46 protein-coding genes and 1 pseudogene (1 of these 47 running past the window's edge) are annotated in these 51,077 nt (G+C 64.2%); 20 read left to right on the forward strand and 27 right to left on the reverse strand.

Annotated features, from left to right (window positions below; all coding sequences use genetic code 11):
* A protein-coding gene (locus tag IVB29_RS34625) for a hypothetical protein (RefSeq protein ID WP_247507911.1) crosses the window boundary here: on the reverse strand, window positions 1–774 show its 5' portion. Its footprint begins 519 nt before the window's first position; 774 of the gene's 1,293 nt are visible here — the first part of the coding sequence; its start codon is at window positions 772–774; its stop codon lies beyond the left edge, outside the window.
* 318 nt (window positions 775–1,092) lie between these two features.
* Between IVB29_RS34625 and IVB29_RS34630 the strand changes: the two genes are divergently transcribed.
* The 3 genes from IVB29_RS34630 to IVB29_RS34640 all read left to right on the forward strand — a co-directional run bounded on the left by IVB29_RS34630 (window position 1,093) and on the right by IVB29_RS34640 (window position 2,145).
* The gene (locus IVB29_RS34630; RefSeq protein ID WP_247508146.1) at window positions 1,093–1,257 is read left to right on the forward strand and encodes a Flp family type IVb pilin; all 165 of its coding nucleotides are present in this window, start codon (window positions 1,093–1,095) and stop codon (window positions 1,255–1,257) included.
* Window positions 1,258–1,432: 175 nt separating this feature from the next.
* Window positions 1,433–1,687, forward strand: coding sequence for a hypothetical protein (locus tag IVB29_RS34635; protein ID WP_247507912.1), 255 nt, complete (start codon window positions 1,433–1,435; stop codon window positions 1,685–1,687).
* 62 nt (window positions 1,688–1,749) lie between these two features.
* The gene (locus IVB29_RS34640; RefSeq protein ID WP_247508156.1) at window positions 1,750–2,145 is read left to right on the forward strand and encodes a hypothetical protein; all 396 of its coding nucleotides are present in this window, start codon (window positions 1,750–1,752) and stop codon (window positions 2,143–2,145) included.
* Here the strand turns inward: IVB29_RS34640 and IVB29_RS34645 are convergent.
* On the reverse strand, window positions 2,112–2,714 hold the full coding sequence (locus tag IVB29_RS34645; RefSeq protein ID WP_247507913.1) for an Ada metal-binding domain-containing protein: 603 nt from the start codon (window positions 2,712–2,714) through the stop codon (window positions 2,112–2,114). The two genes, IVB29_RS34640 and IVB29_RS34645, sit on opposite strands and share 34 nt — an antisense overlap.
* A gap of 111 nt (window positions 2,715–2,825) precedes the next feature.
* Between IVB29_RS34645 and IVB29_RS34650 the strand changes: the two genes are divergently transcribed.
* Both IVB29_RS34650 and IVB29_RS34655 read left to right on the forward strand, forming a co-directional pair.
* Window positions 2,826–3,242, forward strand: a complete 417-nt coding sequence (locus IVB29_RS34650) for a nuclear transport factor 2 family protein (protein WP_247507914.1) — start codon at window positions 2,826–2,828, stop codon at window positions 3,240–3,242.
* A 94-nt stretch (window positions 3,243–3,336) separates the two neighbouring features.
* The gene (locus tag IVB29_RS34655) at window positions 3,337–4,257 is read left to right on the forward strand and encodes a DMT family transporter (RefSeq protein WP_247507915.1); all 921 of its coding nucleotides are present in this window, start codon (window positions 3,337–3,339) and stop codon (window positions 4,255–4,257) included.
* 6 nt (window positions 4,258–4,263) lie between these two features.
* Here the strand turns inward: IVB29_RS34655 and IVB29_RS34660 are convergent, their stop codons facing one another.
* Window positions 4,264–4,614, reverse strand: a complete 351-nt coding sequence (locus IVB29_RS34660) for a zinc ribbon domain-containing protein YjdM (RefSeq protein WP_247507916.1) — start codon at window positions 4,612–4,614, stop codon at window positions 4,264–4,266.
* A gap of 206 nt (window positions 4,615–4,820) precedes the next feature.
* Here IVB29_RS34660 and IVB29_RS34665 point away from each other — a divergent pair, with 206 nt between their 5' ends.
* The 3 genes from IVB29_RS34665 to IVB29_RS34675 all read left to right on the forward strand — a co-directional run bounded on the left by IVB29_RS34665 (window position 4,821) and on the right by IVB29_RS34675 (window position 6,987).
* Window positions 4,821–5,357: a helix-turn-helix domain-containing protein gene (locus IVB29_RS34665; protein WP_247507917.1), complete on the forward strand. Its 537-nt coding sequence runs from the start codon at window positions 4,821–4,823 to the stop codon at window positions 5,355–5,357.
* A gap of 229 nt (window positions 5,358–5,586) precedes the next feature.
* Entirely contained in the window at window positions 5,587–6,402 is an 816-nt protein-coding gene (locus tag IVB29_RS34670; protein ID WP_247507918.1) for an FkbM family methyltransferase, read from the forward strand.
* Between the two features lie 309 nt (window positions 6,403–6,711).
* Window positions 6,712–6,987, forward strand: a complete 276-nt coding sequence (locus tag IVB29_RS34675; protein WP_247507919.1) for a hypothetical protein — start codon at window positions 6,712–6,714, stop codon at window positions 6,985–6,987.
* A gap of 151 nt (window positions 6,988–7,138) precedes the next feature.
* Here IVB29_RS34675 and IVB29_RS34680 read toward each other — a convergent pair whose 3' ends face one another.
* The 3 genes from IVB29_RS34680 to IVB29_RS34690 form a co-directional block, all read right to left on the reverse strand.
* On the reverse strand, window positions 7,139–7,933 hold the full coding sequence (locus tag IVB29_RS34680) for a transglycosylase SLT domain-containing protein (protein ID WP_247507920.1): 795 nt from the start codon (window positions 7,931–7,933) through the stop codon (window positions 7,139–7,141).
* Between the two features lie 92 nt (window positions 7,934–8,025).
* Window positions 8,026–8,544 carry a ParB N-terminal domain-containing protein gene (locus IVB29_RS34685; RefSeq protein ID WP_247507921.1) on the reverse strand — a complete coding sequence of 173 codons (519 nt, stop codon included), beginning with the start codon at window positions 8,542–8,544 and terminating at the stop codon, window positions 8,026–8,028.
* A gap of 161 nt (window positions 8,545–8,705) precedes the next feature.
* Window positions 8,706–9,713: a hypothetical protein gene (locus tag IVB29_RS34690; RefSeq protein ID WP_247508147.1), complete on the reverse strand. Its 1,008-nt coding sequence runs from the start codon at window positions 9,711–9,713 to the stop codon at window positions 8,706–8,708.
* 1,207 nt (window positions 9,714–10,920) lie between these two features.
* Between IVB29_RS34690 and IVB29_RS34695 the strand changes: the two genes are divergently transcribed.
* Window positions 10,921–11,811: a DUF4238 domain-containing protein gene (locus IVB29_RS34695; RefSeq protein ID WP_247507922.1), complete on the forward strand. Its 891-nt coding sequence runs from the start codon at window positions 10,921–10,923 to the stop codon at window positions 11,809–11,811.
* Between the two features lie 102 nt (window positions 11,812–11,913).
* On the forward strand, window positions 11,914–12,213 hold the full coding sequence (locus tag IVB29_RS34700) for a hypothetical protein (protein ID WP_247507923.1): 300 nt from the start codon (window positions 11,914–11,916) through the stop codon (window positions 12,211–12,213).
* A gap of 142 nt (window positions 12,214–12,355) precedes the next feature.
* Here IVB29_RS34700 and IVB29_RS34705 read toward each other — a convergent pair whose 3' ends face one another.
* Both IVB29_RS34705 and IVB29_RS34710 read right to left on the reverse strand, forming a co-directional pair.
* On the reverse strand, window positions 12,356–13,390 hold the full coding sequence (locus IVB29_RS34705; RefSeq protein ID WP_247507924.1) for a DUF4062 domain-containing protein: 1,035 nt from the start codon (window positions 13,388–13,390) through the stop codon (window positions 12,356–12,358).
* Between the two features lie 84 nt (window positions 13,391–13,474).
* Complete coding sequence (locus IVB29_RS34710) at window positions 13,475–17,248, reverse strand: vitamin B12-dependent ribonucleotide reductase (protein ID WP_247508148.1); 3,774 nt, start codon at window positions 17,246–17,248, stop codon at window positions 13,475–13,477.
* Window positions 17,249–18,009: 761 nt separating this feature from the next.
* Here IVB29_RS34710 and IVB29_RS34715 point away from each other — a divergent pair.
* The gene (locus IVB29_RS34715) at window positions 18,010–18,906 is read left to right on the forward strand and encodes a DMT family transporter (RefSeq protein WP_247507925.1); all 897 of its coding nucleotides are present in this window, start codon (window positions 18,010–18,012) and stop codon (window positions 18,904–18,906) included.
* Here the strand turns inward: IVB29_RS34715 and IVB29_RS34720 are convergent.
* The 4 genes from IVB29_RS34720 to IVB29_RS34735 all read right to left on the reverse strand — a co-directional run bounded on the left by IVB29_RS34720 (window position 18,903) and on the right by IVB29_RS34735 (window position 25,978).
* Window positions 18,903–21,152, reverse strand: coding sequence for a CHASE3 domain-containing protein (locus IVB29_RS34720; RefSeq protein WP_247507926.1), 2,250 nt, complete (start codon window positions 21,150–21,152; stop codon window positions 18,903–18,905). The two genes, IVB29_RS34715 and IVB29_RS34720, sit on opposite strands and share 4 nt — an antisense overlap.
* Window positions 21,149–21,571, reverse strand: coding sequence for a response regulator (locus IVB29_RS34725; RefSeq protein WP_247507927.1), 423 nt, complete (start codon window positions 21,569–21,571; stop codon window positions 21,149–21,151). The genes IVB29_RS34720 and IVB29_RS34725 overlap by 4 nt, the downstream gene beginning before the upstream one ends.
* Window positions 21,572–21,908: 337 nt before the next feature.
* On the reverse strand, window positions 21,909–23,063 hold the full coding sequence (locus IVB29_RS34730) for a LuxR C-terminal-related transcriptional regulator (protein WP_247507928.1): 1,155 nt from the start codon (window positions 23,061–23,063) through the stop codon (window positions 21,909–21,911).
* 161 nt (window positions 23,064–23,224) lie between these two features.
* On the reverse strand, window positions 23,225–25,978 hold the full coding sequence (locus tag IVB29_RS34735; RefSeq protein ID WP_247507929.1) for an autotransporter outer membrane beta-barrel domain-containing protein: 2,754 nt from the start codon (window positions 25,976–25,978) through the stop codon (window positions 23,225–23,227).
* Between the two features lie 465 nt (window positions 25,979–26,443).
* On the opposite strand from IVB29_RS34735, the gene IVB29_RS38615 reads away from it, so the two are divergent.
* Window positions 26,444–27,583 (forward strand): LuxR C-terminal-related transcriptional regulator, encoded by a 1,140-nt coding sequence (locus IVB29_RS38615; protein WP_247507930.1) that lies wholly within the window; start codon window positions 26,444–26,446, stop codon window positions 27,581–27,583.
* Window positions 27,584–27,714: 131 nt separating this feature from the next.
* On the opposite strand, the gene IVB29_RS34745 is transcribed toward IVB29_RS38615, so the two are convergent.
* A complete protein-coding gene (locus IVB29_RS34745; protein WP_247507931.1) occupies window positions 27,715–28,377 on the reverse strand; it encodes a BA14K family protein in 663 nt (220 codons plus the stop codon).
* Window positions 28,378–28,610: 233 nt separating this feature from the next.
* On the opposite strand from IVB29_RS34745, the gene IVB29_RS34750 reads away from it, so the two are divergent.
* Window positions 28,611–29,018, forward strand: a complete 408-nt coding sequence (locus IVB29_RS34750) for an NADH:ubiquinone oxidoreductase subunit NDUFA12 (RefSeq protein ID WP_247507932.1) — start codon at window positions 28,611–28,613, stop codon at window positions 29,016–29,018.
* 483 nt (window positions 29,019–29,501) lie between these two features.
* On the opposite strand, the gene IVB29_RS34755 is transcribed toward IVB29_RS34750, so the two are convergent.
* Window positions 29,502–30,188, reverse strand: coding sequence for a DJ-1/PfpI family protein (locus tag IVB29_RS34755; protein ID WP_247507933.1), 687 nt, complete (start codon window positions 30,186–30,188; stop codon window positions 29,502–29,504).
* Between the two features lie 104 nt (window positions 30,189–30,292).
* On the opposite strand from IVB29_RS34755, the gene IVB29_RS34760 reads away from it, so the two are divergent.
* The gene (locus IVB29_RS34760) at window positions 30,293–31,231 is read left to right on the forward strand and encodes a GlxA family transcriptional regulator (protein ID WP_247507934.1); all 939 of its coding nucleotides are present in this window, start codon (window positions 30,293–30,295) and stop codon (window positions 31,229–31,231) included.
* Here the strand turns inward: IVB29_RS34760 and IVB29_RS34765 are convergent.
* Both IVB29_RS34765 and IVB29_RS34770 read right to left on the reverse strand, forming a co-directional pair.
* The gene (locus tag IVB29_RS34765; protein ID WP_247507935.1) at window positions 31,228–32,226 is read right to left on the reverse strand and encodes a Na+-dependent transporter; all 999 of its coding nucleotides are present in this window, start codon (window positions 32,224–32,226) and stop codon (window positions 31,228–31,230) included. The two genes, IVB29_RS34760 and IVB29_RS34765, sit on opposite strands and share 4 nt — an antisense overlap.
* 15 nt (window positions 32,227–32,241) lie before the next feature.
* Entirely contained in the window at window positions 32,242–33,189 is a 948-nt protein-coding gene (locus IVB29_RS34770; RefSeq protein WP_247507936.1) for an alpha/beta hydrolase, read from the reverse strand.
* A gap of 219 nt (window positions 33,190–33,408) precedes the next feature.
* Between IVB29_RS34770 and IVB29_RS38510 the strand changes: the two are divergent.
* Window positions 33,409–34,451: pseudogene (locus tag IVB29_RS38510) on the forward strand (DUF2155 domain-containing protein).
* 13 nt (window positions 34,452–34,464) lie between these two features.
* Here the strand turns inward: IVB29_RS38510 and aat are convergent.
* The 10 genes from aat to IVB29_RS34830 form a co-directional block, all read right to left on the reverse strand.
* Window positions 34,465–35,145: a leucyl/phenylalanyl-tRNA--protein transferase gene (gene aat / locus IVB29_RS34785; RefSeq protein ID WP_247507937.1), complete on the reverse strand. Its 681-nt coding sequence runs from the start codon at window positions 35,143–35,145 to the stop codon at window positions 34,465–34,467.
* 49 nt (window positions 35,146–35,194) lie between these two features.
* Window positions 35,195–36,298, reverse strand: coding sequence for a histidine kinase dimerization/phosphoacceptor domain -containing protein (locus IVB29_RS34790; protein ID WP_247507938.1), 1,104 nt, complete (start codon window positions 36,296–36,298; stop codon window positions 35,195–35,197).
* Window positions 36,295–36,735, reverse strand: coding sequence for a response regulator (locus IVB29_RS34795; protein ID WP_247507939.1), 441 nt, complete (start codon window positions 36,733–36,735; stop codon window positions 36,295–36,297). The genes IVB29_RS34790 and IVB29_RS34795 overlap by 4 nt, the downstream gene beginning before the upstream one ends.
* Window positions 36,732–38,249 carry a CHASE3 domain-containing protein gene (locus tag IVB29_RS34800; protein WP_247507940.1) on the reverse strand — a complete coding sequence of 506 codons (1,518 nt, stop codon included), beginning with the start codon at window positions 38,247–38,249 and terminating at the stop codon, window positions 36,732–36,734. Before IVB29_RS34800 ends, IVB29_RS34795 begins: the two co-directional genes overlap by 4 nt.
* 102 nt (window positions 38,250–38,351) lie before the next feature.
* Window positions 38,352–39,710, reverse strand: coding sequence for an acetyl-CoA carboxylase biotin carboxylase subunit (accC, locus tag IVB29_RS34805; protein WP_247507941.1), 1,359 nt, complete (start codon window positions 39,708–39,710; stop codon window positions 38,352–38,354).
* 60 nt (window positions 39,711–39,770) lie between these two features.
* Window positions 39,771–40,256: an acetyl-CoA carboxylase biotin carboxyl carrier protein gene (gene accB, locus IVB29_RS34810; protein ID WP_247507942.1), complete on the reverse strand. Its 486-nt coding sequence runs from the start codon at window positions 40,254–40,256 to the stop codon at window positions 39,771–39,773.
* A 37-nt stretch (window positions 40,257–40,293) separates the two neighbouring features.
* Window positions 40,294–40,761: a type II 3-dehydroquinate dehydratase gene (gene aroQ, locus IVB29_RS34815; protein ID WP_247507943.1), complete on the reverse strand. Its 468-nt coding sequence runs from the start codon at window positions 40,759–40,761 to the stop codon at window positions 40,294–40,296.
* Window positions 40,762–40,987: 226 nt separating this feature from the next.
* Window positions 40,988–41,866, reverse strand: a complete 879-nt coding sequence (locus IVB29_RS34820; RefSeq protein ID WP_247507944.1) for a DUF1236 domain-containing protein — start codon at window positions 41,864–41,866, stop codon at window positions 40,988–40,990.
* Between the two features lie 241 nt (window positions 41,867–42,107).
* Complete coding sequence (locus tag IVB29_RS34825; RefSeq protein WP_247507945.1) at window positions 42,108–42,875, reverse strand: DsbA family protein; 768 nt, start codon at window positions 42,873–42,875, stop codon at window positions 42,108–42,110.
* Between the two features lie 158 nt (window positions 42,876–43,033).
* Window positions 43,034–44,437 (reverse strand): M48 family metalloprotease, encoded by a 1,404-nt coding sequence (locus tag IVB29_RS34830; protein WP_247507946.1) that lies wholly within the window; start codon window positions 44,435–44,437, stop codon window positions 43,034–43,036.
* Window positions 44,438–44,642: 205 nt separating this feature from the next.
* Between IVB29_RS34830 and IVB29_RS34835 the strand changes: the two genes are divergently transcribed.
* The 3 genes from IVB29_RS34835 (at window position 44,643) to IVB29_RS34845 (ending at window position 47,893) form a co-directional block, all read left to right on the forward strand.
* Window positions 44,643–45,830 carry an aminotransferase class I/II-fold pyridoxal phosphate-dependent enzyme gene (locus IVB29_RS34835; RefSeq protein ID WP_247507947.1) on the forward strand — a complete coding sequence of 396 codons (1,188 nt, stop codon included), beginning with the start codon at window positions 44,643–44,645 and terminating at the stop codon, window positions 45,828–45,830.
* 87 nt (window positions 45,831–45,917) lie between these two features.
* Window positions 45,918–46,475 (forward strand): biotin transporter BioY, encoded by a 558-nt coding sequence (locus IVB29_RS34840; RefSeq protein WP_247508150.1) that lies wholly within the window; start codon window positions 45,918–45,920, stop codon window positions 46,473–46,475.
* Window positions 46,476–46,558: 83 nt separating this feature from the next.
* Window positions 46,559–47,893, forward strand: a complete 1,335-nt coding sequence (locus IVB29_RS34845) for a dicarboxylate/amino acid:cation symporter (RefSeq protein WP_247507948.1) — start codon at window positions 46,559–46,561, stop codon at window positions 47,891–47,893.
* Between the two features lie 33 nt (window positions 47,894–47,926).
* Here IVB29_RS34845 and IVB29_RS34850 read toward each other — a convergent pair whose 3' ends face one another.
* Window positions 47,927–48,811, reverse strand: a complete 885-nt coding sequence (locus IVB29_RS34850) for an SDR family oxidoreductase (protein ID WP_247507949.1) — start codon at window positions 48,809–48,811, stop codon at window positions 47,927–47,929.
* Between the two features lie 103 nt (window positions 48,812–48,914).
* On the opposite strand from IVB29_RS34850, the gene IVB29_RS34855 reads away from it, so the two are divergent.
* On the forward strand, window positions 48,915–49,751 hold the full coding sequence (locus IVB29_RS34855; RefSeq protein WP_247507950.1) for a helix-turn-helix transcriptional regulator: 837 nt from the start codon (window positions 48,915–48,917) through the stop codon (window positions 49,749–49,751).
* A gap of 61 nt (window positions 49,752–49,812) precedes the next feature.
* Window positions 49,813–51,077 (forward strand): tetratricopeptide repeat protein (locus IVB29_RS34860; RefSeq protein WP_247507951.1); only part of this gene is annotated, 1,265 nt, incomplete at its 3' end.

Consider the following 51,077-nt stretch of genomic DNA (forward strand, 5'->3'; position numbering starts at 1 on the left):
GCCGCCAATGACGTAGTCCATCATCGGCTTGCCGGCGTGCTCGGCCGCCTTCGGATCCTTCCAGCCAAAATCCTCGTCGACGAGTTTTGTGAAGCTGCGCATCACCGTGACCATCTTGCCCCTGCGCTTGACGGTGACGGCGCGGCGGTCTTCGACCTTGATCGAGTCTTCCTTGGGCGTGCGCTGGTAGAGCGCCCAAAGATAGCGGTCGATGCAGGCATCCATCACGAAACATTCGTCGAGCACTGCGACGGTGTCGGCGGACGGCGACGCCTTGCTTGCGGTGGGCGCAGGGCCGGCCGCGATCGTTGCGGGCGACAGCGCATCCGTCGCCACGATCTCGGTGGGGTCAGCGGATGCGAGTTTTATCACGGGCTCCGACGCCGGTGCCGCCTCGCTGACGGCAGCCTCTGGTTCAGGCGAAATCTGCGGTGCTGGCAGCGCCTCCGCCGGCAAGATCAGCGCCGGATCGGCGGATGCGAGCTTGATCGCAGGGGCGGGGTTTTCGGGCACCGGTTCAACGGGCGCTGGCGTTGCAGCGACGGCAGCCGCGATGTCGGCTGTCAACGCGATGCCATCCTCGATGGTGGCGGCGCGCGGGACGTCGGCGAGCTCGAGACGGCTGATATCTTTCGCGCGCGACACGGCAGCCGCATTGGCGCCGCTGTTCTCGATCAGCGCAGGTGCATAGGCGGACAGGGAGAGCGCCAGCCAGCCGGCCATGACGGCCGAGGGGCACGAGACTGCCACCAGAAGAGACCGCCGATCATTCATGATCCTGCCTCCAAAAGGTTCTGACCGAACCAGTTTGCACAGCTTGCTCACGCGGTGCGTCCATTGTTCGGAGGACGATGTGGCGGCGCAATGGCACAGTTCGGCGAAAACGGGCTTTTCGGGCAGGTGTTGCCCGCGGGCAACGCGAGTTCCATTGCGGTTCCAGGGAGCGCGGCACACGGTCCGAAAATCCAGCAAAATGCAGCGTTCATTGTCGTCAAATTGAGGGATGCAAATTTACTCAATCTTGGATTGTGTCCTGCCATTTCTCTCGTGCCGGCAATGTCCGGTGAACTGGGAAGGACGCAAGTCGTGAAATTGAAATGCCTGTTGGCCAAATTTGCAGCCGATGAATCCGGCGCCACCGCGATCGAATACGGCCTGATCGCAGCGGGCATTGCGCTCGCCATCATCGAGATCATCTACGCGCTCGGCACCAATCTCGTGGCAAAGCTGCAGGCGCTGGCGACGGCGCTGAAATAGGGCGGAGTGCTCGATCCCTCGCGTCCGGACGCCTGGCGCGCTGGGCCGCGCATCATTGTGACAGTTAACCATTGCGCCCATGCGCGTGGCGCGATGTTGCGATGCAGCAATGCATATCGCAATGCAGCAAATCAGGCTTAGATGTGCTCCGAAACTTCTCTCTGGAGCATCACCAATGAACAAGAAGACTTTGTCGATCGCAGCCGCCGCCCTCGTCATCGCGGGCTCGACTGCCACCTTCGCCGCCGAGCTGCCGGCCTATGAGGCCAATGGCATTCCGGCTTCGCCCGTGCAGGTCCGCGTGCTCGGCGCCAACAATGTCGAGCAGCAGGTGACGGCGCCCCCCACCAGCGTGACGGCGCTTCAGGCCAGCGTCCTGACGCCGCGCAAGCTGAAGACCGCGACGGTGACCACGGGTTCGGCTCGCTAGACCAGCCTGCACGGTTCGGGCGGATCGTGCCTACCGCAGGATTCGGGTTTTAAGAAGGCCTGATGTCGCCTTCAAGCCGCGTTCCCTCCGAGGAACGCGGTTTTTCTTTGCGGTCGGGAACAACGCGTTTTTCTGCGCGCGTGCGCGGATCGAGAAACGCCGACGAAAAAAGCATCGCGCACTCTCTGTGTTGTGTACGGCGGTTCAAGACGAGTGTGATCTTCTTAATAGTTGTTTTGGAAATCGTGGCGCCTGATGCGCGCGCCGCTTGCATATTGAGCGGCCAATTCTGGAATCATACTGGAGCCGTCATGCCCGTTGCGCAAAAAGCCGTTGTTGCCAGCACCTCGCCCCGTGAGTTCATCGTCAGGCATCTCGCGATGTTCGCCGCCGCCGCGTTGTTCGTGTTCGTGCTGAGCCTGACTTATGGGCTCGATCTCAGCCCGGGTTTTTTCTGAGTGTTGCGCAGGCTCGACGGCGAACGACCGTAGAGCTCGGCGAACGCGGCGTTGAAGCGGCGCAGGCTGCCGAAACCGGCCTGGAACGCGATTTCCGTCATGGTGTGATCGCTGGCATCAAGCAGGCGCTTGGCGCGCTGGACGCGCAGCGTCTTCGCAAGCTGTTGTGGCGTGGCACCGACATGCCGCTCGAACAACCGCGCCAGATGACGCGAGGAGATGCCGAGCCGCAGCGCAAGCGACACCACCGAATCCTCATCGAGCGCGCCCTCGTTGATCAGCTTCACCGCGCGTGCGACCGTCGAGCGCGTGCCGTTCCAGGCCGGGCAGAACGGCGCGGTCTCGGGGCGGCAGCGCAGGCAAGGGCGGAAGCCGGCGGCTTCGGCCGCCGCGGCCGTCGGATAATAGACGACGTTGCGCGTCAGCGGCTGCTTGGCCGGACAGACCGGGCGGCAATAGATGCCCGTGGTCCTCACCGCCGTGAAGAAGCGGCCGTCATAGCGGGGATCCCGGCGCAGGCGTGCGGCGTTGCAGACATCAAAACTCGGCATGGCCTGATGATAGCGCATGTTCGTGCGGGCGAAAGGGCCGCGAGATGACCGAGTCCGATTGCGGCGAGCCGCGTAGCGCGGGGCGGCGTAGAAGGCGGCCCTCCTTTAATGAAAGCCAGGGAGCCCGCCGTGACCAGCCCGAAAGACATCGTCCTCAACGCCTGGAAGACCTTTTCATCACGCGACTCGACGCGCATCGCGGCGCTGTTCACGGACGATGCCGAATGGATCGCGCCGAAGGGCAACGCCACCGCGGTCGCGCTCGATCACACCGACCACATGATCGGCGCGCAAGCGATCGCGCGCTTCATCGCGCAGGAGATGCACAGGATGTTTTCAGATGTCGATGTCGCCTTTCGCGGCGTTTATGCCGACGGCGATGTCGTGATCGTGGAGGAGCGGATGCGCGCCACGCTCACCACTGGCAGGCCATATGAGAACGACTATTGCTTCGTGTTCACGGTCGCCGGCGATCGCATCCGCGAGGTGCGGGAATACATGGATACGCGCAAGGGATGGCGGATGGTGTTCGGCGCGGAGGTGTGACGGTGAGAGCCGCGCGTGGCCCGTAGCCGCTTTGCCTGCCAGCCCTGCAACCGCGTGGGTTGAGCCGGCCCGCGCGCTGACATAAGGCTTGCCCATGGATCAGCGGACGAGCGGCGCTGACGCTCTCATTCACAAGAACGATGCGGCACCGGCGCTTCTTGGCGTCGTCTGCGGCCTGTCGGCGGCGCTGTTCTGGGCGCTGGGCTTTGCCGGCACGCGGCATGGGCTGAAGGTCGGCTTCACGCCGGTCGATCTGCTCGTGCATCGCTACGTCTGGTCGGGGATCGCGTTCCTGCCGCTGGTGCTGCGCGCGGGAGTCTCCGATCTCTGCGGCATCGGCTGGGGCAGGGGCCTCGTGCTGATGGTGCTCGGCGGCCCCGTGATGTCGCTGATCTCCTACACCGGCTTTCTGTTCGTGCCGCTCGGCCATGGCAGCGTGATCCAGCCGTCGTCCGCGACGCTCGGCGGTCTGCTCCTCGCTGCCATGTTCCTGAAGGAGAAGATCTCCGCCTCGCGCTTTGCCGGCGCCGTCGTCATCGTCGGCGGCCTTGGCGTGATCGGCGCGGAATCGATCGGTCATATCGGCGCCGACGGCGTGCAGGGCGATCTGATCTTCGTGCTCACCGGTTTCATGTTTGCCGGCTTTGGCGCCCTGCTGCGTCACTGGCGCGTCTCCCCCATATCGGCCGCGCTGGTCATCAACGTGCTGTCGCTGCTGCTATTGCCGATCTATCTCCTGACCGGCGGGCTCGCCCGCATCGCCGCGATCGGCGTTTCCGAAAACGCCATCCAGGCGCTGGCGCAGGGCGTGCTTGCGGGGCCTGCCGCGCTCTATCTGTTTGCCGTCTCGGTGCAGCGTCTCGGTGTCGCCCGTGCCGCCGTGATTCCCGCCTGCGTGCCGGCGCTGACGCTGCTCACCGGCTGGCTCCTGCTCGGCGAGCAGCCGACGATGTTGCAGGCCGCCGGCCTCGTGACGGTGCTGTGCGGGTTTTATCTGGCGCAACGGCAGCGCTGAGTTTACTCACGCCTTCTTCACGAACTCCGATTTCAAATTCATCGCGCCGATGCCGTCGATCTTGCAGGCGATGTTGTGGCCGTCGGTGGCGTCCTGGAGGCGGATATTGCGGACCTTGGTGCCGCCCTTGACGACCGACGAGGAGCCCTTGACCTTGAGGTCCTTCACCACGATGACGCTGTCGCCGTCGCTGAGCACATTGCCGTTGGCATCGCGCACGCCGGCGTCCTGTGCGACCGGCGCGGCCGCATCGCCGGCTGCGCTCCATTCATGGGCGCATTCCGGGCACATCCAGAGATCGCGGTCCTGGTAGGCGTGCTCCGACTGGCAGTTTGGGCATTTCATCGGTTCGGTCATGGCTTGCCTCGTCACCCGTCACGGGCGCGCCGCACGCATTCCGCCGGAAAAGATGGTTTTGGAGCAATTCCTTTACCATGGCGTCTGGTCGGGGTTGAAGGGCTGGAACCTTAGGAATTCAGGAAAAATTCCGCGGTATCCATGTCCTGACAAGACGGATGCGCCGGACACGCCGTTCGACGCGGCCGCAAATCATTGGAGCTGTCATGAGCGAGCATCGCGCTGCCGTCAGACATCACACGCTGAGGACCGGACTGGTCGAGTTCGACAATGGCGCCGGCAGCATCGTCAGCGTGCCCTGCACGATCCGCGATGTCTCCGGCAGCGGCGCGCGGCTGCAGCTCAACAGCTCGGCCTGGGTGCCGGAGCAGTTTGCGGTGATCTTCTCCGGCGGACTGCGCAAGGCCTGCCGGCTCGCCTGGCGCAAAGAGAGGCTGATCGGCGGCGCGTTTGCGGATGGTTATGCGAGCCCGGACGAGCAGGCGGCGATGATGACCGTGGACGAGCAGTCCCGGCACCGGCTCGGGATCGGCGCGCGCGTCAAGGCTGCGCGCGAGACCCGCGGCTACACCGAGGCCCAGCTCGCCGAGCGCATCGGCGTCACGCCGGGCTTTCTGGCACTGGCCGAGCAGGGCGAGGCGGATATTCCGCTGTATCAGCTGATGCATATCGCCGATTTGCTGATGGTCGGTCTCGATGGGCTCGTGGCGGGGCCAGCGCCCGAGGACGTCGACGCGGCGTAGGGAGCCGCCACAAAAAACATAAACTGCGAAAACAACCCCATGCACAGTAGCCAAGTCGTTGAATTCGCAGGGATTGCGGATTTTACGAAATTCGCTTGCGCCGTCGGGCAAAACAGGCGCATGATGGCATCGTGGCCAAAGGCGGGGCTGGAGGCCCACCCCGGGACAAGCCTCGCGTAAGCGGACGTTGGGATAGTGGCATCTACTCGAAGTGAGGGGAGATTCCACCATGCCTATCGCAGGGCAAAAGCTGGCCTTTGTGCTGACCGCGTCCAAGCACGGCACGATGATCGTCAATCGCTTCGACTATCGCATGGCCGGTCCTGATTACGGCGACGGCGTGGGATTCCAGATCCTGGAGACGGCCGCGTTCGATCCGGGTGAAGTCAAGGTCGCGCTCGAGCTCTTGGCATTGCGGCGGAAGCACCATGGCGACGGGGTGATCGCCATCGACTGCGGCGCCAACATCGGCGTGCACACGGTCGAATGGGCCTCGGAGATGACGGGCTGGGGTTCGGTGATCGCGATCGAAGCCCAGGAGCGGATCTACTACGCGCTGGCCGGCAACATCGCCATCAACAATTGCTTCAATGCGCTCGCGGTGCATGCGGCCGTGTCCTCCGCGTCAGGCACCATGCAGATTCCGAACCCGAACTATTTCATGCCGTCGAGCTTCGGCAGCCTGGAACTGCGGCAGGGCCCGAACAACGAATTCATCGGCCAGCCGATCGACTATGCCAACAACACCGTCACGGTCCAGACGATGACGCTGGACGAGCTCAATCTGGCCCGCGTCGATTTCATCAAGATCGACATCGAGGGCATGGAAATGGAGGCGCTCGAGGGCGCGCGGGAGACGATCCGGAAACATCGCCCGATCCTGCTGATCGAGAAAATCAAGACCGACAACCGGCAGCTCGAGCAGTGGCTGCGCGACAACGGCTACCAGTCCATGGCGATGGCAATCAACGTCCTCGCCGTCCATCAGAGCGACAGGTGCCTGAAGGATATCAACCCGCAGCAAAGCGCCGGCCAGGCGGCCTGAAACGCTGTGGCTATGTGACAGCAAGTGCCCAGGCGAGTCACATAGCTGTGCAGGATGGGTAGAGCGACTTGTCCGCCGTTGCTCGACGAGCGAAGGCGGAAGCGAAACCCATCAATTGCCGTGATGGAATGACGGGTTTCGCAAGGGTTCTACCATCCCACAGGCGACTGCCTCGTGGAACGAGGGGTTCCGCGAGCGCTTGATCGATGCCGCGGGCGGCCAGAGCCGAGAGCGCCATTCAAGCAGGTCGCGAATTTGCTTGCCTTGCTTTGAGTCCTTTTGCACTCTCGTCGCTAAGGAGACCAACGCATGAAGATCATGACTGTCGCGTGCACGCTCGGAACGGCCCTGGTGCTGTGCAATCTCGGGACATCCGGTGCTGAAGCCCGGACGCGGAGGGCGCAAGTCGCTTCCGAACCACGGCTGAGGGTGGACGTTCCCGTGCTCAGGCCGACGCCGTGGGATTACAATGTCGTTCCACGCTATCGTTATCGCCCCGAAGACGACCGCGTCGATCCCTACGGCCCGCCGCTGGTGTCGTCGTATGTCCGCTATGAAGGCTGGCGGTGGCCGTATTGGTGGTGAAGGCCATAGACCGACGCGGAATGGATTGGACGCGTAGGGTGGGTTAGCCCCGCGGCTGCGCAAAGCGCAGTTCGCGCGGCGTAACCCACCACGTCTGTCAACGCGGAAAGCAAAGTGGTGGGTTACGCTGCGCTAACCCACCCTACGGATTCTACGAATCCCCTGCCGCAAGCCGCACAAACTGCCGCTTCATCGCGTTGACCCTGGCGAGATAGAACGCGACGAGATGATCGCCGCAGCGCTCGCCCGCCATCATCTGAAACTTGCGGCGCGCATAGGCGGTGGCGGGGCCTGCGCCGCACAGATGGATGATGGTCGCCAGATCCTGCTTCTGCTGCGGGCTTGGCTTCACATCGTCGGCCAGCGAGAGAACCAGCGCGACATTGCGATCCAGATACACCGAGGCCAGCTCGATGGCGTGGCTCGGGATCGCGCGGGTGTAAAGGAAGGTCGACCCGCAGCCGGTCTCGGTGACCGCATTGCCGCGAATACAGAACCGCGAGACCTCGGCGAAGGCCGGATCGGTCATCTGGAAAAGGCCGACCGCGCTGGAGGCGGGCTTGTAAATCGCCAGCGGATTAAAACTCCATCGCCAGCGCCAGTAGGTGCGCGCCACCGGATTGCCGGAACTCTCGACCTGCGCCAGCGCGGCGAGCAATTCAGGCGTGATCGTCGCGGTGGAGAAGGTGTGGAAGAGGGGACCATATTGGCGCCAGATCGCGGCGGGGTCCTTGTCGAGAGAGTGGCCGATGAAGGCGAAGAGTTCGGTTGGTTTGCGGATGATTTGATAGGCGATGTTGAGGAGGGCGAGGGCCGCAAGCAAGAGGGCTGCGCTGACCGCGATCCGGACGATCCGCGGTGCGTGGGCGAACGCCTTTCGCATCCGCCGGGCGCCTCTTCGAAGGTTGCGAAAGCGAGGGAGGAGGTGGCTGCGTTTTCCTGGCATTGCGCTTGCGCAGCACTGTCACCGCAATTCGAGCTGTGCTCTCAAGACGCTGTGATCTCAAGGCTTGTGATCTCAAGGCTTGGAGCCGGCCATCAATAGCGGCCGCCGCTGCCCTTTTGCTGCGTGATCCAGTCCGACAATGTTCTTTTCGGTGTCGATCCGGCGGTCCGGCCCGGTGATGCCTTCGGATTGTCGCGAACGCCTTTCGTCGGACGGGTGCGCGGCGCTTCCGTTCCGTTGACGCTCTTCGAGCCAGCCGTCGATGCTTCCGCGGCTTCCTTCTCGAGGCGCAGCTGTTTCAATCGCGCCATCTTGATGCGCTCTGCCTCGACTGCGGGTCCTTCGGACAGCAGCGGCCTGTGTTGAGCGACCTCCGCCGGGACGATGACACCGATAATGGTCGTCTCGCCGAGCGCCTTGCAGGCTTCGAGCCGATGCAGTCCCTCGACCAGAACGAGGCGGTCTCCCTCGGGCCGAACGGAAATGGGGGTCTGTTGCCCGATGTCCAGCATACTTTCCGCGATCTCGGCGGCGGTCTCGGGCTTGAGGGTCTTCTTCAACTTCGTGGGAACGAAAATCGTCTCGATCGGGAAGCTTTCCGGTGTGGGCATAACTCGACTCCGCGTCTACCAGGCCCGTCGGAACCCATGCCGGTGGCATCGGGAGTTTAGAAGGGAAGGGCGCGACCGCAAAGGCAATTCGGCGCCAGGGTGTTGATGAGCAACTGGAACCGATATGCCATTACGGCGGACACGATTACGGTGACAGCGGCTCACCAATCCGGATCGCCGTAAGGCTCAATCATATAGGGCGGAGGCATCCAGTGTCCTCGCGGCGGTGGCCTGGGCCGCCGAGGTGCGGCCGCTTGCATGTGCGGCCGCGCTGGCGCGGCCGTGTCGTTGCTCGTCATGCTCCGTACGACGGGTTTCGCGGATGAAGTCGTCTGTTGCGTTTGCAGCGCCTGAACCTGTGCGGCGAGGCGCGCATTGTCCGCCGCATCCTTCTGCTGGGCCGCCTTGAGCTGTTGAATGGTGTCAGCCTGCTCGCGCAGCGTCTGCTCGTTGCGGCTTTTAAGTTGCTCGAGCTTTCCGTTGATGCTCGCAAGCTCGTTGGTGATGGTCTTGAGCGATTGCGGGAGATCAGACGACGATGGCTCAGGCGTTGTGGCCCCAATTCTTGAAGCGTCGGGTCTTGAAGCGTCAAACCCTGCAGCGCTCTCCGTGTCCTTGCCGACGGGCGGCGCGGGCACCGTGCCGGGCTCATCCGCGGCAGCCAGTTGCACGGCCGGCGGTTGCGCCGGGCTTTCAACCGCGGGCGCTTGCGGTGGCTCGCTCGCGGCCGGCGGAGCCCATCGCGCCATGATCGACCTGCTCATGGACCTGGCCTCATCGCGATATTGCGAAGCGACGGCGGCACCGAGAATGCCGATCGCCAGCGCGAGGCCAACTAGAACGCGCAGCGTGGGTCGATGTCCCTTCAGGTCTCGATCGCGAACCTTGCTATCCGGTGCCGGCGTCTTGGGGGCCTTGTCCTCGGAAGTCTTTTCATTGGAAGTCCTGGCTGCCTCCGCACCGGCGCTTGCTTGCAATATCCGCGGGCCTTCGCTGCCGCGTTCCATTCCGGAAACCAGCCGGTCAAGCCGCGCAAGGTCTTGCTCTGCGCTCTTGATCTGGTCATAGGCCCGCGCCAGCCCGCCTTCGGCGCGCACTGCGTCCGGCTTGGGGGCGCCAGGCTTTTGGGTATCAGGCTTGGGGTCGTCTGGCACCGATGCGCTCTCCATCCAGTCGGGCGTCACTGAGAGTGCGGCTGTCCAATCGCTGGGAGGATAGGCCTCGCCACTGTCCAACACAACGCGCGTGCGAAGGAGAAATTATGGCGGTCGCGCGGGCTGAGCGTGGGCGTTTCCGGACCGGCATGCGTCGCGAGCATCAGGTCCATGACTGAAATCGGTGTGGCTCCCGCTGATGCCCTATGTAGCAAGGCGTGACAGTTTCACTGTCCCGTTGTGGACCCGGCCGCCAGATCGCAACGGCCCGTATTGTTCTAAATCAACAAACCCGCTCCTTGGCTGACTACGTTGACGCACCGTTCCAATCCAGGAAGGAGAGTGGACATGCCGCGCCGAACCATCCTTTCACTTGCCGCATCCGCAATCATTGGCATCGCCTGCATTGCGACTGTTTCGACCGACGCCTTCGCGTATCGGAGAGGCGTCGGAGTTGGTCGGGTTGGTGTTCATCACGGCGGTGTCTATCGCGGCGGCGTCTATCGTGGAGCAGCCGTGCGCCGCGGAGTTGCCGTGGGCGTCGGAGCTGCTGCGGTTGGTGCGGCAGCTTACGGGGCTTACGGCGGCTATCGCCGCTGCGGCTACGAACCTTACCCTCCTTGCTACTAGCGGATCTTGTAGCCGGACCTGTAGCCGGTCTTGGCGCAGCGGCCACCGAGTCACCGGTTGAAGCGGGCTTGGTGGCCGTCTGTCTGAGGCGCAACAGAGGCGACACCGACCGAGTTTAGTGCACTGTCACCGTAATTTCCTTCTTCATTTTCGTGGGAACGAAAATCGTCTCGATCGGGAAGCTCTCCGGTGTGGGCATAACTTGACTCCGCGTCTACCAGGCGCGTCGGAACCCATGCCGGTGGAGTCGGGAGTGTAGAAGGGAAGGGCGCGACCGCAAAGGCAATTCGGCGGCAGAGTATTGATGAGCATCGAAGCTGAACCAATCTGCCATTACCCGACGGGGACAGTGCACTTAATTCACGCCGTCCACCAAACGCGAGCCGAAGCCGCAGATAGGCACGACGGAGCGAGTGAATTTAGTGCACTGTCAACGTAATTCCGAGCTGATGGGTGTCGCTTTCTCTCCACCCATCCTATTGGCCTGTTGAAAAAGCGTAAGCCAAAGAAGTAGGCTTCGGTCACAACAGATCATGGCGAGGCCCATGATCTCCGCTTAGAGAGGCAATATCCGGGCTATCGACGAGGTCAAATGAGCGGTAATCCTGATCCCAAGTTCTCTAAGAAGAATCAGCATTTCGTTCCGCGCTTTTGGATGAAGCGCTTCGCGGACTCGTCTGGGCAAATTTTCGGTCGGCGGCGTGGATATGCCAGAGCGGTTCAGGTCGCCACTCGATCGATCATGACAGCCGACTGGACTTACACTGTTTTTGACTCCCTGTGGCGGCCAGCAGATTCCCTCGAAGACGTACTGTCGGCTGTCGAGGGAGAGGCGGCACGGCTAATGGCCAGATTAGACGACGTATCGACAAGTCTAGATGCAGCGTCGAGGGATAAACTTGCTGAGGTGATCGCGATCTCGGGCTGTCGCCTCCCTTGGGTGATGAGGCGAGCCCATCGGCGCATGAAGGAATTCGGGGCTGCACTCGCGGAGATAAATCAGTCGGCCGATGACCGAAAATTCATCGATGATTTGAGAGAGCGCTTTGGTGTTGAACTGTCGGAGAACGATTGCGCAGCGCTCCGATCGCGACCGCCCGAAGATCTCGATGCGACGGCAATCTACTTGATTGGCATTAGCCCACAAGATCCCTTGTGGCCTGAGCAGGAAGCTCTACGTGGGGCAAAGCCGATTGCAGACATATTAAGGAAGATGGACTTTGCCCTGTTGGACGCTCCTCCAAACAATCTTGTTCTGAGCGATACGCCACTACCTGATTCCGATCTGGCGGCTGGCTTTTTGCTGCCTTTGTCCCACAAACTGCTGTTGGCTGTGAGCCCATCGGCAGGCGGCTCGGGGACTTGCGTAAGGCGACTTGCGGATCCGGACGAAATAAAGGCGAGCAATCGATTCCAATTCGACAGTCTTCTTGAGATTGTCGTCGGACCGAATGCCGCTTTGCTAGAGAGCTTGGGGACGTGAGGCCACAAATGGCGACGAAAGTCGAGACGACGAAAAAGCTGGCTTCGCTACGTCAGATCCGTGCCGCGATCGGACACTTCGAATTGAAACAGTACGAATGCGGTGACGCTCGCGGGCGCAGGTGAAAGCATTTTGCCTGAAAATCCCCTGATGCATCTGTTCAACGTTCTGAAGGGTAAGTTCAGCGGCAAGGAACTCAATCTCTTCCGCAACTGGCTAAAGCATGCCACGGGGCCCGACAAGGCAACGATCGACGAGCTCGAAGTCGTGGCCGCAATCTCGCGGGCAATACAGAAATTCGTCGCTACGTACGAAGATATCCATCCTGACTTTCAGAAGTTCAGCGACTGGGCTATCCAAGCTGGATATATCAAGACGCCGTTGATTGAAAAGAAAGCGTGATTGCCGCCCGTTGTGTTCGGCATCGGCGAAAGGAAAGCTTCTGAATTACGGTAGCAGTGCGTTCAATCCAAATTGGTCTGCCAGTTAATTGCGCTGTTACCGTAATCCCGGAGGGGCGGGTGATGAGCTTTGATGCGCGCCCCTACGCGTCGGCCTGGGGCTCTTCCGAGCGCTTTATCGCCCAGAGACTAGCAATAAATCTTCGCCCTTTCTCTGTGATCGTCCAAGCGATGTATTCATCTAGGAAGCCGGTTCCGCCCAAGCTGTGAGGCAGAGACCGACCCTCTGCCTGAATCAGGCCGAGAGCCTCGAAATGAAAACGGAGCGTTCTCAAATCCTTCTTGGATATTCGATAGCTTTCGCGACCAGGCAGATCTTTATGAAAGTAGCTCAAGTACGATTCTGCAATTGCTCGTCCGATCGCTGTTTCGCGCGTTTCTGTGAGCAGCAGTTCAGATATCGCGATGAAAATATACCGAATCTTCCAAGAGCACTTTACCGGAGAAGAAGGCTGGTTTGGGTTCTCGGATCCTAATGTGAAACTAAAATCCTCATCTGGCCCGGCGAACTCGGGAGAGAAGGTTAGTTTGTTAGGATCAGTTTCCGCAATCTGTTTCCTCAGTTCTTCATTTTCCGCCCTTAGTCGCTCCAACTCTTGAAAAAGTTTAGGATCAATTGCTTGATCTCCTCGTACCCAGCCGGCGCCCGGGGCAAGCGTCACCTCGCTAGTCACGGCGACGAGCACGTTCATGCAGAGGTCATTGATGTCGGTCCAGAAATGAACAATCCGGCTCTTGCTTAGCCTTGCGCGGAAGGCGTCCAGGCGAGCGATTTGTTGTTGATCGGTGTCCGTTTTCTCGGCGGAAATTTTGCCGGGGTTTTTATGGATGAAGGCCAGCACCGGAATATTTCGGCTTAGTGCGTATTCATATTCCTTTTCTGTGAAGCTCCTGTCGCCGTCGAGGGAGCCATATCTGGCGCCGACAATGACCACGTAGTAGTCGCAGCGGTCTATAACTTTCTTGATAAATTCGAGTTGTTTCAGACTGGTCGCGGGAAATAACTCCATCCCTGAGGGAATGAACCCAGCCTTTGCCAAAGTGTCGCTGACCTTCTTCCGTTCCTCTTCAAGGTCCACGAATGTTGAGCTGACGAAGACCTGATAGACCTTATCCATCTATATCCCCGATAGTTCGAGGGCGGCCCTGAGGCCGCCCCTTATTTACCCAGATCATGACGATAGCTGTTGCGTTCTAGTTGCTCACGAACACCCCGTCGTGCTGCCGCAAGTATCGCACTTCATGCACGTGCCATTCCGCACCAGCGTGAAGTTACCGCACTCGCCGCACATCTCGCCTTCGTAGCCCTTGGCCTTGGCTTCCGCGCGGCGCTCGGCCTTGCTGGGGACAGCGGTCTGGGCGGCGCTGCCGGACTTGCTCCACTGGAGGGCTTCGAGCTTCTCCGTGGGGGACAAATCGTGGCTGACTTCCTGCTTCAGCGCGACCGCGCCTTCCAGGGCATCGCCGGCGCCGCGGGCGGTGGCGCCGTGGGAGGCGAGCGAGGTGACCTTGCTGCCGCCGGCGGGCGCACTGTCATTGCCGGATGCGATCGCGGCGGCGCCGCCACGCATCACGAACAAATTGTCGGTGCGGGAGCGCGTGAGGCCGCGCGACACCAGCCTGTTCGCCTGGTGGTTCGGCTCCTCCGGCTCCTTGCCTTCCTCGACGCCCTTGCCGAGCGCGTCGAAGTTCGACTCGGTCGGATCGACATGGGCGAGATCGAAGCGCGACATATAGCTCACCGCCAGTTCGCGGAAGACATAGTCGAGGATCGAAGTTGCGTACTTGATGCTGTCGTTGCCCTGCACGGGGCCCGCCGGCTCGAAGCGGGTGAAGGTGAAGGCGTCGACATATTCTTCGAGCGGCACGCCGTATTGCAGACCGAGGGAGACCGCGATCGCAAAATTGTTGATGAAGGAGCGCAGTGCCGCGCCTTCCTTGTGCATGTCGATGAAGATCTCGCCGATGCGGCCGTCGTCATATTCGCCGGTCCGCAAGTACACCTTGTGGCCGCCGACGACCGCCTTCTGGGTGTAGCCCTTGCGGCGATCCGGCATCTTCTCGCGCTCGCGCATCACGATGATGCGCTCGACCAGCTTCTCGACGATCTTTTCCGAGACCTGCGCGGTCCGCGCCGCCATCGGCTTGTCGTAGAGGCTCTCGACCGCATCGTCCTCGTCCTCATCATCGGCGATGAGCTGCGAGTTGAGCGGCTGGCTGAGCTTCGAGCCGTCGCGATAGAGCGCGTTGGCCTTCAGCGCCAGCTTCCACGACAGCATGTAGGCGGACTTGCAATCCTCCACGGTCGCATCGTTCGGCATGTTGATGGTCTTGGAGATCGCACCCGAAATGAAGGGCTGCGCTGCCGCCATCATGCGGATGTGGCTCTCGACCGACAGATAACGCTTTCCAACTTTGCCGCAGGGGTTGGCGCAATCGAACACGGAATAATGTTCCGCCTTCAGATGCGGGGCCCCTTCGACCGTCATCGCGCCGCAGATGTGGACATTGGCCGCCTCGATCTCGCGTTTTGTAAATCCGACCGCCTGGAGCAGGTCAAAGCCGGGGGCTGCAATGGCTTCAGCGCTGATGCCCAACTGGTCGCGAATAAAGTCTTCGCCAAAGGTCCATTTGTTGAAGGCGAACTTGATGTCGAAGGCGGTCGGCAGCGCCTTCTCGACCTTGGCGATCGCTTCGTCCGTAAAGCCCTTGGACTTCAGCGTCGAGGCGTTGATGCCGGGGGCGTTGGAGAGCGAGCCGTGGCCGACGGCATAGGCCTCGATCTCCGCGATATCGGCTTCGCGATAGCCGAGCGCGCGCAGCGCTGCGGGGACCGCGCGGTTGATGATCTTGAAGTAGCCGCCGCCGGCGAGCTTCTTGAATTTCACCAGCGCGAAATCAGGCTCGATGCCGGTGGTGTCGCAATCCATGACCAGCCCGATCGTACCGGTCGGCGCGATCACAGTGGTCTGGGCGTTGCGATAGCCGTGCTTCTCGCCGAGCTCGAGCGCCGCATCCCAAGCCGCCTGCGCGTGGGTGACGAGGTCCTTCTGCGGGCAGGAGACGAGGTCCATCGGCACCGGGTGGACGGAGAGCGCCTCGTAGCCAGAGGTCTCGCCGTGAGCGGCGCGGCGGTGGTTGCGGATCACGCGCAGCATGTGCGCGGCGTTCTTCTTGTAGCCGGGGAAAGTGCCGAGCTCGGACGCCATCTCCGCCGAGGTCTTGTAGGTGATGCCGGTCATCACGGCGGTCAGCGCGCCGGCGATCGCACGGCCTTCCTTGCTGTCGTAGGACAGACCCATGGTCATCAGCAGGCCGCCGATATTGGCATAGCCGAGGCCCAGCGTGCGGAACTCGTAGGAGAGTTCGGCGATCGCCTTCGACGGGAACTGCGCCATCATCACGGAGATTTCGAGCACGATGGTCCAGAGCCGGCAGAGATGCTCATAACCCTCGACGTCGAAGTGCTTCGTGTCGGTGTTGTAGAACGTCAGCAGGTTGGCGGAGGCAAGGTTGCACGCCGTGTCGTCCAGGAACATGTATTCCGAGCACGGATTCGACGCGCGGATGTCGCCGGACGCCTTGCAGGTGTGCCAGTCGTTCATGGTGGTGTTGAAGTGCAGGCCCGGGTCGGCCGACGCCCAGGCGGCGTAACCGATCTTTTCCCAGAGGTCGCGCGCCTTCAGCGTCTTGGTGATCTTCTTGGTGGTGCGTCCGACCAGATTCCAGTCGCCGTCGGTTTCGACGGCGCGGAGGAAATCGTCCTTCAGCGAGACCGAGTTGTTGGAGTTCTGGCCCGATACCGTGAGGTAGGCTTCGGAATCCCAGTCGGTGTCGTAGACGTCGAACTGGATGTCCTTGTAGCCCTGTTTGGCGAACTGGATGACGCGCTTGATGTAGTTGTCGGGCACGAGCGAACGGCGCGCGAGCTTGATCTCGCGGCGCAGCGCCGGGTTCTTCTCGGGGTCGAAACAATCGTCGCCCGAGCCTTCGCAGTTGACGCAGGCCTTCAGCACCAGCTTGAGGTGCTTCTGGTTGATCTTGGAGCCGGTGACCAGAGCTGCAACCTTCTGCTCCTCCTTCACCTTCCAGTCGATATAGGTCTCGATATCGGGGTGATCGGCGTCGACGACGACCATCTTGGCGGCGCGGCGCGTGGTGCCGCCGCTCTTGATGGCGCCGGCGGCGCGGTCGCCGATCTTGAGGAAGCTCATCAGGCCGGACGAGCGGCCGCCGCCGGACAGGCGCTCGCCTTCGCCGCGCAGGCGGGAGAAGTTGGAGCCGGTGCCGGAGCCGTATTTGAACAGGCGGGCTTCGCGGACCCAGAGGTCCATGATGCCGCCTTCGTTGACGAGGTCGTCACCGACGCCCTGGATGAAGCAGGCGTGCGGCTGCGGATGCTCGTAGGAGGATTTCGACCGGGTCAGCTTGCCGGTGAAGGGGTCGACGTAATAATGGCCCTGGCCGGGGCCGTCGATGCCATAGGCCCAGTGCAGTCCGGTGTTGAACCATTGCGGCGAGTTCGGCGCGACCATCTGCATGGTCAGCATGTAGCGGAGCTCGTCGTAGAACGTCTGCGCGTCCTCGTCGGAGGAGAAGTAGTTGCCCTTCCAGCCCCAATAGGTCCAGCAGCCGGCGAGACGGTCGAACACCTGTTTTGCGCTGAGCTCGCTGACATAGCGCTCTTTCTCGGGGAGAGCGGCGAGCGCCTCGGTGTCGGGCACGGAGCGCCACAGGAAGGAGGGAACGGATTCCTCCTCGACCTTCTTCAGGCGCGCGGCGACGCCCGCTTTCCGGAAATATTTCTGGGCGAGCACGTCGGAGGCGACCTGCGACCATTCGGTCGGGACCTCGACGCCCTCAAGCTTGAACACGACCGAGCCGTCGGGATTCCGGATCTCCGACGTGGTCTGGCGGAATTCGATTCCCGCGTAAGGTGACTGTCCCTGGGTGGTGTGGCGCCGTTCGATCCGCATGGTCTTGCCCCGTCCTATTTTGTGCCGGATCGCCTCCGCAAGGCGACCGGATCGATATTTCATTTCGCGAATCCCGCCGGCCTTGTGGCCTTGAAGGCTTCGCAGTTCAGCCGGTGGACCCGGCCCTTGTTCTCCCGGCGGTCGATCGGTGCACGCACCGTCTGCCGGCCGGCATGTCCAGATCCATCCGCCCCCAAGGGGATGAGCCCGACATGCGTTCAACGCCCCACAACATCACAACGTCTACCGATGCCATCCGAGCCTGTTGCCGGCCCGTTCTGGCGCCCTGGAAGTCCGCTATCGGCGGGCAGACAAGCCCTTCTCCCGCTGCCTTCGTCTGGCTTGGCGGAGTGCAGTTTTGCGAGACCCTTTGGGGGAGTGCCGGCGGGACGCAAACTCACTCGCGCCGAACGGATCGAAAACTAGGACTCTCCATTGCGCCCGTCAAGAACTAGTGCGAGTTCCTGAATCAAATACTAAATATGGTGGATTGCGGGGGATAACAGGGGGCAAGCCCGCACCTGTTGTTGAGCCAAGTATCAGTGAGTCCTCAGGGATTCCCAATCGAAAAAATTTGCATCCCGTGGTGTTCCGGACCCTTCACCCCGCTCTTCACAGGGCAGGTATATTTTTGAGGTCCGGGGTTGCGCCAGGGGGACTCACGTAGCGCTACGGAAGGTGAGGGCAGGCATGCCCGCCGAGGTGGTGGTGGGGGAGCCGAATCCGCGCCAAGCTGACCTCGTTTTCTGCCGGATACCCACATGCTTGATTCGACTCGCCCGGTGCTGCGGCCACGCATTGCCCCGCCCGGCCTGATGTTCCTCGCGATCACCTCGATCGGCTGGGGCTTCAATTGGCCGGTGACGAAATTCCTGCTCTCCGAGCTGCCGCCGCTGACGCTTCGCGGGGTGACCGGCGTGCTCGGAGCTTGTCTGCTGGCGGCGCTGGCGGTGATGCGACGGCAGAGCCTCAAGGTCGACCCCGCGATCTGGCCGCGCCTGATCACGGCCGCGATGCTCAACGTCACCGGCTGGATGGTGCTGATGGGCCTGGCGCTGCTCTGGCTTCCCGCGAGCGAGGCGGCGCTGATCGCCTACACCATGCCGGTCTGGGCCTCGATCATCGCCTGGCCGGTGCTGGGCGAGCGGCCGACGCTCTTGCGCACGCTGGGGCTGGTGATGGCCTTTGTCGGGCTTGCCTCGATCATGGGCGGCAACGGCTTTGCGGCTAGCGTGGAAAAACTGCCGGGAATCATCATGGCGCTGTTCGGCGCGCTCGGCTTCGCCATCGGCACGGTGTTCTCGAAGAAGTATCCGATCCGCCTGCCGCCGATCACGGCCGCGGCCTGGCAGATCGGCATCGGCTGCCTGCCGATCTCCATCATCGGCCTATGGATCGAGACGACGCATCTCGAATTGGTGACGCCGGTCGGCTGGTGGCTGCTGGTCTATTCGACCGTGGTGCAGTTCTGCATCGCCTATGTCAGCTGGTTCGCAGCGCTGGCGCGGTTGCCGGCGTCGGTGGCGGCGATCGGAACGATGGCGGTGCCGGTGATCGGCGTCGTCGCCTCCGCGCTGGCCCTGCACGAGCCGCTGGGGCCAGGCCAGATCGCGGCGTTGGTGTTCACGTTGACCGCCGTGGTGCTGGCGACGCGTTAGGAGCTCACCCCGCCCAGCGCCTTCCTGATCATCTCGGCGAGCCGGTTGCGGCGGTAGGGTTTTGTCAGCAGCAGCACGCCATCGTCGAGCTTGCCGTGGTGGACGATGGCGTTGTCGGTGTAGCCGGAGGTGTAGAGCACCTTCAGACCGGGGCGCCGTTTCGCCACCTCGTCGGCGAGCTCGCGTCCGCTCATGCCGCCGGGGATGACGACGTCGGTGAACAGCAGATCAAACGGCTGGCCGGCCTCGATCAATTGCAGCGCAGCGCGGCTGTCGGCGGCGGCGACGGTCTTGTAGCCGAGGCTCTGGAGTTGCGCGGTGACGAAGTTGCGCACCAGCGGATCGTCCTCGACCACGAAAATGGTCTCGGCGCCGCCTTCGGCCTGCGCCGCGACGGAAGCGGCCACGTCCGTCGTGCCTTCGCCGGGCGGCAGATAGAGCTTGATCGTGGTGCCGTGGCCTTCCTCGCTGTAGATCTTGATGTGGCCGCCGGACTGCTTGACGAAGCCGTAGACCATGGAGAGGCCGAGGCCACTTCCTTTGCCGACCTCCTTGGTGGTGAAGAACGGCTCGAACGCCTTCTCCTGGACATCCAGGGGCATGCCGGTGCCGGTATCGCTGACCGCGAGCATCACGTAAGGGCCGGGCCGGACCTCCGCATTGGCCTGCGCATAGGCCTCATCCAGCACGACGCGGTGGGTCTCCAGCAGCAGCTTGCCGCCGTTCGGCATCGCGTCGCGGGCGTTGATCGCCATGTTGAGCACGGCATTGGTCAGCGTGGACGGATCGATATGCGCCGTCATCGGTCCCTGTTCCAGCACGGTCTCGATCTGGATCTGCTCGCCGAGGGTGGGGCGCAGCAGTTTTGCGACATCCGATATCGCCGCGTTGATCTCGACATTGCGCGGCCGGAGCGGCTGCTTGCGCGCGAAGGCGAGCAGATGCTGGATCAGCTCGGCGCAGCGCTCGGCGGCATCGTCGATCAGGCGCGCCGCGCGCTGCAGCTCGGGCTGCTGCTTCAGGCTTGCCACCAGCGTCTCGGTGTTGCCGGAGATGACGGTCAGCATGTTGTTGAAGTCGTGCGCGACGCCGCCGGTCAGCTTGCCGATCGCGTCCAGCTTCTGCGACTGGTGCAGTTGCCGCTCGGTCTCGCGCGAGGTGGTCGCATCGTGATAGACCAGCACCGCGCCCGAGACGTTGCCCTTGCCATCGCGCATCGGCCGGCCGCTGATCATGAGATGACGCGGAGGGCCGCCGCTGTGTGGGCGGACGATCATCTCGAGATTCTCGAACTGCTCGCCGCGCAGCACGCGCACGGACGGCAGCTCGTCGGCCTTGAGCGGCGTGACGCCGTCGCCATAGTAGACGTCGGATAGCGCGCGCAGATTGCCGAGATTCATGCCGGTGCGATGCAGCAGCATGCGCTCGGCGGCCGGATTGGACAGAAGGACGGTGCTCTCTGCGTCGATGACCAGCACCGCCTCCGCCATGCTGCGAAAGGTGCTCTGGAGCACATTGACCGACAGGCGCAGCTCGTCATGGGCGGTGACGAGATGCCCGGTACGCTCGGCGACCGCGGCCTCGAGTTGATGCTTCTCCGCCGTGGTCTCCAGCAGCGTGCTTTTCAGCGCGACCTGGGTGCGCTGGCTCTCGCGCATCGTCATCACCACCAGCAGCAGGATCACCAGCGCGCCGATCACGTCGATGCCGAGCAGGACGATGCCGGTGCGGCGCGAATCCTGCGAACGCGCGGCGAGCAAGCGTTCTTCTGCCGCGCTCAGAAGGTCGAGATTGCCCATCACCGTGTCCATCAGGCCGCGGCCTTCGCCCTTGCCCTGGAGCGCGGCAACGCCGGCGAGGTCGTTCGCGGTGCGCAGCCGGATCGCCTCGGCGGCGATTTCGATCCGGCGCAGCGCCAGCGGCTCGGTGCCCTCCAGCAGCATGACCTGATCGGGATTGTCACGCACGCCACGCTTGAGGTCGGCGAGTGCCGGCGCGATCTGGGCGTGGACCGCCTGGAACTCGTCGCTGAAGCTCGAACTGCGGTAGATCTCGTAGCCGCGTGCGGCGCTCTCGGCGCGGCGCATCAGCACGCGCAGATCCGAGATCTTCTTCAGCACCTGGACCGTATTGTTGACCCAGGCCGCGTCAGAGCGCGACTTGACGTCGAGGCCGATCGAGGCTGCGGTGATGATCAGGAGGATGGCAAGTCCAGCACCGAGAATGACGCGCTGCGTTGGGATCAAGGGACTTCTTTCTTGTCCTTCGGCTGTGCGTTCCCGCCCGTATCGGCGAGGCATTCCCGGATGGTGGTCAGCAGCGCGTCCGGCGAGAACGGCTTGCGCAGGCAGCGCGTTGCGCCGAGCTCCAGCGCCATGCGCAGGAAATCGGGAGTAGGCGAGGCGGACGAGGCAAAGGCATAGCCGGACATCGCGATCAGCGGGATCGCGGGCGCGCGCTCGTGAAAGATGCGGATGGATTCGAAGCCGCGCATATGCGGCATGAAGATGTCGACCAGCATCACATCAAACGCCTGCGCTTCGAGCGCAGACAGCCCCGTTTCACCACCATCGGCCAGCGTGACGTCGAAGCCCTGGCGTTGAAGGAGGACCTCGATGGTCGCGCCGACCATCGGATCGTCGTCTACCACGAGGATGCGCGGCATCACATTTCCCAGCAATCGAAGTCCCACCGTGATCGGTGATACAGGTGAATCGCGCGTCGGGTCAATTTTGGATTGGATAGGGGTAGGTATGCACGGTGCAGTGCATACTGTCTTTCGGGTTCCCGCTCCTCTTGGCATGACAGGCATGGTCGAAGCTCCTCGCGCAGCATTCGACGGCGTTTCCGGTCACCCAGCAATCATCGCAGGCAGCGCCGGCGCCTTACCCTCTAGGCTAAGACAAGCCGGCGGAGGGGTTCTGCCAAGCCTAGCAGCACGGTTGAGACCATATTGAATAAAAATCGGGAGCCGGCCTCCCGAAGGACGTGTTCCTTGGTCGCTAAGGTGTTCCCTCGTCGCTGGCTCCAATCGGCGGAAGCAACGCGAACAGGCGCGACAGCTCGAGCTGTGAATGTGTGCCGGTCTTTTCGAAGCAATGACGCAGATGGGTCTTGACCGTCTGGGAACTCACCCCGAGGATCGCGGGCATGTGCGCGCCGGCAACGCCGCTCGCAAGCAGCAACGCGACGCGCGCCTCTGCGCCGGTGAGGCCATAAGCTGCCTGGATTGCCGAGGCGGTGGCACGCGACTTCGCCGCGGGATCGATGATCGCGACCAGCACGCGAGCCTGCGCCACCAAGTCCGAGAATGGAAATGACGATCGCGGCAGAGGAACCGCCAGCACCAGCAAGGGGGCGGCGCCGGACGGGCGGCTGATGCGAACCGGCTCGGACAACGATGTGCCGAGACCGGAGGCGACGCCGAGAGCGTCCTTCAGGGCACGCGACAGCGCCGGCCGCTCCTCGGTCAACGCAGCAGCGATCTGGAGGCTGCCCGTGGCATCGTAGACGATCCCGTCCGATCGACGAAGCAAGGCTTCCGCGGCGCGGTTGGTCTGAGTGACACGGCCGTGACGATCGAGAAGGATCGCGGCGTTCGGCATCAGATCGAGAATGGCGGACAATTGCCGCCGTCCGTCCGCGCGCTCGCCGAGCAGGAGCGAGGCATCGAGCGCGCGGCAGAGATGTGGGCTCAGGTCGTCGAGCAGACGAACGCGGCGATCCGTCTCGTCGATGCCGCGCTCGGAGAGGCAAAAGCCAAAGCCACCGACACTGCCGTCAACCGCAAATCCCCGGTAGTTGATGTCCAGGATATCAGCATGCCCCCATGGTGCGAGCACATCGGCATAGAACGCGGTCTTCTGAATCGAGCCGGGCTCAACCAGGGAGTTGGCGCTGACGGCCTTTCCGAACGGGACTTTCGTGACGGCCTCGGTCCATGGATTCCAGGCGTAGTGCTCGCGAAAGATCGTGGACGGCTCCTCCGGCAGGCGGCCTAGAATCTGAGTGGGAGGCTGTCCGCTTCCCCGCGGAGGGACATACGCCAGCATGCCTCCGACCGCACCCAGATGATCGGCCACGCCGACGAGGACATCGTCCCAGCGCTGGGAATCGGCAACCGCGCCGTAGATCAGGTCAAGCAGGCTGGCTTCCAAAGATTGATGCTCCGGACGAATGCGCGCTCAACCCTGAATGTAACCCGGCCAGGTGACAGTTCGTGCTCAAATTTGCATCGCTTCGAGTTCGGGCGAGCTTCGTTCCGCGAAGCGCGCCCCCAGTCCATCAAGCGGCAAGCAGGTCCCGTGCTCCGTCTTGATCACCACGCGTAACGCACCACGCCCTTGCCGGTGTAGCTGCGAACCGTGTCGGCGAATTCGCCTTCGAACGTGGCGGCAGCGGACCAGCCGTTCGTCCATCGCATTTCGGCCGATGCAGTCGTGAGCGCTGAATCGTGCGGCTGGGCCGCGCCGTTGACGACGAAGCTAGCGCCCGGCAGCGCCTGAAATGTCGCGGCGGCCGAGCGATCTGCGTTGAAATCATGGGCCCATGCGAGCCGGCCGCGCAACGTCAGCATTGCGTTGGCTAAGGCAAAAGATTTGTCGCTGCGCACGCCGAGCTCACTCCGACCGTCGGTGACGCTCTTCGCGCCGTAGGCGAGTGCAAATGCCGGCGTGCCCACCAGGGCCGATTCCGCATAGGCAGGCAGATCGAAGGTGGTGAACTGGCCGGCGGCATAGGGCGTGAGGCCGAGGCCGCCCAGCCAAGGTGTCGCGAAGCGGTAGCCGCCTTCGATGCGGCCTGAATAGGCATTGGCATTGAACGCGGCATGCAAGCGGTCGGCGCCGGCGATCGTCACGATGCGGTCGGTGGTGATGTCCTGAAAGCCGTAGGCCAGCGCCGCCGAGACATAGGCGGGGCCGGATTTGTGGTGCACGAACGCGCCCGCCTGGAACAGGTCGGACCGGCCGTGGCCGCTGTTGTCGACGGAGAAGCTCGTCCCGCCGCCGGCGAGCGCAAAACCTGCAACAGTGTCGGGGGACAAGCGATAGTCGGCGCCGACTGCCACGCCGGCAAGACTGCTCGTCGTGTTGTTGCTGCCGAGCGAGGTGTTGCCGTCGGTCGTCTGCGAGCCGCCGAAGCCGGCCGCCCATACGCTCCAGCGCGGATCGTGGGTTTGCGCGATCGGTGCCTTCGCGAACATCAGGGCATAGGCGTCACGTTCCGGCCGGGATGTTCCGCGGCGGGTATCGTCGGCCGCGAAAGATGAGGTGCCTGACGGCGTCGCGGTCTCGCCGCGTCCGGCGATGAAGGGATCGGTCAGGACGCCCATGAACTGGCTCATGGCGTTGAAGGTTGCCTGCTGGCTACCGGTGGCGGTCTCGCCCGCGGCCTGGGTGAGGCCAGCCGCGCTCAGGGCGGCGTAGATGCTGGAAATGCCGCCGTTCGAGTTGAAGGCATTGGTCAGTGCATTGCCGACGTTCTGCTGATTGGCGTTGAGGCCGCCGGGAATTGCGAAGTGAAGGACGAGGTCGAGATAGACGTCCTTGTTGTTGGCGTCGTAGCTCAGGCTGGTGCTGAAATTAGGGGACAGGTTGGTGTTGAGCGCGCCGAAGCTGCCGTTGAGGCCACCCGCGGCGCTGAGGATCGTGTATTGCCGGCTGACGTAGCTGCCCGGTGCGAAAACCGCCTGCACGGTTGCGCCTGCGAGAGTGGCCACGCCCGCGACATTCGTGCGATCGGCGGAGGTGGGCGAGAGCTCGATCAGGTAGGTCGAAGCCGCCGTGAACGAAAGGCTGCCCGTCACGTTCAGTGTTCCGATCGACTGGCCGGGCGCCAGCGTGCCGCCGTTGACGGCGACGTTACCGACGGTGCCCGTGCCGCCCAGCACGCCGCTGGAATTGACGGTGACGCCGCTGGCCGACGAGATATCGCCGCTGACCAGCAGCGTGCCGCCGTCGATCTGGACCGGGCCCGCGAAGGTGCTGGTGCCGGTCAGGGTCCAGACCGACTGGTTGGCCTTCTTGAACGTGCCGAAGCCGCGATATTGTCCGGTCGGACTGAGCTGCGAGACGTCGAAGGTCGCCGCGCCGCCGCCACCGAGCTCGAACGTGTCGTTGCCGGTGCCGATCGCCGCGCCCGAAATGCTCGATCCCGGTGCAATCGTCAGCTTGTTGCCGGTGCCTTCGAACAGGATCGCATCGATGGCACCTGTGTTGCCGTCAATCAAAGTGGCGCTGATGCTGCCTGCATTGTAGACCGACACGCCGCCGGCGCCGGGGTTCGAATGGATGCCGTAGACAAAGCCGCTGATGGTGCCGCTGTTGTAGATCGCGCTGTCTGCACCGACCCTTATGGCGGCCTGGGCGCTGCTGGAAATGATACCGCCGGCAAAATTGTTGATGAGCGAATTGGCGCCGACGCCGATGGCAGCCTGGACGAACGGGCCCACGCCCGTGATGGTCCCGTAATTGCCGATGTTGCCGGCCTGGTTGACTGTCACACCGTAGGAGCTTCCCGTGATGGTGCCCCCGGCGTAATTTGTGATCGTGCTGGCGAGAAAGCCGGCCGCTCCACCGTAATTCGTGCCCGTGATAGTCCCGTAATTTTCGAGGATCAGCGTCGTGCCGGACACGCCATACGCCGTGCCGGTGATTGCCCCCCCTGCGTTGTTGGTCACGGTGGTCTGACCCAATCCGTCGATGCCAAAGCCGTTGCCTTGGATAATGCCGGAATTCTGAATGTTCAGGTCATTTGTTCCACCGGTGGCGATTGCGGCCTGGTCGCCTGTAATCGTGCCACCGGCTCTGTTGATCACCGTCCCCTGGCCGAGATAGATGCCTCGCGCGTTGGGCGCCGTGCCGCTGACGGTAGCCCCGCTTTCGACTGTGACGATCGCGTTCTCTGCGGCGGTTCCATAACCATTGGCGCCGGCGCTCGTGCCGGGAGCGCCACCGCCCTGATTGGTCGTCGTTCCGGTGCAGGTCGCAACCAGGCTCGATTGACCGGCTGCCTGCGGTGTGCAGTCCGCGCGAGCCGACTGGCTTGCGAGCAGCGTGGCCGAAATGATCAACGGTCCTGCGACATATCGCGCAAGGAAGCGATTGCGCGCAAAACAATGGCTGATGCCGGGTTCGTAGTTCCCTCGATCTGATCGTGGCATTCCAATTCCACTCTTCGTTACGGCCTTGCGCGGACGTCTCGACTCGCGCCGCGCAATCGTCAGCAACGTGGATATCGATCAGCAATGTTCGCCGCGTCGCCCACCCGGGTGAGGCCGTATCGCTTTGGCTGCAGCCGTGTCGCGCAGAGCACAGTTGCGACCGTGCTTTTCGAATGAGCCCCTTGCTCGGAAAGTGGGCACCGTAGGTCACGTCGCGACGATGAGGACACTGCGGCGAGGCTGCCATGAAATTCCTCGCTGCCATCTAACCCCTATGGGTGAGGCTTCAAATCGCGCGTCGTGTTATTATCACGTTGCGTCCCCAGACTGTTTGGACAGCCGGTTGCTGTCGGCAGCCTTGGGCAGGGAAGTGCGGTGAATTTTTCCGGCGACCAGATCGAGAAGGTCCTCGACCTCATCTACGACGCCGCGGCCGAGAACGACCTGTGGCCCCATGCGCTTACGGCGATCGCCGATCTGACGCGGAGCGAGGGCGGGATTTTGTTCGGCCAGTCTCTGTCCGCCGAGCGCATCTATTTCGATTACAACGGCCGCCTGAACGAAGAGTGCAACCGCGCCTATCAGGAGCGGCACATGCAGAATCCCTGGTCGCAGTACATGGAGCGGCAACCCGTCGGGCGGCTGGTGCTGTCCGACGAAGCAATCCCGTTGGCGGAGCTTCAGGCATCCGCGTTCTACGACGAGGTGCTGAGGCCGCAGGAGGTCGCGCACAACGGAATGATGGCGCTGGCGGCGCGCAATGATTTTCGTGCCGCCTTCAACATATGTCGCAGCGTGCGGCGGGGGCCGTTCGATCGCGACGAGCAGCGGCTTCTGGAGCGGTTGTCACCGCATTTGTGCCGGTCGGTGACGCTTGGATTTCGGATCGACGGCTATATCGCCATGCAACACGCATCGTTCGATGCTCTCGACCGGCTCGCCGATGGCGTCATCGTGCTCGACCGCAAGGCGCTCGTGCTGTTCACCAATGGCGCGGCGCGACGGATAGCGGAGCAGGGGGCGGTACGGTTGCAGCAGCCCATCGCGACCGATTCACCGGCGCATTCCCAGCGGCTCAACGAGTTGATCCGCGCCGCACTGCAGGGATCCGCCGGCGGCGCGATGAGCCTGCCACGCGACGTCAATGGCCGGCTCTTGACAATTCTTGTCTCGTCGATCCGGAGCAAGGAGCTCGGGAGGCTCTCCGACGTCGGGGTGAAGGATGCCGCCGTGATGTTGTTCGTCATCGACCCTGCCAACCGCCGTTCAATTCCACTGGGCCAGATCATGGATGCCTACGGTCTGACCCACGCTGAAGCGCGGGTCGCGCTGGCGGCGTCATCGGGGAATACGGTTATCGAGACCGCGCACTCGCTCGGGGTGTCGCCGAACACGATCAAGACCCATCTGCGCCATGTGTTTGCGAAGACGGGAACGGGCCGACAGGCGGAACTCGCGGGCCTGATCGCAGCGATGGGTGTTGTGAGGACAGGGGAGACCGAGTCCGAGCAATAAGCCGGATGGGAGACTGCAGCGTAATTCTTTGCATGCGCAAGCCCCATCATTGCTCGCCGCAAGCTCAAAGGTTCGGGCGACGCCGATGACACTCGGCGCCGCCCGTTTAGCGCTACATTGATCAAGCCGTGTTACGGGCAGGGATGACGCTGGCCGTCATAGCCGAGATACGTGCCAGAGGCCGGGTCGTAGGACTTGTAGCGCTGCGCGCAATAGCCCGACGAATCGTCGCCGCCCTCGGTCACGACCGCCACTGACGGCTCGTCATAGTAGCTGTCGTCGCCGTAATAGTAGGGGTCGTTGTAATACCCGCCGCCGTAATAGGCGTAGGAGCCGAGGCCGCCGATCGCAGCACCCGCCGCGACGCCGGGCCAGAAGCCGCCACCGTGACGACGCCAGCCGCCACCGTGCCCGTGCCAGTTGCCGCCACCACCATTCCAGTGATTGCCGGCTGCTGCGAAGTTACGGCCACCGCCGCCAAAGTTCGCTCCGCCGCCCGGGCGCACCGCCGCGCCGGCGGCGAAATTGCCGCCACCTCCACCGATCCGCGGACCGCCACCAAAACCGCCGCCGCCCATGCGCGGGCCGCCGCCGCCGCCGAAGTGAGCACCGCCGCCACCGCCGAAATGAGCACCGCCGCCACCACCAAAATGGGCGCCGCCGCCACCGCCACCAAAATGGGCGCCGCCGCCACCGCCACCGGGTCCACCACGGCCCTGCGCGAAGCTCGGCGTCGCCAACGGAAGAATCAGCGCCAGCGCGGCGGCTGCGCCTAGAACTCTCATATTGTTCATGTTCAAACTCCTTTTCCCGGAAGCAAACCCCTCGAAAGGGCTGTAGTTCCTAGGGTCACGCTGGTGTGCGCGTGTGTGGACAGATTTCCACGCGGCGGCTGTACCCGGCATGAACGGATCGTGCCCGATTTGCGGCGGGTCACCCATTTGCGGCTGGCACGGCCGCACCCGGCGAACTGGACATTTCGGCGTCCGGATGGCATCAGGACCTGACGAAGCAGGGCCCTTGCCGCATGAAACAATTCTTCCTCAAGTTCTTCACCTGGTGGAGTGGCCAGACGTTTGGCACCCAGCTCTGGACCAAGCGCTACGGCGAACTGGTCGGCCAGGACGAGCAGGGAAACCTTTACTATCGCACCCGCGGCGGAGCGATCGATCCGACGCTCGGCTTCGAGCGGCGCTGGGTGATCTATAACGGCTATGCCGAAGCGAGCCGCATTCCGCCGTCCTGGCACGGCTGGATGCATCACATCGTCGACCTGCCGCCGACCCAGGACAATTACCAGCCGCGCGAGTGGGAAAAGCCGCACCAGCCGAATCTCACCGGCACGGCCAACGCCTACCGCCCCTCGGGCTCGACACTCGCCGGCGGCAAGCGTCCCAAGGCGACCGGCGACTATCAGCCCTGGACACCCGGCTAGGCGTCCGCGCTTCTTCCACCCTTCGACTGGATGCATCCGCATCCGCTGATGCCGCTGTGGACAACGGGAACAGCGGGGATGCCGCTTGCGCGGGCGTTGCGCCGGCGCGGCCGATGCGGCTCAATCGTCACATCTTACGGAGATGGGAGACCATCGCGTTCGGTTCGGGCAACAGTTCGCGACTGTCCCGAAATGCAGCGGCCGCCGACCAGGACTCGATCGGGAGATAGGCCCCCGGTCTGGAAGCTCCGAAATCGCCCGATGAAATGTGCAGCCGCCGTGAGACAGGAAAGGCCGCTCGGGAAACCGGGCGGCCTTTTTCTTTTGGATTTGTGGATGTCTCGTGCCCCGGACGCAGTGCAGCGCTTCTTCAGCGGTGCGCTGCAGAGCCGGGCCCATGCAGCAGCACCCCGTGTGGCTTCCTGGGTCCCGGCTCTGCGGAGCGTCACTGCGTGCCGCGCCGCGTCCGGGACACGCGAGCGACTACATCACCCGTTCGGCCGCCCGCTTCACCGCTTCCAGGCGGTGTGCCTGGTTTTGCGCGCCACGCTCTCTCAGCAACGCCAGCACCTCGGCGGGCGCAGTGTCGGGCGAGCCCGCATTGAACGGCGGGGCGGGGTTGTATTCCATCTGGAGCTGGATCGCTTCCGCCGTGGTGCGGTCGCGCAGGATCGACACCAGCGTCAGCGCGAAGTCGATGCCTGCGGTGACGCCGCCGCCGGTGATGCGGTTGCGGTCGACGCAGACGCGGGTCTTGGTCGGGGTCGCGCCGAACTGGCTGAGCATCTCCATCGCGCTCCAATGGGTGGCGGCGCGGTAGCCCTTCAACAGGCCGGCAGCGCCGAGCGCCAGCGATCCCGTGCAGACCGAGGTGACATATTTGGCGCCGTCGGCCTGCTTGCGCAGGAAGTCGAGCACTTCCTCGTCGTTGAGCAAATCGTTGGTGCCGCCGCCGCCGGGCACGCAGATCACGTCCAGCTGCGGGCAGTCGGCGAACGTCGTGGTCGGCGTCAACGCCATGACGGAATCGCTCGGCACCGGTTCGATCCGCTTCCAGATCAGGTGCAGTTTGGCGTCGGGCAGCATGGAGAACACCTGCAACGGGCCGGTGAAGTCGAGCTGGGTGACGCGGGGAAACACCAAAAGTCCGATCTGGAGCGGCGCCGACATGAGAACCTCCAATGAAGCGCTTGACGCCGACAAACTGGCATGATGTCCTCCTGTCCAAAATGGCGTAATTCCCTCACTTTCGGACATCTCATAGGACTTGGCCCATGATCGGCATCCTGATCTTCCCGGATTTCCAGCTGCTCGATGCGGCAGGTCCGATCTCGGTGTTCGAGATCGCAGCACGTGCCGGCGGCAAGCCGCTTGCGCTCAGGGTGCTGGCGGCGAAGGCGGGGCTGGTGCGCAGCTCGTCGGGCGTGGAGATGATGGCGCGCGACTTCAAATCGGTGAATGCGATCACGACACTGGTCATCGCGGGCGGCGCCGGCGTGGCGGACGCCGCGCGCTGCGAGCTCACGCGCGCTTTCGTGCAACGGCTGGCGAAGCGCGGCGTGCGGGTCGCCAGCGTCTGCTCGGGCGCCTATGTGCTCGCAGAAGCAGGCCTGCTCGACGGACGCCGCGCCACTACGCATTGGGGGCGGACGCGGGAGTTCGTAGCGCGCTATCCCAAGGTGAAGTTCGAGCCGGACCAGATTTTTACCCGGGACGGCAATGTGTGGACGTCGGCCGGCATCACGGCGGGGATCGACCTCGCGCTGGCGATGGTCACCGAGGACCACGGCGAGGAGATCGCGCAGGCGACCGCGCGGCAGCTCGTGCTCTACCATCGCCGCAGCGGCGGCCAGTCGCAATTCTCCTCGCTGCTCGAATTGAAGACGCCGAACGGCCGCTTCGGTGCGCTGCTGTCCTGGGCGCGAGAAAATCTCGACGCGCCGCTGACGGTGGAGGATCTCGCCGATCGCGCCGGTATGAGCGCGCGGCATTTTGCCCGCGCCTTCGCCGCCGAGACCGGCACGACGCCGTCCAAGGCGATCGAGCGGTTGCGGCTCGAAGTCGCCCGCGAGCGCGTGCAGTCCTCACGCGAGGCGATCGAGCTCGTTGCGGAGACGACCGGATTCCGCGACCCCGAACGGATGCGCCGCGCCTTCATCCGCGCTTTCGGCCAGCCGCCGCAGGCGCTGCGGCGCGCGGCGCGGGCGGGCTAGGTCGGTTCGGCGACGGTGCCGGCTTGGGCGCGCGCCGTCAGGCGTCGTGCGATCGGCGTCAACAAATACGGCGCAAGATGAATCGGAAACTGCGTCAGTGCAAAGTAGAGCCAGGTCGTGGCCGGCAGCGCGCCGGCGGTCGCGGCCAGCATCAGGCCGAGATTGCGCTGTGACACCATCAGCCCGATCGCGAAGGCGCGCTCATAGCCGGCGCGGCGGAACATCAGTGTCGTCACGGTGAGCAGCGTGAAATAGATCGTGAAGGCGAGCAGCGCGACGCCGATCGTGAACACGGGGTCGGCGACGAAGTCGTGGGCGACGTCGCCCATCACGGCGGAGGCGAACACCAGCAGGGTGAGGATATTGAAACCGTCGATCGGCCGCTTGTGGCGCTGGATCGCCTCAGTGCCGAAAATCCAGCGGATTGCGGTTGCACCAATCAGCGATACCGCGAGGATGCCGAGCAGTTTTGCGCCAAGCGCGAGCGGCGAGATGCTGAGCATGCCGCCGAGGAACAGGCTGGCGAACAGCGAGGCCGTGAAGGGCACCAGTGCGGTCGCGGTCACCAGCGTGACCAGGGGAAGCGTGGCATCGAGACCCATCAGCGCTGCGAGAGCCGGCGCGGCCATCATCGGTGAGGCCATGCCCTGGAGCATCAGTGCGAGGAAAAGGCCGGGCGAGCTTTTGTCGAGCCCGGTTGCATGGGCCAGCAGCCCGACGATCAGCGGCACGCCAATCGTGGTCCAGGCGGTCGCGCTGGCGATCAGCGCGGGACGGCGGAGATGGCCGTAGAGCGCGACGAAATCGACGCGCATGAAGGAGATGCAGAGCAGGCAGAGGATCGCCTCGGTGACGTAGGGACGCAGCAGCGCGCCGAGCGGCGGCACCGCAAGTGCGATGAAGGCGATCGCCGCGACCGCGCGCGTGCCCTGGTCGCCGAGCCATGTCAGGCCGCGCAGGGGGAGCGTGAGGATGGTTCGAAGATTGGAGGCCATGGGGAACGGCGTCGGTCAGTCCAATCCCTTCAACCACGCACCGATCTCGCTCACCGCGACATTGGCCTGCTGCAACAGCTTGCCCATGGTGAAGAAGCCGTGGAATTGGCCGGGATAGTGCTTGTAAGTGACGGGCACGCCGGCCTGCTTGAGCCGCGCGGCATATTCGTCGCCTTCGTCACGCAGAGGATCGGCGCCGGCGGTGAGCACGTAAGCCGGCGGCAGGCCGGCCAGGTTTTTCGCGCGCGCCGGCGAGGCGCGCCAGTCGTGGATATCGGCGGCGCTGTTGAGGTAGTGGTCGCGAAACCAGCGGATCACCGAATGCGTCAGCAGCACGCTGGTCTCGGGTTCGCTGTGCGAGCCGTGCTTCATGGCGAAATCGGTCGCGGGGTAGATCAGCAGCTGGCCCGCGATCGCGGGGCCGTTGCCGTCGCGGGCGGCGAGGGCTGTGACCGCCGCGAGATTGCCGCCGGCACTGTCGCCACCGATCGAGAGACGTGACGCGTCGATGCCGAGCTCGCGGGCGTTCGCGGCGATCCATTTGGTCGCTGCAATCGCGTCATCGGCGGCGGCGGGAAACTTGTGCTCGGGCGCGAGGCGATAGTCGACCGAGATCACGATCAGCGCACCCTCGACCGTGAGCTGGCGGCAGACGACGTCGTGGGAGTCGAGATCGCCGATCACCCAGCCGCCGCCATGGAAGAACACCAGCGCCGGCGACAGGCCGTCGTGCCGGCGCGGGTCGTTCGGCACGTAGATGCGGGCCGGGACCGTCCCGTGCGGCGCCGGGATTGAGAGCGGCGCGACGCGGGCAAGCTCTGGCGGCTCGGGATTGGTGGCAAAGCGGGCCTGCGCGTAATAGGCGCGGGCTTCCGGTGCCGTCAGCGTCTCGTAGGCGGGACGGCCGGCCTCCTGAAAAGCCTTGTAGACGGCGGCGGCATCGGGATCGAGCACAACGGGCATGGGAAAGGACCCTTGAGGTTGCCGATTTTGGAGTTCTGGTTATCGTTGGAAGGCATTTTCGGGGCGGTACCCGCTGCGGCCCCGGGGGGAGGCTGCCAACTATCCCATTCGGGCGCCGGTCTGTCACGCCGGCGGCGGGCAGGGCTGGGATGCCGCCCTTTCCCCGCCGTATTCCACGTGTTAACCGGATGGCCTGCGAGCGGCGGTATCCCCTGTAGAATGTCCAGCAAGTCCGATTCGCTGTTGAAGCCGCGCGAGATATGTTCAAAACCTTTACCCTGACAGGCCTTGCGGCACTGCTGGCCGCCACCGTGCTGACGGTTGCGACGCCTGCGCAGGCGCAGATCGGCACGATCTTCTCCGATCCGCCGCCGCTGCGGCCGCCCGGCAACATTCCACGTGGCCAGCAGCCGCAGCCGCAGATCCCCGATGAAGACGACGAGGAGGTCCCCGCGCTGCCGCCGCAGGGCCGCGTGCTGCCGTCGCGCCCGATGCCGCCGCCGCAGGGTCGGCAGGGCAACGTGATGCCCGGACCGGTCGAGAGCCAGCCTCTGGCGCCGCCGCCGGGCTCTGCCGCCGCCCCGCCAAACCAGCCGCCCGCCGTGGCGGTCGCGCCGCCCAATGCTCCAGGCGCGCAGCAGCCGGGTGCGCCCGGTCAGCGCCAGCCCCAGCAGAAGGGCGGTCCCGTGCCGCAGACGCCGGCGAGCCTCCAGCCGGGCGACGAGGTCGTGACCGAGCCGCCGGCCCAGAAGATCGTGAACAAGAAGGCGACCTTCTCGGGCCTGGATAAGATCACCGGGCGCATCATCAATTTCGACGAGGAGATCGGCGAGACCGTCCAGTTCGGTGCGCTCAGGGTCAAGACCGACGCCTGCTACACGCGGCCGGCGACGGAAGCCACCAACACCGACGCCTTCGTCGAGGTCGACGAGATCACCTTGCAGGGCGAGGTGAAGCGCATCTTCTCGGGCTGGATGTACGCGGCAAGCCCCGGCCTGCACGGTGTCGAGCATCCGATCTACGACATCTGGCTCACCGACTGCAAAGAGCCGCAGCAGACCATTGCGACCGCGGCACCCGATCCCGCGAGCAAGCCGGCCACGCCACCGCCGCCGCCCGCGCAGAAGAAGGCCGCGCCCAAACAGGCCGTGCAGCAGCGTCCGCCGCAGCCCTTGCCGCCGATCCAGCAGCAACAGGCGCCGCCACCCCCACCCCCACAGGAGCAACGGGGTCTGTTCGGTTTCCCCGGCTTCGGCCGCTAGTCCTGATCGGATTCTATTGCCGTGAGGCGATGATCTCGAGCGCGCGTGCGCCCGGGATCGCCTCGCCGGGCGAGAGCCTCAGGAAGTCGCCGGGATCGCCGGCGAGTGCCTTGTCGAGCAGCGCGGTGTAGCGCCGCCGCGAAATCTCGACCGCACCGAAGCTCTTCAGATGTTCGGTGACATATTGCGTGTCGAGCAGCTCGAAGCCGCCGTGAATCAGCCGCGCGACCAGATGCACCAGCGCGACCTTCGAGGCATCGCGGGCGGTGTGAAACATGCTCTCGCCGAAGAAGGCGCGGCCCAGGCTCACGCCGTAGAGCCCGCCGACGAGGTCGTCGCCCTGCCAGGCTTCGACGCTGTGGCAATGGCCGAGCTCGTAGAGGCCGCCATAGAGGTCACGGATGCGCTTGTTGATCCAGGTGTCCTCGCGCCCTTCCTGCGGCGCGGCGCAGCCGGCGATCGTTGCCTTGAACGCGGTGTTGACGGTGACGCGGAAGACGTCCGAACGGACGGTGCGCGCAAGCCGCGAGGCAACGCGAAATCCCTCGAGCGGGATGACGCCGCGCAGCTCCGGCTCGACCCAGAACAGGGTCGGATCGTCGGCGCTCTCGGCCATCGGAAAGATCCCGCAGGCATAGGCGCGCAGCAGCACGGCGGGCGTGATTTCAGACGAGGCGGAGTCGCGCGAAGTCATGACGCAACAATAGCAGGATCGCGGCGGCGTTGCGAATGGGTCGCGCGGGTCAGCTTGCGGCGGCGCTGCTGGTCTTGCCGGGCGCCGTGGGCACGCGGCGGAACCTCAGGATGATGCGGGTCCCGGTGTGGGCGGGGTCGCGCTCGACGGTGGCATCCAGCTTGATGGCCATGGCCGCGACGATGCGCTGGCCCATGCCGGTGGAGCGCGGATCGGCCTTGACCTTGTCGCCGACGCCGTCATCGGTGATCGACAGCAAGAGATCGTCGCCCTGCGAGGTCAGCTCGACATGGATCGGGCCGGCGCCGTCGGGATAGGCGTATTTCACCGCGTTCATCACCAGCTCGTTGACGATGATACCGACGGCGACGGCACGGTCCGGATCGATCTCGATGGCTTCCGCCTTCACCGTCAGGCGCGACATCCGGTTGCCTTCGGCGGAGCGCCTGAGATCCTCGAGCAGCGAGTCCAGATATTGATTGAGGACGACGCTCTTCAGGTCCTGCGAGGTGTAGAGGCGGCGGTGCACCTGCGCGACCGCGGCAACGCGGCCCATCGCATTGGTCAGCGCAGCCTTGACCTCGTCCTGCCCTGCGGAACTCGCCTGAAGATGCAGCAGCGAGGCGATGATCTGGAGCGAATTGCCGACGCGGTGATTGACCTCGCGCAGCAAGAGCTCCCGCTCGGCGGCAAGCGCCGCGTAGCGGTCGCGCGAGGCGTGGATCTCGGCTTCGGCCTCCTCGCGCGCCTTCTGCAATTCGGCCTGGCGCAGCGCGCCGTCGGCAGCGACGTGGAGCAGGGGGATGAAGTCGCCCTTGACGTCCTTGACGAGATAATCGGCCGCGCCCGCCTTCAGCGCGGTGACCGCGATGGTGGAATCCTGCGACGCGGTGACGAAGACCACCGGGGGCGCGTCCGGGATCGCCATGATCTGCTCGAGCGTCTCCAGCCCGTCGAGGCCCGGCATGTACTGGTCGAGCGCGACGACGTCGATGCAGCCGTCCACGTCGGCGCGACGGATGCGCTCCAGGCCTTCCTCGCCGCTTGCGGCATGAATGACCTTGTAGCCGCGCCGCGTCAGGCCGCGATCGACCAGGCGCGCGAGCGCTGCGTCGTCGTCGATGTAGAGCAGTGTTGGCGTGTCCTGGGTCATGAGGCGGCGGGCGGGACCTGGATGACGGAGAAGAACAGCCCGAGCTGCCGGATGGCGTTGGCGAAATTCTCGTAATTGACGGGCTTGGTGATGTAGACGTTGCAGCCGAGCTCGTAGCAGCGCTTGATTTCCTGGGAATCGTCAGTGGTGGTCAGCACCACCACGGGCGAGGCCTTCAGATATTTGTTCTCCTTGATCTGCTTCAGGATGTCGATCCCGGTCATGTCGGGCAGGTTGAGATCGAGCAGGATCAAGAGCGCATTGCCCTTCTGCACGAGGCCGCTTCCGTCGGCGCCGAACAGATGCTTCATCGCGGCCGTGCCGTTCTTGAAGGAGATGATCTCGTTGTTGACGCCGGACCTGCGGATGTTGCGCTCGATCAGCCGCGCATGTCCCTCGTCGTCCTCGATCATGATGATGCTGACGGGCAATGTCATTTGTCGGCGTTCCGGTTGCTGGCGTTCCAATTGATGGGCAGCGTGATCGTGAAGGTGCTGCCCGTGTTCAGTTCCGACGATACCGACATCGTGCCGCCGAGGCGGCGCACAAGTGCACGCACATGGGCCAGACCTATGCCCTGACCGGGCTTGTCCTGGGTTCCCGCACGGCGGAACAAGTCGAAGATCCGCTGATGATCCCGGGGGTCGATGCCGCGGCCGTTGTCGCTGATCTCGAAGATAGCGTAGCCGAGCTTGGTGCGCCCGCGAATTCTGATCGCACCGGGAACACCGTTCTTGAGATATTTAATCCCGTTGTCGATCAAATTGGAGAAGATCTGCTCCAGTGCAAGGCGGTCGCTGACAATATCCGGCAGCGGTTCGATGTGAATCTCAGCCTGCGCTTCGGCCGCCTGATGCGCCAGCGTCGACACGATGGTCTCGACAAATGCGCGCGTGTCGATCTTCTCCGGCTGGAACTCGCGCCGGCCCTCGCGGGTGAGGTTGAGGATCGCCGAGATCAGGCGGTCCATCTTGGCGATCGAGGATTTGATGAAGCCGAGCGCTTCGGCAAAATCCACCGACAGCTGCTGGTCGGGGCCTTCGAGCGCGATCTCGCCGGCCGCGAGCGGAGGGGCGCCAGCTGCTTCATGAGTGAGCCCGCCAATGCGGCGGAAGATGTCACCGCCGAGCTCTTCCAGTTCGCTGGTGAAACCCATGATGTTGACCAGTGGCGAGCGCAGATCGTGGCTGACGATATAGGCAAAGCGCTGGATCTCGTCGTTGGCTTCGCGCAGGTCGGCGGTGCGCTCGTCGACGGTGGCCTCGAGGTTCACATTGGCGTCGCGCAGGCGCGCCTCGGCCTCGTCGCGGGCCAGGGCGGAACGACGTACCAGCCAGACCGAGATCACCGCCAGCAGCACGACCAGGCCGGAGCCGATGCCGGTCAACGACGCGGCGAATGTCTGGCTGCGGTCTGAGTTGGCGGTGCGAATCCGGAACAACCGTTCCTCCTCGCGGATCATCGCGTTGGTCAGGTTGCTGATCGTGGTCGTGGTGTTGCCGGCCGCGGCCTCGCGGACGAGCGCCGTGGCATTGCCGGGTTGACCCTGCTTGACGAAATTCATCTCGCGCGAGAACTGGTCGAGCCGGAGCTCGATCGCCGCGCTCAGCTTCTCAATGCTCTCGCGCTGTGCTGGATTGTCGCCGATCTGGCGCGTGAGCTTGTCCAGCGCCGGAATGATCGATGCGACGGCCTTCTCATGGTCCGACTGGAAATCCGATCCCTGCGTCAGGAGAAAGCCGCGGGCGCTGCTTTCCGCACGTCGGACTTCGAGTAGCAGGGCATTGATCTGGTTCTCCGCCTCGATGGTGTGAACCACCCATTTGTTGTCTTCCCTCGCTTTGTTGACGAGGTAGACGGAACCGGCGCTGATTGCGGTCAGCACCAGAAGGCCCACTGAGAACAGCAGGATTTGCCAAAATGCGCGCCGTCGCTGCCCTTCGGCCGTCACGACGGTCTCGCCTCGTCACGTTGGGAAGTCAAAACGCCCCCTTGGAACCGACCCCACCATCCCGAACGCGATTGGGACCAATGGGTTCCATGGACAAGGCGATTATTTCGCGGCCGGTTCCGTCTTGCCGGCGAGGTACTGTTCCAGCCAGTGGATGTGGTAGTCGCCGTCGATGATGGAGGGCTCGCGCACGAGGTCGCGGAACAGCGGCAGCGTTGTCTCGATGCCCTCGACCACCATCTCGTCCAGCGCGCGGCGCAGCCGCATCAGGCATTCGGCGCGGGTCTTGCCGTGCACGATCAGCTTGCCGACCAGTGAGTCGTAATAGGGCGGGATGGTGTAGCCCTGATAGACTGCGGAATCGATGCGCACGCCAAGCCCGCCGGGCGGGTGGTATTGCGTGATGCGGCCGGGCGAGGGGCGGAAGGTCTGCGGGTTCTCGGCGTTGATGCGGCACTCGATGGCGTGGCCGATGATCTGCACATCGCTCTGCTTGGCTGGCAATTCGCCGCCGGCGGCGATGCGGATCTGCTCCAGCACGAGATCGATGTCGGTGATGCTCTCGGTGACGGGATGCTCGACCTGGATGCGGGTGTTCATCTCGATGAAGTAGAACTCGCCGTCCTCGAACAGGAATTCGATGGTGCCGACACCGAGATATTTCATCTCGCGCATCGCCTTGGCGCAGGTCTCGCCGATCTTGGCACGTGCAGCGGCCGAGAGGATGGGCGAGGGACCTTCTTCCCAGACCTTCTGGTGGCGGCGTTGCAGCGAGCAATCGCGCTCGCCGAGATGGATCGCGCCGCCGCGGCCGTCGCCGAGAATCTGGATCTCGATGTGGCGCGGCTTCTGGAGATATTTTTCAAGGTAGACGGACGCATCGCCGAAGGCCGATTTGGCTTCGTTGGCGGCCGTCGACAACGCCATCTGAAGGTCCGCCTCGCTCTGCGCCACTTTCATGCCGCGGCCGCCACCGCCGGCAGCGGCTTTCACCAACACGGGAAAGCCGATCTCCCTGGCGATCGCCATCGCGTCGTCATCAGGACCGACCCCGCCGTCGGAGCCGGGCACCACCGGAATGCCGAGCCGCTTGGCGGTCTTCTTGGCCTCGATCTTGTCGCCCATCAGGCGGATATGCTCGGCCTTGGGGCCGATGAAATGCAGATTGTGCTCGCCGAGGATTTCGGCGAAGCGCGCGTTCTCGGAAAGGAAGCCGTAGCCGGGATGCACGGCGTCCGCACCGGTGATCTCGCAGGCCGCGAGCAGCGCGGGCACGTTGAGATAGCTGTCCTTGGACGGCGGCGGCCCGATGCAGACGCTCTCGTCGGACAGACGCACATGCATGGCGTCGGCGTCGGCGGTGGAGTGCACGGCGACGGTCGCAATCCCGAGCTCCTTGCAGGCGCGCAGGATGCGAAGGGCGATCTCGCCGCGATTGGCTATGAGGATCTTGTCGAACATGGTGTCCTTTGGGGACTGGCGCGCGAAAAGCGGCGAGGGCGGGCTGGCCGCCTTCAGCCGTTACTCAATGATGACGAGCGGTTCGCCGAACTCGACCGGCTGGCCGTCCTCGACCAGGATCTGCGTCACCGTGCCTGATCGCGGCGAGGGGATCTGGTTCATGGTCTTCATGGCTTCGATGATCAGCAGCGTCTGGCCGACCGAGACCTTGCTGCCGACCTCGATGAACGGCTTGGCGCCGGGCTCCGGTGACCAATAGGCGGTGCCGACCATCGGCGAGGTCACGGCGCCCGGATGCTTCGACAAGTCCGGAGCGGCTGCCACTGGTGCGGCGGCGGCAATAGCGACCGGCAAATGGGCCGCATGCGCCATCGGCATGGTCGCGGCGACGCTGATGTTGCGGGCGACGCGCAGGCGCAGGCCGGCGCGTTCGATCTCGATCTCGGTGAGGCTGGTCTCATCAAGCAGAAGGGCGAGCTCGCGGACGAGCGCGGAATCCTCGCTGGAAAACTTTGCGGCTGCTTTGTCGTCTGGCTGGCGCGCCATGTTGTTTGATCCGAATGTTCTGTGTGAAGAGGGAGCGTCAGGCTTTGGGCTTGATGCCGAGCTTGACGGCAAGGCCCTGGATGGCGAGGCGGTAGCCCTCGATGCCGAAGCCGCAGAGCGAGGCAAAGGCCGCGCGCGCGGTGTAGGAATGGTGACGGAAACTCTCGCGGGCGTGGATGTTGGTCACGTGCACTTCGACGGTCGGGATCTGCACCGCGAGCAGCGCGTCGTGCAGGGCGATCGAGGTATGCGAATAGCCGCCGGCATTGATGATGATGCCCTTCATCCTGCGCGCATGCGCCTCGTGGATGAAGTCGATCAGCTCGCCCTCGCGGTTGGACTGGCGGCAATCGGCCTTGAGGCCAAAGCTCGCCGCGGTCTCCCGGCACAGCGCCTCGACGTCGGCCAGCGTGGCATGGCCGTACTTTTCGGGCTCGCGCGTCCCCAGCATGTTGAGGTTCGGCCCGTTGAGAACGAGGATCGTGTCGGTTGCTGGTTCGGCCATTCCTATCCCGGCAGGTGTTTCGGCGTGGCGGGGGTTATAGGTAACAAAGCGTCCTAGGGGAAGCCTTGAAGGGCCTCCCGGGGGCCTTCAAGTACCTCATCCGGGGTGCAAAAACCTGTGCGGAAGCTACGGAAATTGCTTGTTAACCAGTCCGAACCATGGCTGCCGGCCGAACGCAAAGGGGCGGGCATTGCTGCCCGCCCCCAGACGTTAACCGCGATCCGCCTTACACGTCGAGTACGGCGACGATCTCGTAGGTATTGGGGTCAACGATCACGATCTGCTGGTGCACCAGGACGTACCTGTAGCTCCGCCATTCCGGATAAATGGTGGCGACACGGGACGGCAGCGCGTGAAGCTCGATGCCTTCGCGCGGAACGCGTGTGCCGACCGAGATCGAGAAGTTCACGTTGTTCACGGGAGCCACGCGCTCCTCGCGGATCACCGACGTGATCTGGGTCCGCTGCTCGGTCGACAGCTTGGCGCCGGCGCCGGCCTGGCCGACCGTCGTGTTGGTCCGGCTTTCACCCTGCGCCTTCTGGTTGGTGCTGGTGCCGGTCTGGCCCTGAGCGTTCTGGTTGGTACGCGTCTCAGTGCCCTTCTGGTTCTCGGCATTGTTGGTGCTGCTGGCGCCGCTCTTGGTGCCCTCAGCCTTCATGTCCTTGTCCTTGGCGCCGGACTTGCTGGTGTCCTGGCTCATGCTCTTGGACTTGTCCTGCTGAGACTTGTCCATCTGGCCCTGCGCGCGTTCGTCGGTGCGCTGGCCCTTGGTGGCGCCGGCCTTGTCTTCAGCCGCGTTCTTGTTCATCTCGCGGCCCGAGTGCTCATCCTTGCTCGCACCGGACGACTTGTCCTCGGCAGACGTGCCGGACTTCATGCTGCTGGAGCCGCCGGCCTGGCCCACGGTGCCCTTCTCGGCGCCCGAGGATTCCCGGCCCATCGACCCGCCGCGGTCCGCGGCGCCGCCGGAGGGCTGCGAGTGCTGCATCTGCGCACCACCGGCGCCGCCACCGCTGTCGCGGCCCGTGGTGCCCTGTGCGTTCGCAAGACCGCTGCTTGCGACGAGCGCAAGTGCAGCAACCGAAATCATAAAGCGGTTAGACATGGAATTCTCCTCACGTGATCATTTGCGTCATTGCCCGCGCCGACAACGAAAGGAGATTTGAGTTGTTCCGGAACATTGGGGGTTTCGGGGTATTTGTTTCTTAAACGCGAGATGAACGGGCGTGCCGGATTCGCGCCTAGGTTTGACGCAGCAAAAAGGCCGGCTTTTAAGCCGGCCTTTTCGCATCAGCGAGTTGTGAGACTTGCGATCAGCAAGTCGCCTCTTTTAGCAAGTCGCCTCTTTAGCAAGTCGCCTTGCCGCAGCGGGCAACGCCGATCTTTTCCTTGAGGCCATCGAGGCCGACGGCGCCGATCACGATCTGCTTGCCGATCACGTAGCTCGGCGTGCCGTTCATGCCCATCGCCTCCGCGAGCTTGAAGTTCTCCTCGATGGTGGCGCGCACCTCGGGGCTGGCGATGTCCTTCTCGATCTTGGCGGTGTCGAGGCCGGCCTCCTTGGCCGCTTGCATCGCGCGCGCCTTGTCGGCGGCGCCACGGCCACCGAGCAGCTTCTGGTGGAAGTCGAGGTACTTCTTGCCGGAGGGATCCTGCATGCGCACGGCAACCGCGACCTGCGCTGCTTCCACCGAGCCCTGGCTCAGCACCGGAAACTCCTTCAGCACGACCTTCAGCTTCGGATCAGCCTTCATGAGGCCGAGCATGTCGTCCATGGCGCGCTTGCAGTAACCGCAATTGTAATCGAAGAACTCGACGAAGGTGACGTCGCCGTCCTTGTTGCCGAGCACGACCTGGCGCGGCGAGTTGAAGATCGCGTCGGAATTCTGCGCGATGCTGGCCTCGTGCTTCTGCGTTTCGGCCGTGGCCTGGCGCTTGCTGAGCTCGGCCATGGCCTCCTCGAGCACCTCGGGATGGCTGATGAGGTAGTTCTTGACGATCGCCTCGATGTCGGTGCGCTGGGCATCGGAGAAGCTGTCGGCCGACGCGGGCGCGGCTGCGCCGAACATGGCGAGCGCAAACAGCGCGGGAGCAAGCAGGCGCAGCGAAGGCATAGGCAAATCCTCTTATCCAAAGCAGGTTTCAAAAAACGTCCCGGCGGACTTAAGCCCGGTGTCGTGACGTCGTGGTGTCAGGCGTCGTCTCGGTTGAGTTCGTCTTGGCGGCGTTAACCTTGGCGGCGTTAGTCTTGGTGGCGTTAGTCTTGGTCGCGTCAGTCGCGCGGCGCTTTTGACGCTACGATGTCGTCGGCCTTGACCCATCCGGGTGTGCCGACGGCGAAACGGGTTTTCGCGCGCGTGGCAAGCTCGCGGGCGGTCTTGTTGTCGCCGCGCAGATAAGCGGCCTGCGCCGACGCCAGATCAGCCTCGGCATAGTCGCCCTTCCGGCCATAGGCCATCGCGAGCTGCATGTAGCCGAGCGCGGCCTCGGGTTCCCGTGCCACCGCGGCCCGGAGAATCCGGACGGCATCGTCCGTGTAGGTCTTATTATCGGACCCAACCAGAGCCTGCCCAAGTAACATCTCGATGAGGGGCGCATTGTTCGAAAGTGCGACAGCCTTGCGCAGGGCCGGGATTGCCTCCGCCGGCTTGCCGCCCTCGAGCAGGGCCTGGCCGCGGACCTCGTAAAAATACGCATTGTGGGGCTGGACCTGAATCAGCGCGTCGATCTGGGCGAGCGCGCTGCGCAAATCGCCGTGCAGATAGGTGCTGATGGCGCGGGCATAGCGCGCCGGCAGACTGTCGTTGGTTTGCGGATAGCGGCGATACACCGTCTCGGGGCGCTCCATGAACGCGGAAATCTTGGCGCGCACCATGTCGTGACGGAGCTGGAGCGCAGGATCGTCCTTCTTGTCCCAATAGGGGCTGGCGCTGGCGAACTCCTGGAGCGAGGCGACGCGCTCGGCGGGCATCGGGTGCGACTGCAGATAAGGATCGGCGCCGCGGGCCGCGAACAGGCTCTCGCTGGTGAAGCGCTTGAAGGTCTCGTACATGCCCTTCGGCGATTGCTGGGTCGCGGTCAGGAATTTCACGCCGGCGCGGTCGGCGTTTTCCTCCTGCTGGCGCTGATAGGACAGCAGCGTCCGGCGGATCATCTCCTGCGGACCGGCAATGGCCGCAGCGCCGGCATTGGCGAGCCCGTTGTTGCCTGCGCTGCTGCTGCCGCGGGTGCTGCCGACGGCAATCGCGCCGGCACCGAGCAACATGGCGATGATCATCTGGGTCTGGGCGTTGGCGAGTTGTTCGCGCAGCTTGGACAGATGGCCGCCGGCCAGATGCCCGGTCTCGTGCGCGAGCACGCCGATGATCTGGTTCGGCGTCTCCGACTGGAGGATCGCGCCGTAATTGACGAAGATGCGGCGGCCGTCCGCGACGAACGCGTTGAACGAGCCCTCGTTGACGATCACCATCTGGATGTTCTGCTTTTCCAGACCGGCGGCGCGCAGGATCGGGCGGGTGTATTCGCGCAACAGCTGCTCGGTCTCGGTGTCGCGCAGGACCGGCGGGCCCTTGCCCTGGGCATGCACGGCCGGCAACGGCAACAGCGCAATCGCCGCGGCCGTGACGACGGCGGTGAGGGCGGAGGCCTTCTTGCGCAATGCGATCTGGAGCAACATCAAACGGTCTTGGTCAAACGGGCGTGGTTAGACGGGCTTGGAAGCAGTTTCGTGATTGGTTTTGGCGATTGGCGGCGGACCGGATACGCGATATGCCCTTGTAAGCCGTACCCCTTATGAGCCGTACAATGCGGCCAGTCTGGGGCGCAAGCGCCCCGTTTCCCGGACCGGACGGCCCGGTTCGCCAGCGAAATAGCAGAAATCGATGCACGATGCGACATTGAGGAACCGGTTGGGGCGGTGGCTCGAGCCCTCCCGCCGCAGCGATGTTCCCCCGTTCATGGTGATGGACGTCATGGCCGCGGCGGCCCGAATCGAGGCGGCCGGCGGCCATGTCATCCATATGGAGGTCGGCCAGCCCGCGGCAGGCGCCCCGAAAACCGCGATTGCGGCCGCCCATGCGGCGCTTGAGGCGGGGCGGATCGATTATACCTCCGCGCTCGGCATCCCCTCCCTGCGCGCCCGCATCGCGCGCCACTATCGCGATGCCTATGGCTGCGACGTCAGCCCTGAGCGGATCGTGGTGACGACCGGATCATCCGGCGGCTTCATCCTGGCCTTCCTGTCGATGTTCGAGCCCGGCGACCGCGTCGCCGTGACGGTGCCGGGTTATCCGCCTTACCGTCATATCCTCACCGCGCTCGGCTGCGAGCCGGTGCTGATCGAGACCACCAACGAGACGCGACATGCGCTGACCGGCGAGGCGCTGCTGGCCGCCCATCGCAAGGCGCCGCTGAAGGGCGTGCTGGTCGGCAGTCCCGCCAATCCGACGGGAACGATGATGTCCCGCGAGGCGCTCGCCGGCCTCATCACGGCCGCGGAAGACGCCGGCATCCGCTTCATCTCGGATGAAATCTATCACGGTCTCGACTACGCGTTCCCGGCGGTGACGGCGGCCTCGCTCTCCGACCACGCACTCGTGATCAACTCGTTCTCGAAGTATTTTTGCATGACCGGCTGGCGCGTCGGCTGGATGGTGGTGCCCGAGATCCTGGTGCGGCCGATCGAGCGGCTCCAGCAGAACCTCTCGATCTCGGTGCCGTCGCTGTCACAGATCGCGGCTGAGGCCGCCTTCGACGGCGCGGCCGAGATGGAGGAGATCAAGCACGGCTACCAGGAAAACCGGCGCATCCTGATCGAGGGATTGCCGAAAGCCGGCCTCAGCAGGTTTCTGCCGGCCGACGGCGCTTTCTATCTCTATGCCGACGTCTCGGATTTCACCTCCGACAGTTTCGAGTTTGCCAAGCAGATGCTGGAGCAGGCGCAGGTTGCGGCCACGCCCGGCCTCGATTTCGATCCCATCCATGGCCGCTCGTTCATACGATTGTCCTACGCACGCTCGGCTGATGAGATGCGGGAGGCGGTTGACCGGATCGCTCACTGGCTTAAATAGCCGCCAGTTTTCGACAGCCTTCTGGAGTGCAACTTGTCCAACCGTTCCGTCCCGTCTACCGCCTCGCATTCTCCTCTCGCCGCCTTGATGTGGCCGACTCGCCCCGGCGAAGCCGTAGGCGCCTTGCGCGCCGTCGTGCTGATCGCGCTCGGCACAGCGCTGATGACGCTGTCGGCCAAGGTGAACCTGCCGCTGCCTTACGTGCCCATGACCTTGCAGACGCTGGTCGTGCTGATGATCGGCGCCGCCTATGGCTGGCGCCTTGGCAGCGCAACCATGATCGCCTACCTCGCCGAGGGCGCGATCGGCTTGCCGGTCTTCGCCGGCCCCGTGGGTGGCATTGCACCGCTGGTCGGCCCGACCGCGGGCTATCTGTACGGCTTCGTGCTGGCTGCCTTCATTACCGGCTGGCTTGCGGAGCGCGGCTGGGACCGCAACGTCGCGCTGCTGTTTGCGGCCATGGCGGTTGCCCATCTCGTCATTTTCATCGCCGGCTTCGGCTGGCTGGCCTACGGCATCGGCCTTGGCGCGACCAAGGCTTGGGCCGTCGGCGTGGCGCCGTTCGTTGCGGCATCTCTGGTCAAGAACGCGCTGGGCGCGACGTTGATGCCGGCGGCTCGCCGGATCGTCGATCGTCGCGGGTAAAGCGCGCTAAAACGAGCAGTTCCAATTGACAGGGCCGGCCAAGTTGATCTTGGCTGGCTCTGAGTTTGAGGGGGAGTGAAACAATGACGACGACAACGATGGCGGGGGCGCCGGTCGCGCCCGCCGCAGCCAAGCCGTGGTACAGGGTTCTCTACATTCAGGTGCTGATCGCCATCGTGCTCGGCGCCATCGTCGGCTGGCTCTGGCCACAAATTGCCACCAACGACTGGATCAAGGCGCTCGGCGACGGCTTCATCAAGCTGATCAAGATGGTGATCGCGCCGATCATCTTCTGCACCGTGGTCTCCGGCATTGCCCATATCCAGGACGCCAAGAAGGTCGGCCGTATCGGCGTCAAGGCGCTGGTCTATTTCGAGATCGTCTCGACCTTCGCGCTGGTGATCGGACTGCTCGTCGGCAACATCCTCAAACCGGGCGCGGGCTTCGGCAACGCGGGCGCTAACGCGAGCGCTGTCGCGAATTATGCCAAGCAGGCCGAGGGCCAGAAGTCGGTCGACTTCATCCTGCACATCATTCCCGACACGGTCGTCGGCGCCTTCGCGCAAGGCGAGATCCTGCAGGTGCTGCTGTTCTCGGTGCTGTTCGGCTTCGCCATCATGGGGCTCGGCGAGCGCGGCCACGTGATCCGCAGCTTCATCGACGACGCCGCGCACGCGGTGTTCGGCGTCATCTCGATCGTGATGCGCGCGGCGCCGATCGGCGCGTTCGGTGCGATGGCTTTCACCATCGGCAAGTTCGGGACCGGCGCAATCCTCAATTTGATGGGCCTGATTGCGACGTTCTATCTGACCGCCGCGTTGTTCGTCTTCGTGGTGCTCGGCACCATCGCGCGCTTCGCCGGATTCTCGATCTTCAAGTTCCTGGCCTACATCAAGGACGAACTGCTGATCGTGCTCGGCACCTCGTCGTCGGAAAGCGCGCTGCCGTCCCTGATGGAGAAGCTCGAACGTCTCGGCTGCTCCAAATCGGTGGTCGGCCTCGTGGTGCCCACGGGCTATTCGTTCAATCTCGACGGCACCAACATCTACATGACGCTGGCGACCCTGTTCATCGCGCAGGCGCTCGGTTTCGACCTCACCTTCGGCCAGCAGCTCACCATCCTGGTCGTGGCGATGCTGACCTCGAAGGGCGCCTCCGGCATCACCGGAGCGGGCTTCATCACCTTGGCGGCGACGCTGGCCGTGGTCGATCCGCGCCTCGTGCCGGGCATGGCGATCGTGCTCGGCATCGACAAGTTCATGAGCGAGTGCCGCGCGCTGACCAATCTGTGCGGCAACGGCGTCGCCTGCGTGATCGTCGCCTGGTGGGAGGGCGAGCTCGATCGCGACAAGCTCAATGCCGCCCTTGCCAGGCAGATCGATCCGACGGACATGGAAACGGCCGTCACGACGGACTGATCTGCAAGCTGTATCCGGCGGGGCTGAGCCCCGTCAGACCTTGAAGTAATAGGGCTGGTCGAGATTCTCGATCAGCCCTTTTTCTTTGGGCTCCCAGCCGAGCAGGGCGCGCGTCTTCGCACTCGAGGTCGGGACGTCGACGCCTGCGAACTGTGCGAACCAGCCGAAATGCGCGGGCGCTTCGTCTTGCGATTTCGAGACGACGGGTACGCCGAGCCGTTTTCCGATCACCTCCGCGATGATCTTGAACGGCACGCCTTCCTCGGCGATCGCGTGATAGTGCTTCGCCGTGGCGCCTTGCTCCAGCGCGAGACGATAGACGCGCGCGGCGTCGACACGGTGCGCGGCCGGCCAGCGGTTCATGCCGTCACCGATATAGGCCGCCACGCCTTTCTCGCGCGCGAGATTGATCAGGATCGGGACGAAGCCGTGGTCGCCTTCGCCGTGCGTGGATGGCGGAAGCCGGACTACGGCGGCGCGGACGCCGCGTTCGATCAACGACAGGGCGGTCGATTCCGACACGCGCGGAAAGCGATGCGCCGCCTCGTCGTCCTCGGTCGCGAGCCGGCCGGGCGCCAGCAGCGCGACGCCGGAGGTGACGATGAGGGGGCGGTCGGAGCCTGCGAGCTCCTCGCCGAGCGCCAGGATCGCGCGGCGGTCGAGCTCGCAATTGTCGAGAAATTTCGAGAAGTCGTGGTTGAAGCCGAGGTGCAGAACGCCGTCGGATGCGGCCGCACCGCTGCGCAAGGACGCATGGTCCTCCAGCGAACCGCGATGGACTTCGGCGCCCATCGCGGTGAGGGCGGCCCCGCCGGCATCGTTACGGGCAAGACCAGTGACATGGTGGCCGGCGGCGATCAGGTCCCGAACCACGGCGGAACCGACGAAGCCGGTGGCGCCGGTGACGAAAACACGCATGAGGTATCTCCAGGAAGCGGTCGAGGGATTGGCGGAGACGAGCATCTGCGCTAGGATTATCCGGGTAAAGTAGTGACATTATCAAGGTATAATAACTAACAGGATGAGCGAGACCGTCACCAGCGAGAACCTGCTCGGGGCCTATCTGAAGGACCGTCGAACCCGGCTCGATGCGGCCGCGTTCGGCCTCGGCGGCAGCCGCAGGCGCACGCCCGGCCTACGCCGGGAGGAGGTGGCCCAGCGCGCCAATATCAGTCCGACCTGGTACACGTGGCTGGAGCAGGGCCGCGGTGGGGCGCCGTCGCCCGATGTGCTCGACCGCATCGCCCGCGCGCTGATGCTGACCGATGTCGAGCGCGAGCATCTGTTCCTGATCGGCCTCGGCCGTCCGCCCGAAGTGCGTTACCAGGCAAGCGAAGGCGTCTCGCCGCGGCTCCAGCGCGTGCTCGACGCGCTCGCATTCAGCCCGGCGCTGGTGCGAACCGCGACCTGGGACGTCGTTGCCTGGAACCGCGCTGCGAGCGTGGTGCTGACGGACTACAGCGCGATCCCGCCCGGACAGCGCAACATCCTCCGCTTCATCTTCTGCAATCCGCGCGTGCGCGCCGCGCAATACGATTGGGATAGCGTGGCGCGCTTCGTGGTCGCCGCGTTCCGGGCGGATGCCGCGCGCGCCGGCGCGGTGTCGCATGTCGCCGATTTCGTCGACGAGCTCTGCCGCACCAGCCCGGAATTCGCGGCACTCTGGCGCGACAATGACGTGCGCCATCATGGCGACGGCACCAAGCGGCTGAAGCATCCCGTGCACGGCACCATGTCGTTCGAATATTCGAGCTTCAACGTCGAGGGCCGGCCCGATCTCAGCATGATCGTCTACAACCCGGCGACGCCTGATGATGCCGACCGCATCAGGACGCTGCTCGGCGAGCGCGCCGACTGACGGAATTTGCGACCTGGCGCGTTTAACCCGCATCTCGGATCTCGAAGGGGTGGGGGGTATCGTGGGCAATGCGGCTGTGAATCCGATTGTGGTGCGGGCGGCGGAGCACTTTGCGGCGGGGCGTCCGGAGCAGGCGGATGCGCTCTGCGCCGAAGTTTTGAAGGCCGATCCGGATCACGTCCCGGCACTGCATCTGGCGGCCGTCGCCGCCTTCGTCACCGACCGCGCGGCTGACGGCGCCGCGCTGCTCGGCCGCGTCTTCAACATCGATCCCGAGCACGCGCCGGCGCTCGTCACGCTCGGCGATGCGCTTGCGGTGAAGGGCGAGCAGGAGGGTGCCGTGGCGGCCTTCACGCGCGCGCTGGTCCGGCGGCCGGACGACGCCGGCCTGCACAACAAGCTCGGTGTGGCGCTCGGCGAGCTTACTCGCTTCGACGAGGCGGAAGCTGCCTACCGGCGGGCGCTCGCGCTCGATACGCATCTGACGCGCGCCTGCTTCAATCTCGCCGTCGTGCTCGCGGAGCAGGGGCGGCTCGCCGAGGCCGAAACGGCCTATCGCGCGGTGATCGCGCGGGTGCCGACTTATCGCGGCGTCTGGCTCAATCTCGGCAATATCCTGACCGATCAGTCCCGGCATGCCGAGGCCGTGGCGGTCTATCGGTGCGGCCTCGACGCCGATCCTGACGATCCGGGGCTGCTGTCCAACCTTGGCGCTGCACTCTATCGACAGGGGCTGCTCGAGGACGCGATCGTTCAGTACCGCCGCGTCATCGCGCTGGTGTCGGATGATCTCGCGGCGCTGCGGGTTCTCGGCCTGGTCTTGCAAGAGGTCGGTGAGCTGCGCGAGGCTGCCGAAGTCTACAGGCGGACATTGGCGCTGGATCCGGCCGACCATATGATCTTGACCAATCTCGGTGGCTGCCTTTGCGAACTCGGTGCGCTCGATGAGGCAATCGCTGCCTGGGAGCGCGCGCTGTCGTTGAAGCCCGATCACGCGCCGGCCCACACCAATCTCGGCGTCGTGTTCGAGAAGCTGGAGCGCATCGACGACGCGGTGGCCTCACACCGGCGGGCCATTGCCGCTGATGTCTCTTACGCCAAAGCGTACGCCAATCTCGCGGTTGCGTTGCGTAACGCCGGCGAGATCGACGAGGCGCTCGCGATCTCGCACCAAGCCATCGCACTTGATCCGGAGCGGCCGATCGCACATTACAATCACGCTCATTTCCTGCTGATGAATGGCGACTTCGCCGGCGGGTTCGAAGCGTATCGGTGGCGTCGACATTGCAAGATGTTGTCGGATGGCGATCCGGTCTTTACCGAGCC

Source organism: Bradyrhizobium sp. 1, assembly GCF_023073315.1.
Taxonomy (GTDB): Bacteria; Pseudomonadota; Alphaproteobacteria; order Rhizobiales; family Xanthobacteraceae; genus Bradyrhizobium.

Coding starts and splice junctions, on each gene's coding strand:
- IVB29_RS34635 (WP_247507912.1), top strand. CDS start 1,433: ATGAACAAGAAGACTTTGTCGATCGCAGCCGCCGCCCTCGTCATCGCG.
- IVB29_RS34640 (WP_247508156.1), top strand. CDS start 1,750: ATGTCGCCTTCAAGCCGCGTTCCCTCCGAGGAACGCGGTTTTTCTTTG.
- IVB29_RS34645 (WP_247507913.1), bottom strand. CDS start 2,714: ATGCGCTATCATCAGGCCATGCCGAGTTTTGATGTCTGCAACGCCGCA.
- IVB29_RS34655 (WP_247507915.1), top strand. CDS start 3,337: ATGGATCAGCGGACGAGCGGCGCTGACGCTCTCATTCACAAGAACGAT.
- IVB29_RS34660 (WP_247507916.1), bottom strand. CDS start 4,614: ATGACCGAACCGATGAAATGCCCAAACTGCCAGTCGGAGCACGCCTAC.
- IVB29_RS34665 (WP_247507917.1), top strand. CDS start 4,821: ATGAGCGAGCATCGCGCTGCCGTCAGACATCACACGCTGAGGACCGGA.
- IVB29_RS34670 (WP_247507918.1), top strand. CDS start 5,587: ATGCCTATCGCAGGGCAAAAGCTGGCCTTTGTGCTGACCGCGTCCAAG.
- IVB29_RS34675 (WP_247507919.1), top strand. CDS start 6,712: ATGAAGATCATGACTGTCGCGTGCACGCTCGGAACGGCCCTGGTGCTG.
- IVB29_RS34680 (WP_247507920.1), bottom strand. CDS start 7,933: ATGCCAGGAAAACGCAGCCACCTCCTCCCTCGCTTTCGCAACCTTCGA.
- IVB29_RS34685 (WP_247507921.1), bottom strand. CDS start 8,544: ATGCCCACACCGGAAAGCTTCCCGATCGAGACGATTTTCGTTCCCACG.
- IVB29_RS34690 (WP_247508147.1), bottom strand. CDS start 9,713: ATGGAGAGCGCATCGGTGCCAGACGACCCCAAGCCTGATACCCAAAAG.
- IVB29_RS34695 (WP_247507922.1), top strand. CDS start 10,921: ATGAGCGGTAATCCTGATCCCAAGTTCTCTAAGAAGAATCAGCATTTC.
- IVB29_RS34705 (WP_247507924.1), bottom strand. CDS start 13,390: ATGGATAAGGTCTATCAGGTCTTCGTCAGCTCAACATTCGTGGACCTT.
- IVB29_RS34710 (WP_247508148.1), bottom strand. CDS start 17,248: ATGCGGATCGAACGGCGCCACACCACCCAGGGACAGTCACCTTACGCG.
- IVB29_RS34715 (WP_247507925.1), top strand. CDS start 18,010: ATGCTTGATTCGACTCGCCCGGTGCTGCGGCCACGCATTGCCCCGCCC.
- IVB29_RS34725 (WP_247507927.1), bottom strand. CDS start 21,571: ATGCCGCGCATCCTCGTGGTAGACGACGATCCGATGGTCGGCGCGACC.
- IVB29_RS34745 (WP_247507931.1), bottom strand. CDS start 28,377: ATGAACAATATGAGAGTTCTAGGCGCAGCCGCCGCGCTGGCGCTGATT.
- IVB29_RS34750 (WP_247507932.1), top strand. CDS start 28,611: ATGAAACAATTCTTCCTCAAGTTCTTCACCTGGTGGAGTGGCCAGACG.
- IVB29_RS34755 (WP_247507933.1), bottom strand. CDS start 30,188: ATGTCGGCGCCGCTCCAGATCGGACTTTTGGTGTTTCCCCGCGTCACC.
- IVB29_RS34760 (WP_247507934.1), top strand. CDS start 30,293: ATGATCGGCATCCTGATCTTCCCGGATTTCCAGCTGCTCGATGCGGCA.
- IVB29_RS34765 (WP_247507935.1), bottom strand. CDS start 32,226: ATGGCCTCCAATCTTCGAACCATCCTCACGCTCCCCCTGCGCGGCCTG.
- IVB29_RS34770 (WP_247507936.1), bottom strand. CDS start 33,189: ATGCCCGTTGTGCTCGATCCCGATGCCGCCGCCGTCTACAAGGCTTTT.
- aat (WP_247507937.1), bottom strand. CDS start 35,145: ATGACTTCGCGCGACTCCGCCTCGTCTGAAATCACGCCCGCCGTGCTG.
- IVB29_RS34790 (WP_247507938.1), bottom strand. CDS start 36,298: ATGACCCAGGACACGCCAACACTGCTCTACATCGACGACGACGCAGCG.
- IVB29_RS34795 (WP_247507939.1), bottom strand. CDS start 36,735: ATGACATTGCCCGTCAGCATCATCATGATCGAGGACGACGAGGGACAT.
- accC (WP_247507941.1), bottom strand. CDS start 39,710: ATGTTCGACAAGATCCTCATAGCCAATCGCGGCGAGATCGCCCTTCGC.
- accB (WP_247507942.1), bottom strand. CDS start 40,256: ATGGCGCGCCAGCCAGACGACAAAGCAGCCGCAAAGTTTTCCAGCGAG.
- aroQ (WP_247507943.1), bottom strand. CDS start 40,761: ATGGCCGAACCAGCAACCGACACGATCCTCGTTCTCAACGGGCCGAAC.
- IVB29_RS34820 (WP_247507944.1), bottom strand. CDS start 41,866: ATGTCTAACCGCTTTATGATTTCGGTTGCTGCACTTGCGCTCGTCGCA.
- IVB29_RS34825 (WP_247507945.1), bottom strand. CDS start 42,875: ATGCCTTCGCTGCGCCTGCTTGCTCCCGCGCTGTTTGCGCTCGCCATG.
- IVB29_RS34830 (WP_247507946.1), bottom strand. CDS start 44,437: ATGTTGCTCCAGATCGCATTGCGCAAGAAGGCCTCCGCCCTCACCGCC.
- IVB29_RS34835 (WP_247507947.1), top strand. CDS start 44,643: ATGCACGATGCGACATTGAGGAACCGGTTGGGGCGGTGGCTCGAGCCC.
- IVB29_RS34840 (WP_247508150.1), top strand. CDS start 45,918: ATGTGGCCGACTCGCCCCGGCGAAGCCGTAGGCGCCTTGCGCGCCGTC.
- IVB29_RS34845 (WP_247507948.1), top strand. CDS start 46,559: ATGACGACGACAACGATGGCGGGGGCGCCGGTCGCGCCCGCCGCAGCC.
- IVB29_RS34850 (WP_247507949.1), bottom strand. CDS start 48,811: ATGCGTGTTTTCGTCACCGGCGCCACCGGCTTCGTCGGTTCCGCCGTG.
- IVB29_RS34855 (WP_247507950.1), top strand. CDS start 48,915: ATGAGCGAGACCGTCACCAGCGAGAACCTGCTCGGGGCCTATCTGAAG.